The organism is Muribaculum intestinale, assembly GCF_002201515.1.
Classification (GTDB): domain Bacteria; phylum Bacteroidota; class Bacteroidia; order Bacteroidales; family Muribaculaceae; genus Muribaculum; species Muribaculum intestinale.
The window spans coordinates 2,246,571-2,304,241 of sequence record NZ_CP021421.1 but is presented as its reverse complement, the minus strand read 5'-3'; the positions used below and the strand labels follow the sequence as shown (position 1 = coordinate 2,304,241).

The window sequence follows — 57,671 nt, the reverse complement described above, 5'->3', positions numbered from 1 at the left end:
CAGAAGTACAAGCGCAATCATGGCTGCCGACACTACATTAAGAGCGGCAGCCATGATATTGACAATGCGGTATTTATACGTAGCCACGGATGATGCCTCGCTTGGCATTGCGCACGAAAAGAATAATCTCGTCACGCTCTTTTGTGGCGGGAAGTTCGGCCTCGATGCGGTCTATGGCATCGGAGAAATTCATGCCCGACAGATAGAGATAGCGATAGATTTCCTGAATTTCGCTAATCTGCTCGTTGGTGAAGTTGCGCCGACGCAGACCGATAGAGTTAACACCTGCATATGCAATCGGCTCACGACCGGCCTTTACAAACGGAGGTATATCCTTGTTGACCAAAGCGCCGCCCTGAAGCATCACATGAGGACCGATATGACAGAACTGATGCACAAGAGCACCGCCACCGATTACGGCATAATTGTCGACCTGCACCTCGCCGGCCAGCTGCACGGCATTTGACATGATAACGTTGTCGCCTACCACACAGTCATGAGCTACATGGCAGTAAGCCATAATCAGACAGTTATTGCCGACAACAGTCTTACCCTTGGCTGCGGTTCCACGGTTGACAGTCACAAACTCGCGGATGGTTGTGTTGTCGCCGATGATTGCGGTAGTATCCTCACCTTTGTATTTAAGATCCTGCGGCACGGCGCCGATTACAGCTCCGGGGAATATCGTGCAGTTTTTACCGATACGTGCACCCTCCATGATAGTAACATTGCTGCCGATACGGGTGCCTTCTCCGATTTCCACATTCTGGTCGATAGTGACAAACGGGTCAATCACCACGCTCGGGGCAATCTTGGCGGCCGGATGCACATAGGCTAACGGTTGTTTCATATGTCAGTGTGTTTTATTTATTCTTGATTACCTGAGCCATAAACTCGCATTCGGTAACGATTTTATCGCCTACGAAAGCGTAGCCTTTCATCACGGCGCAACCACGGCGCAACGGAGTCATAAAGCTGACATGGAACAGAAGGGTATCTCCCGGCACAACCTTGTTGCGGAATTTCACATTGTCAATCTTCATGAAATATGTAGAGTATTTCTCGGGATCATCCACAGTGCTCAGCACAAGCAGACCTCCGGTCTGTGCCATAGCCTCAACCTGGAGTACACCGGGCATCACCGGCTCCTGCGGAAAATGACCCTGGAAGAAGGGTTCGTTGCCGCTCACATTCTTCAGACCAACGATGTGGCTGTCGCCGACCTCGATTACCTTATCTACAAGAAGGAAAGGATAACGGTGGGGCAAGAGCTCACGGATACGGTTCACATCCATTACAGGCTCGGCCGACGGATTGTAGAGCGGTGCCTGCACATCCTGACGCTTGATTTCCTTGCGTATCTTCTTTGAGAAAACAGTGTTAAGTGAATGGCCCGGGCGTGTAGCGATGATTTTACCCTTGAGAGGACGTCCAATCAGAGCTATATCGCCAAGCACGTCAAGCAGTTTGTGGCGCGCCGGCTCATTGTCGCAGGTGAGAGGAATGTTGTTGATATATCCGAATTCATTGACATTCTTGTGGGGCACACCCATGAGATCGGCCAGACGGTCGAGCTCATTCTGTTCCATCGGGCTGTCGTAGATTACGATGGCATTGTCGAGGTCACCACCCTTTATAAGGTTGTTCTTGACAAGAGGCTCAACCTCGCGCACGAACACAAATGTGCGGCTTGCGGCAATCTCCTTGGGAAATTCGGCAAGGTTGTCAAGTGTGGCATATTGATTGTTGAGCACAGGAGAGTCAAAATCAATCATCGCATCAATCGAGAAGTCATCGTCGGGCAATACAACAAGTGACGCGCCGGTTGCCTCGTCGCGCACTTCGATTTTCTGGCGCACAATATAGTAGTCTTTCTCCATTGCCTGCTCCTTGACGCCTACTTGTGCGATTTTCTCACAATATTCCTTGGCCGAGCCGTCGAGAATGGGAATCTCAGGGGCATTTACTTTTATCAGACAGTTGTCGATACCGGCTGCATACAGAGCCGCGAGGGCATGCTCGATAGTGCTTATCTTTATGTCGCCTTTAGCCACTACAGTACCACGCTGGGTAGCTATTACATTCTCTGCTACAGCATCAATTACAGGTTCGCCTTCGAGGTCAGTACGCTGTATCTTGTAGCCATGGCCTTCGGGAGCAGGGCAAAACTCGGCGTCAATCATAAGACCGGTATGAAGCCCTTTGCCATGTACCTTAAAGGAATCGTTGAGTGTACACTGTTTCATTTTCGGAATTTATTTCGAGGAGTATAATTTATTAACTTTATTTTCTAATATAATCACCGCATCATGAGCGGTCGGTGTCAGACAGGCGTTTCTCAATATCCGCGACGCGCCGGTACAGAGCCGAGAGATTACGGAGATTGATAGTCTGTCGGGCAAACTCGCCATATTCCACCGCCGGATAACCCATTATGCGGGCGCCATCAGGTGTGCTCTTGCTTATTCCCGACTGTGCTCCAATCTGTACGTTGTCGCCTATATGCAGATGTCCTGCAAATCCCACCTGCCCTCCGACCATACAGCCACGACCGATTTTGGTCGATCCGGCGATACCGCTCTGGGATGCCATTACTGTATTATCGCCTACCTCGCAGTTGTGGGCCACCTGAATGAGATTGTCAAGTTTCACCCCGTTGCCGATACGGGTGCTGCCCATGACAGCGCGATCAATCGCGGTATTGGCACCGATTTCCACATCATCACCGACAACGACATTACCGAGCTGTGGAATCTTATTGTAAACGCCATCTGTAGGAGCGAATCCGAATCCGTCGGCGCCCACTACAGCTCCACTGTGGACAATACAGCGTGAACCAATCTTACAGCCATGATAGACTTTCACTCCGGGATAAAGAACGGTACCCTCCCCTATCTCCACACCGGCTCCTACGAACACCTGCGGGTATATCTTTACGCCCTTGCCGATTTTAGCGCCGGCCGACACATAGGCAAACGCTCCTATATACACATCCTCCGGCAGTTCTACCCCTTCTCCTACAAATGAAGGCTGCTCAATACCCGACGGATGTGGCGCCGTCATGGCAGCCACCATCTGCAACAGCTGTGCTATGGTGGCGTATGGATCGTCGACCCTTATAAGAGTGGCTTCTATCGGATGCTCGGCGACGAAATCGCGACGCACAAGCACGATAGAACTCTGCGTCTGATATATGTAATGGGAATATTTCGGATTAGCTAAGAACGAAAGTGCACCTTTATGTCCCTCCTCGATTTTAGCGAATGTAGAAACGGCTACATTGCCGTCGCCCTCTACTGTACCACCGACAAGTGACGCAATCTGATTGGCTGAGAATTCCATCATTAGGCTGTTAAAAAAGTTTTAATGCGCAAATTTGCACATTTTTTTTAATAAAAGCGGCATAAATAGGCGAAAAAACACCGTCTTCAATCTGAATACAGCCCAAACTTCCGAAAGAACTCGCATAAACGACACGCAGCCCCGCCTAATGCCGATATAACTGACATCGACAGCGGGACTGCACACCCATGAATGGATTACAATAATCGCACAATATCAATATGCCGACAAGACGTCATGACGCATATCAATAAAGGAATTAACATCCACTATAGAGTATACCCCGGCGGCCCATTCATGGCTATAAACCAACCGCCGGGGTTTCAAATATTATTATTTAGAACAATGGGAAAGTAGAGGTGGTTGCCTCATATTTGCGCTCAAAGTCTTCAGGCGACATCACAAACATAAGAATACCCTGGATAAGCCAAAGAATACTTGGAATGCCACAAAGTACCCATGTGCCGATAAGAGCTATGATACCGGCAGTAGTCTTCCCGAGATAAAAATACTGAACACCGAATCCACCCAGAAAAATAGCCAAAAGAGCGCATACGCCGCGGCTCTTGCCGTAACGGTCGGAAGCAAACACATCGTTGGCCTGGGGAGGGTTGGGGCACTGACCGCCCATGTTAGGGGTAGAATAATTATTGTTCTGATTCATTGAAGTTAGATTTTAAACGTGATTGAATGCAAACACTATAACAAAAGTACACATAATATCCGTATATCCAAAATTTAACTCTGTTAATTTCACATTGACGGACGATAATTTGCAACTTCAATGAGAAAAAAAGACGTATCCCCCAAGCATATTCAACGCGGCACCGCTGGCCCATGAAAGATTTTTGCCACCATAACGCAATATCTCCTTTCAAAAAAACGCATTTTATCAGAATATTTCTTTAACTTTGCGAGGTTTTAGCCAACTACTGCAACCTTTTGATTTTTCATCAGAGAAAATGTAAACCTATGCGCGACATTAAAAAGGCATCACTCGTGCTGGAAGATGGAACCATATTCCACGGCAAATCATTTGGATATGAGTCTTCGACTGCCGGCGAAGTTGTGTTCAACACGGCAATGACAGGCTATCCTGAAAGCCTTACTGACCCATCCTATGAAGGTCAGATTCTCGTAACCACTTTCCCAATCCTTGGCAACTACGGTGTGCCTCCTCGGAGGGAAAAAGATGACGTCAGCGAGTATTACGAGAGCGACCACATACATGCCAAAGCAATAATAGCCCAGGATTATTCGTGGGATCACTCCCACTGGCAGGCCGACCGCAGTCTTTCGGAATGGCTGCGTGAGGAAAAGATACCCGGAATATACGGAATCGATACCCGAGCCCTGACCAAGCATCTGCGCGACCACGGTTCGATGCTCGGAAAGATAATAGTAGAAGGATGTGACGACATACCATTCTACAACCCAAATCTGGAAAATCTCGTAGCAAAAGTCAGTTGCCGCGGCGTAGAGGTACACGGAGAAGGGCCGCGCACAGTGGTACTGGTTGACTGCGGCGTAAAACACAATATCATACGCTGCCTTACCCGCCGCGGAGTAAGAGTAGTGCGTGTGCCTTGGGACTACGATTTCACATCTATACCCTACGACGGCCTTTTTATCTCCAACGGCCCTGGAAACCCCGATATGGTGGACGTGACTGTCGATAATATCCGCAAGGCTATGGAGACAGGCAAACCGATATGCGGCATATGCATGGGCAACCAGTTGCTGGCACGTGCAGCAGGGGCATCCACATATAAGCTCCCGTACGGACACCGCAGCCACAACCAGCCTGTGCGACGAGCCGGAACCGACAAGTGCTACATAACCTCACAGAACCACGGCTTCGCTGTGGACAACACCACACTGCCCTCCGACTGGGAACCGCTCTTCATCAACATGAACGACGGCACAAACGAAGGCATACGCCACAAATCAAAACCGTTTTTCTCAGCCCAGTTCCACCCCGAAGCATCATCGGGACCAAAGGATACGGAATTTCTATTTGATGAATTTATCAATATGCTCTAATCAGAATGGCTACCATACAGAATACAGATATATCTCTCCCTAAGAAAGTGTTGCTTCTTGGCAGTGGGGCGCTGAAAATCGGCGAGGCCGGTGAGTTTGACTATTCAGGCTCTCAGGCGCTGAAAGCCATGAAGGAGGAGGGAATCCACACAGTACTCATCAATCCCAACATCGCCACCGTACAGACCTCGGAAGGTATAGCCGACACTATTTACTTCCTGCCGGTGACACCCTACTTTGTAGAGAAAGTCATCGAGAAGGAACGTCCCGACGGAATACTGCTTGCATTCGGCGGACAGACAGCCCTGAACTGCGGCGTCGAGTTGCAGCAGTCAGGCGTGCTTGACAAATACGGCGTAAAAGTGCTGGGTACTCCTGTGCAAGCCATCATGGACACCGAGGACCGTGAGCTTTTCGTAAAGAAACTCGACCAGATTAATGTAAAGACCATAAAAAGCGAGGCCGTCGGCTCGGTCGACGACGCCAAGAAAGCGGCAGCCTCACTCGGTTATCCGGTAATCGTGCGCGCCGCCTATGCGCTCGGAGGTCTCGGAAGCGGATTCTGCGACAATGAGCAGGAACTCGTCGAGCTGGTGGAGAAAGCCCTGTCGTTTGCTCCGCAGGTACTTGTCGAGAAATCACTCAAGGGATGGAAAGAAGTCGAATATGAGGTAGTGCGCGACCGCTTCGACAACTGCATTACCGTCTGCAACATGGAAAACTTCGACCCGCTCGGCATACACACCGGCGAATCCATTGTCGTGGCTCCGTCGCAGACACTTTCCAACGAGGACTACCACTATCTGCGCAAACTCGCCATAAAAATCATACGCCACATCGGCATAGTGGGTGAATGTAACGTACAATATGCCTTTGACCCGGCTTCGATGGACTATCGCGTAATCGAGGTAAACGCCCGACTGTCGCGTTCGTCGGCTCTTGCTTCAAAAGCCACCGGATATCCGCTTGCATTCGTAGCCGCCAAACTCGGGCTCGGCTACGGACTTTTTGACCTTAAGAACTCCGTCACCAAGGTGACTTCGGCATTCTTCGAGCCGGCTCTTGACTATGTGGTGGTGAAGATTCCACGTTGGGACCTTGGAAAGTTCCACGGCGTAAAGCGCGAAATCGGCTCTTCGATGAAGTCGGTCGGAGAGGTAATGGCTATCGGACGCACATTCGAGGAAGCCATACAGAAAGGCCTGCGCATGATAGGCCAGGGAATGCACGGATTCGTGGAAAACAAAGAGCTCAAAATCGCCGATATCGACAAATCGTTGCGCGAGCCTACCGACAAACGAATATTCGTCATATCCAAGGCCATGCGCAAGGGTTATACGGTCGACCAGATACATGAGCTTACAAAAATCGACAGATGGTTTCTATACAAGCTGCATAATATCGTTGCCACAGCCGACGAACTCGAGGGATACAATTCGCCGGAAGAACTGCCGGAAGGACTGTTGCGGCTTGCCAAGGAGCAGGGGTTCAGCGATTTCCAGATAGCCCGCGCAATATTCAAGAGCAATATCATCTCCAATATAAAAGCATCCGATGAAATAAGGGCATTCCGCAAGGCATCCGGCATAGTACCGGTAGTAAAGCAGATTGACACCCTCGGCGCAGAATATCCCGCACAGACCAACTATCTGTACCTTACCTATAACGGTTCGGAGGATGATGTGAATTATCTCCACGACCACCGCTCGATAGTAGTGCTTGGCTCCGGAGCATATCGTATAGGCAGTTCGGTCGAATTCGACTGGTGTTCGGTCAATGCGCTGATGACAGTCAAGCGCGAGGGATGGCGCTCGGTAATGATCAACTACAATCCGGAGACCGTGTCGACCGACTACGATATGTGCGACCGTCTTTACTTCGACGAACTCACCTACGAGCGTGTAATGGACATACTCGAACTCGAGCAACCCCACGGAGTGATATTATCGGTCGGCGGCCAGATACCCAACAACCTGGCCACACGCCTCGATGATGCAAAGATACCGATTCTCGGCACATCGGCTACATCCATCGACAACGCCGAAGACCGCCACAAATTCTCGGCCATGCTCGACCGCATCGGTGTGGACCAGCCGCGCTGGCGCGAGCTCACATCGTTTGCCGACATCGAGGAATTTATCGGCGAAGTAGGTTTCCCCGTGCTTGTGCGTCCGAGCTACGTACTGTCAGGAGCCGCCATGAACGTATGCTCCAACAACGAAGAGCTACAACGTTTCCTCCGCCTCGCGGCCAATGTTTCGCAGGAGCACCCTGTAGTTGTGACAGAGTTCATCCAGTTTGCAAAAGAGATAGAGATGGACGCCGTGGCCCAGAACGGAGAAATAAAGGTATACGCCATCTCAGAACATATCGAATTTGCCGGAGTCCACTCAGGCGACGCCACAATACAGTTCCCGCCCCAGAAACTCTACGTAGAGACCATACGGCGCATCAAGAAAGTAAGCCAGAAGATTGCAAAGGCCCTCAACATATCGGGCCCGTTCAATATCCAGTTCCTCGCCAAAAACAACGACATAAAGGTCATCGAATGCAACCTGCGTGCATCGCGCTCTTTCCCGTTTGTAAGCAAGGTACTGAAGCTGAACTTCATCGACATCGCCACCCGTGTAATGCTCGGACTGGAGGTGGAGAAGCCACACAAAAACGCATTCGACCTCGACTATGTGGGCATAAAGGCAAGCCAGTTCAGCTTCTCACGTCTGCAGGGCGCCGACCCGGTGCTCGGAGTAGACATGTCGTCGACCGGCGAGGTAGGATGCATCGGAGCCGATACTGACGAGGCTATCCTCAAGTCGATGCTGTCGGTCGGACTGCGCATACCGTCGAAAGGCAAAGGAGTGTTGCTGTCGACAGGCACACCAAAGCAGAAGGCCGACATGCTCGAAGCAGCCCATGAACTAAACAACAACGGATACAGACTCTATGCCACCGGCGGTACACACCAGTTCCTTACCGACAATGGCATCCCTGCAGTGAAGGTATACTGGCCAAGCCAGCCCGACATGCAGCCTCAGGCACTCGAACTTCTCCACAACAAAGAAGTAGACCTCGTTGTCAACGTGCCCAAGAATCTTACCGAGACTGAGCTCACTAACGGATACCGCATACGCCGTGCAGCTATAGACCTCAACATTCCTCTTCTGACAAATGCTCGTCTGGCCTCGGCATTCATCGACGCATTTACCCACCTGTCGCCCGACGACATAGAGATACGCCCATGGAATGAGTATTAAACGGCATCAGACATAACCCGAACCTTCTAAAAACGCATCGGCTCCGTCGTGACAATTACGACGGAGCCGATATGTTTATGTAGCCCATTGCCCTAAACTGCTTGCCTTAATCACTCATCACCGGGCTCGGTACCCGACATAAGCCTGCGGGCGAGATCAAGATCCTTGCGACGCACCATCAGACGGAAACTGCCTACAGCCGGAATACCTCCGAGCAGCGTGCCCATGATAGAGTTGTCGACAACGGCCGGCACACCGTTAGTCTCGAGCACCCCCATGGCTATATAGGCGTCGGAACTGTTGCCGTACTGTTTGTAAAGGACAAGGTCATTGCCTGTCGTATCCGAGAATGTTTCCATATGACAGAGGTATTTATTTAATGTTACGTAGATTCAGAGCACGATGGTATGCCGCGGCATTACGATTGTGTGTGGCCAGGTCGCGGGCAAACAGATGCCGTCCTGAAAAATCCGGCGACGCACACATATAGATGTAATCGTGGGGCTTGCTCTGAAGCAACGCGTCAATCGTAGCACGTTCCGGCATACGTATCGGCCCCGGAGGCAATCCCGTGCGCTTATATGTATTATAAGGAGAAACGACCCCGAGATGTTTGCCTGTAATGCGTTTTATCGAGAAATCTCCCACAGCATACTTCACTGTAGGGTCGGCCTGCAGAGGCATCCCTCGTTGCAACCGGTTGAGATAGAGCCGCGCCACCACACCTCGCTCATCCTTTCGGTTGGTCTCCTCTTCGGCGATGCTTGCTATTACCGAAGCCTGGGCCGGTGTAATACCGAGAGCCGACGCCTTTGTGCGCCGTTCATCCGTCCAAAAGCGGTCATGCGACTTCACAAGCGTAGATACAACACCACCTGCCGGGACCGTCCAATAAAATTCATATGTATCGGGGAAAAATGCTCCGATATATTCAGCCGGTTTGTAGCCTTGAGCAGAAAGCACACTGTCGATTGCCGACATTATGCTTGCAGAATCCGCCTCCAGACGGGCCGCGATACGCCCGGCGAACTGAGGAAGGAGCCGCACGTTATTGAAAGTGAGCTTGACCGGTGTCTGTGCGCCGCGAGCTATGCGTTTGAATATGTCAATCGACCGGGTGCCCGGCTCTATCCTGTAGGCACCGTGCGCCACCGAGGGCGACGAGCCGTAATGACGCCATAACGTAGCAGCCCGACGACCGCTATCGCCAAGGTCGCGGGCAAGAATAGCCGAAACAGAGTCGGCATCACAGCCTTTAGGGATAAACACCCAGCATGGCTCCTCGCCGTCATATTTCGTCCCGGTGTATACTCTCCACACTATTGATGCGGCTGCTGCGACAAGTACCGTAACAAATACCGCCAAAACTATCAGCTTCTTCCGTTGGACTTTCATAAATCAAAGAAAACTTTATTTCGCTTTAATATATTATCTAAAAATGGATTCTCTAAAAGTGGATTCTCTAAGAAATACAAAGATAACAACTTTCGAATAATTCTTGCATCGCCACCAATGATATTGTATTTTTGTAACATACAATGATTCGGTAAAATTTGAGGTTGTTCAGCCTTGGCTAAGCCGCTAACAGAGCCAACCGATGATTTATCTTCTGAATTATTTTGAGATGCGGAGATTTTCCGCAAGTCGAAATAACTGTTGAGGCGAGATAAGATTCAAACATGAGCCGTTTGAACTGCGCTACCGAAAGATCCGGATAATCCTTCCTTATGACCTCTTTGCAGACATTGAGGGCTGTGAAGGAAAGATTGAACGCAAAGTCAAGCCGCTCCCTGTCCCGGGTCTGCTGTGACTGAAGTCCGGTAAACTGCTTGGCATCGCGTATGCCGAACTCAATCTGAAATCGGGTGCGGTAGAAACCGATGATCTTTTCAGGCCTCATGTTGGTGTCGGTAGAGAAGTAAAGAAGAGGCTCTGCGTTTTCAACCGGACATACCACGATACGGATGTCGCGTTTCAATGCCCTCGAATGTATGACCGCCGTGTGACATCGGTTTTTGTTTCCTTTGGAATCCTCATATATGAATGAAGTGAACACGGACATATCAAGATTGGAGAAATCCACTTTCTCTCCATACTTTTTCTTTCTGCCGCGTCTTCGCGTGGCGGAGGAATCCGGTATGGCCAGATACCTCAGATATGAGTTGGCACGTAATCTCCCTACAAATCGGAATCCCATGCCAATCACTTCATTTACAAACTCATATTTGGAGAAAAAGGCATCGGCAACCAGAATATCCGTCAGTGAGAGCATCTCTGTCGCCTTTGACCTGACAAGTGCCACATACCAGTCAAGCATTGACATTTGTTTCTCGGATTCAAGAGTCCTGAAGTTCGGTGACTGGACAGCACCGAGCATCACGCATGTATGTTTACTCAGACTTATTGCCCCAATTGCCATTATCTCCAGACCGCGTTTCACACGTTGTGCCACCCCTGACCAGAAACGGCCTATGCCATACGTCAGTCTGCCTGCTTTTGAAATGAACGACGGATCGATTACCACTGCCATGTCATCGGCCGGCCCAAAACAATCCTGCGCCATACCTATGTTGACTTTCATCCAGTCTACGGATGTTTTGAAATTGGAAGCAAAGGTCTTGGCTGTACGACCGCCATAGCGCGACAGCCTGGTAAAATTGACTTTACCCGGAATCAACGCTACAGTGCGTATTGTTAAAATCAGCCAGTTGAGGAACCTTTTGCTCATCTTGGTTGTAGTATTTTCAAATACCGACTTGCACCTTAAGGTGAAGTCTTTGAGAATCGCCAATACGTTCATGGTATAAGAGTTTTATAATGAACGCTTTGGCGATTCATTTGTATTTGACAATTCGACATATTAACTTAAGTTTCAACTACTTCGGTAATTTTTACCGAATCATTGTAACATATATACCCTCCGTTTTAATGACTGATTTATCCGAAATACCTAATATAATAGCATTCATACGCAATGCGTGGCCTGTAAGCGATAGCACCCTTCGCCGACTTGTCGAATTGATTGTACGCAAAGACTTTCCACGACGCGGAATCATCGTAGGAGCCAACACGCAGTGCGGCCGCGCATATTTCATCGAAGATGGCATGACCCGCAGCTACTGGCTCGTAGACGGAGAAGAGTTTACCACCTCGTTCTCTACCGAAGGGAGCATTGTATTCAGCATGGATGAAGTGTATTACGGATTGCCAAGCGAAGAATATGTCGAGGCCGTCGACCCGGTGAAAGCATATTCCATAGATATACCCAGGCTTATGGAAATGATAGGCACCGACCTCGGACTATGCAACTGGTGGAGGAAGATACATCAGGATGAATACCGGCGCATACACCGATCACATAAGGAACGGCTTACGCTGCCTGCACGAGAAAGATACATCGAGTTTTCAAAACAGTTTCCCGAGGTATGCCGGCGCGCACGACTCGGCGACATAGCCTCGTATCTCGGCATCACACAAGCCACACTAAGCCGCATCCGGGCACAGCGTTAATCCAACCAATCCACACATTTTGTCCTGCGTCAAAAAATAGCGCCGTATATTGCCTTAAATTTGCACACTCACAATCAATCATAATCAGAAACAACCACTCCCATTATGACCTCAACTGCCGCCTTACAGCCGGAGACATCCGCACAGCCTCGTTATGAAATTCTCGACGGACTGCGCGGAGTAGCCGCCGTACTTGTAATTCTTTATCATTTCGGTGAGGGATTTGCCACATCTGCTGTCGACCAGATGATGAACCACGGATATCTGGCAGTCGACTTCTTTTTTGTATTGTCAGGATTCGTCATCGGGTATGCCTACGACCGGTGTTGGAAAAACAAAGGAATGACTACAGGCCGATTTATGCTCCGGCGCATTATCCGATTACAGCCAATGGTCGTGCTCAGTGTTATAATCGGTGCCATAGCATATCTGCTTCAGGGAAGTGTACACTGGGATGGCACGCCGGTGCCGTTCCACTGGGTATTGGTGGCATTGATTCTCGGACTGTTCATGATACCTGTACTTCCGGGGGCTGCGGCCGATGTGAGAGGTAACGGCGAGATGTTTCCCCTCAACGGTCCGACATGGTCTCTGTTTTTTGAATATATCGGCAGCGTGCTGTATGCTGTGATTCTTCACCGCCTTTCGAAAAATGGTTTACGCACAGTAGTAGCGGTATCCGGCATAGGACTCGCGGCATGCGCGCTATGCAACATGTCAGGAGCATTTCATCTTGGAGTCGGATGGTCCATGGCCGACATGGGATGGCTTGGAGGCTTCCTGCGTCTGTCACTCTCATTCGGCATCGGCCTTATGCTCACCCGTGATTTCCGTCCGATGCGCATACGCGGTGCATTCTGGATATGTGCGGCACTCATAACGGCTATTATGTCATGTCCATACATCGGCTCTACCGATGGCAATCCATCCATCGCCAACGGAGTTTATGATATAATCTGTACACTCCTCATATTCCCTACAATAGTATACATTGGCGCATGCGGCACTACCTCCGATATATTTTCGAGCAAAGTATGTGAATTTTTAGGAGCTATCTCCTATCCTGTCTACATTATTCATTATCCTGTCATGTACATGTTCTACGCATGGGTATGGAACAACGGCATCACCTTCGCAGACGCATGGCCGGTATGTATGGCATTATTTGTCGTAATCATACTCGAAGCATGGATAGCCATGAAGTGGTATGACGCTCCTATACGCAGATATCTGTCAAGGAAATTGCTTCATTAACAACTAATAAACAATATCTTACGGCCACACGCGCACCGAAATTGCCTGAAAGTTTTCCAATCAGGCATTCCGGACATCAAAAAAATGACCGAAAAATATTTGGATATTTCACACATTATATCTACCTTTGCAATCGCAAAAGGGATGAGAGAATCCCTTTGGGACAGATATCCCATGCAAAAATGGTTCGCTAGCTCAACTGAATAGAGCATCTGACTACGGATCAGAAGGTTACAGGTTTGAATCCTGTGCGAATCACTCAACATCGGCAACAAATCCACCGGTGGCCTTAAAAGGCAATACGGTTCGCTAGCTCAACTGAATAGAGCATCTGACTACGGATCAGAAGGTTACAGGTTTGAATCCTGTGCGAATCACTCAATCAATAGCTTGTTATTAATCAAATCCACGGCTCGCTAGCTCAACTGAATAGAGCATCTGACTACGGATCAGAAGGTTACAGGTTTGAATCCTGTGCGAGTCACTTCTACCTATCAAGGAGTCACAAAGCCTTTAACCAAAGCAAGACTCTGTCATTTATAATTGCTGCTATCCACACAACAATTTTAGCAAACGTGTGAATAGTGGCATATTTTTTATCATACAATATGGAAGGATACCCAATCATCACACGACTCGCAATCTTGCTTGGATGTACAGTCTATGGCTTCACGGCCTCAGCCACAGGTGACAATATGCTTGTTCATATCAATGGCTCCTCCACCCCTGTGCAAGTGGAAATCTCCGAGAATACAAAAATCACATTTGACAACTCCACAATATGCATTGCACAGACAGCAGGCGAGACTACTATCGAAGTCAAGGACATTGACAAAATAGTATTTGACCTGCATACCTCATCAATAGACGATACATCCGTATCACTCAGCGACGATATCTCTTTCACCGTAGCCGGAACACTCATTACAGCGACATCCGTATCGGAATCTCATTTATCACTGCATATATATGACACCTCGGGCCGAAAAGTGGCAGAGGTGTCGGGACAGGGCTCAACAGATTATGACTTCTCCGGAGCAAAAAGCGGAGTATACATCATACTCTGTGGCGACAAGACAATAAAATACTTAAACCGATAATCACACCATACTAAATAACAATGAAAAAGCTGTCATCGCTATTTATATCCTCTGCAATAATAGTAAGTGCTGCTGCCCAGGATAACACTACTTCAGCCCTGGTGGTAACATTAAAAAACGGTACTACCATCGAATACGTGCTATCGGATATCGACCATCTTACTTTTCGCAGCGACATCAGTAATGACCCATTCGTTAATATCGCAATCAATATAACGCAGATTACTGTAAACTCTATCAAAGCGACATTTACCGCTGACAATTCAGACGCAACATTTCTTTTCGGCTTAATCGAAAAAGCCGAGTTTGACAAACTTGGTAACGATAGAGCATTTCTTGAGTATGAACTTGGCAGACTCAATTCAGAAGTAGCCAATGATCCGTGGTCAAATACTCTCGAAGAATATCTGGATTTCCTTCTCGGATGGTGGGACCCGGCCGACCAGGTGCTCAATCGCGACAATCTCAAAGCCGATACCGACTATTACATTTACGCATATGGTATAAATACAAAAGGAGAATTCACAACCGGACTTTTCAAGCAGCTTGTACATACTGCCGGACTTATCGATATCGCGTTCAACCTTCAGGCCTCCGGCATCACCTCTACCACGGCTACGATAACAGCCCGCCCCGACAATGATGACACATATTACTATCTTGGATTCATTACAAAAAATGAATTTGACAATGAATTCAATGGCAATGAAGAGCATGTTGTCAACAATGCTCTCGCTACAGTGCGCATGGCTGCATCAGGGGGCGCCACACTCGACCAGATACCGACAATACATAAAGGCAACGGTTTGCTGCAACTCACCGGCCTGACGCCCGACATGGAGTACTATATGCTGGCATTCGGCATCGATGAGAGCATAAATGCGTGTAGCCATCTTACAAAAGCCGAATTCAAGACTACTCCGGTAACAGTAACCGACGACTGCACATTTGCTCTTGCCACTGTTTCGGCAGAGCCTATGTTTATCAATGTAAATGTAAAGCCTACCGACGAATCAACCAGATACTTCCTGACAATAAAAAAGACATCTGACGTAGCAGGACTGACTGCCACACAGGTCGCGGACAACGAACTGGCATTCAACAACGGGTTTAATCCACCTGTTGACTGGACTACCGACCCTCGTGTATTCACCGGAGAGCAGACTCTTAATTCGCGAAAAAATCTTGGTGTTACAACCATAGTGCCATCTACCGAATATACTGTATATGCTTTCGGAGTAAGCGCCGAGGGCGTACGCACAACGATCGTTTCCACACTAAATGTCACCACTCCGTCCCCAACCGAGTCGACCATGACACTTAGTATAAAGGATGTGACCGCCGGCGGAGAGACTGACCCCAACGATTGGTTTGGGAATACAATCCCATATTTTACATACGGCATCACACCCTCGGTCGACAATGAATATTACTACACAGGAGTAGTAAATAAGAGCGACTACGATACATTTCCCGATGACAAGGCATTCATGGCCGATGCAATCGCCAAGGCCGGTGACCTTATTATGATGAACTGTTACATGGGGGAAAACAACAGTTCCCTCTCCACACCTGCATTATTCAAGACCACCACAGATTATACCGGCAATACTCTTGTCAACGGAGATACATACTATATATTCACATTCGGATATGCGGGCATTGCCACCACTCCCCTATTCAAATATGAAGTAAAAGCCGATGATGGCTCCACTGGCGGAGGCTGGTGGCCAGAATGGTAAAACGGCTACCGAAATAATAATGGTAAAAAGACGTGCTGTGCCATATTGCTGTGACACAGCACGTCTCTTTCATTACAATTAGAAATCGAGCACACGCTCTCTTACTGCAATTGAATCTTTAAGAAGTTTGATAAAAGCAAGAGATGAACGCTTGCGATAGGCATTCTTAAGCATATGCACACATCCGTCCATTTCGTTTGACGGCATCTCGATTGGGATTGCCTTTACTCCGGTAGCGTTGTAGATGGTTGCCTCGGCAAGGATAGTGATAAGATTGCTCTTTTTTATCAGTTCGAGCAGTATGTTTACCTCATTCAGTTCGATACGGATATTCAGTTTCACCATCGACCTGGACAGATACTGGTCAAGCGCATTTCGGGCCTGAAGTCCTTTTGTCGGGAGCGCCATATCAAATTTCTCAAGTTCAGTCAGACTAATCCTTTCTCGCGAGGCAAGACTGTGGGAGTCTTTTACGATTACAGCCAAATGGTTGTCGAAAAGCACGTGTGACTCAATTTCCTCGTTGCGCACAGTCGGGCGGAATGCCAGCACGAAGTCGACGGTGCGGTTTGTAAGCATCTCCATAAGTTCAGCCATCGGCTTATAGTATATATTCATTCTGACATGAGGATACTGTTTCATAAACGACATCAGCGTCTCGGTAAGTATCGGACTGAACGAATAGGTGACTCCGATATTAAGAGTCCCGGTAAGAATTTTCTGGAGATCATTTATTCTGTCGCGACATGTCTCTGCATCGTGGAGAGTGCGTATGGCCAACGGAAGCAATTCTCTGCCACACTCTGTAAGATTCATCGAATGGCTGCTGCGCTCGAAAAGCTGCACATTGAGTTCATCCTCGAGTTGCCTGATTTGCTGGGAAAGCGTGCTTTGAGCGAGGTTTAATACCCGCGCCGCATCAGAAAAGCTCAGCGTCTCGGCTGTCTTGACGAAATATCTAAGTTGTCGGAGTTCCATAATCCGCAAAGGTACAATATATACTAATAAACCGGACTAAGAGATTGTCTAAAAAAGAATTTGTATATAGCAGACTTATATCATCGGGTAGCCTGAAACGATATCTTTTTCAACAGGAATACAGGAATGTTGGCTCCGATTACCATTCCGGTTATTATAAACACACATGTGAATCCGTTGAATGACAAAAGATACAGATAATGGTTGAACACCTCCTCTCTGGTATGCATCAGACACGCCGCCAGAGCCTCAATAGTACGGTAGGCATACATGCCCGGAATCATCGGAAGCAATGCCGGAAAGAAGCAAACCTCAGCAGGACATTTTATTTTTTTTGCGCAGATAACACTAAGAAATCCTATTACAAGCGCCGCAATAGTGCTTCCCGCGATTATATGCATATGGCATATTCCGGAGGAAGTAAGCACGTATCTTACGGCATGGCCTGCCGCCGCAATTCCGCCACACCACAGATAGGCACGACGCGGAGTGTTGCTGATACTTGAAAAACCGATTGCCGCTATCGCCGCAAACAATCCATCCTCAAAAATATTTACGAGTAAATTATCCAGCATATTCAAAACCAGTTAAGCCCAAGTATAAACATTCCGATACAGAGTCCGGCCGACAGACAGCAGGTAAGGACACATGCATCCATAAAGCGGCTCAGCGCACACAGATAATGTCGCCCGATAATATCGCTTATGGCATTTATGTAAGGGACACCCGGAATCAGATACAGGACGCTTGTGCCAAGCGCAATCTCAGGAGTCGTACCCCAGCCGAACACATGCCCGCCCGCACTTATAGTCGCAGAAAAAAATGCCGAACAGAGGAATGTAAGCCTGACATCGCGCCCGTCGTAAAGCATCACCTGTTTAAGTCTATAGCCGGCCAAAGTAGCGACAAACACTATCAGCATCGCTACAATATCGCCCCCGAACAGCCGACAGAAAGATGCGTTGGCCAATGATGTGAGGACAAGCACCTCGCGGGCATTGGTCGGACGTGTTCTCGCAATATGTCTGAACATTCGTTGAGCCTCTATGAACCCGATTTTCCCATCGGCAAGCTCCCAGCTCAAACGGCTCAGCTTGGCGTTTATATCGAAACTGATACCGCACTTGCGTGTTTTCCTTACGATTACCGATCCGTCGGGTAACACCACCTGCACATGTCCAGGCATAATCTCGATATCGGCATCAAGATTAAGAGCATGGGCCATTCGGCCTATGTTTTTCTCGATTCGTGTGCATGTTGCCCCGCTGCCCCACAATAATGAAGCATACTCGGCCAGAAATGTACCGGTCTCATCAGTAATCTTCTTCATCATATCGGTCTCCAGGCAGATAGAATATCTCATTCTCCTTACCAATTTCAATCAGATGAATGCGATGGTGACGCATTGCCGATTTCTGAGTATGTCTGCGATGATATAAGAATCCTCTCAACACAAATGTGCACATCAGCACTCCCACTATTGCACACCATATAATCATTTGCTCGTTCATAATTGAAATGTTTTTTTATTTCTGGGCAAAATTACCCTTGAAGAGCGGGGTTGTAAAGCATCGGTCAAGTTTTTTTACGATATCATCCATCACTATTTCCGATACCGCATTCACCGGTCTGCCTCACGTATTTTATATATAACAACAACGAAGGTATTATTGCAGAAAAGGTTTCTAAACCTTTTATCAATACGGAGTGTATATATTTCTGATAATTATGTTATTTTTGCAAGATATAAACAATCAGCCGAATAGCTGAAACAACCTTTACAATAATATGGATACCCAGCTGCTCAATCCCATATATGAACAAAGTTTCCGCGATAACTGGGGCCTGCCGGCTCTTACAGAGTATGGAAAGAAACATACTCTGAATTATGCCGATCTGGCACTCGACATAGCTCGCACACATCTTGCCTTCGAGTTGTCAGGAATAAAAAAGGGGGATAAAATCGCACTTATCGGGCGCAACTCGCCCGGGTGGATTGTAGTCTTCATCGCAACTATCACCTATGGCGCGACTATCGTCCCGATACTACAGGATTTCAATCCTACGGATGCCACCCACATCCTCAACCACTCCGAGTCGGTACTGCTGTTTGTCGACGACCATATCTGGGAGAATCTCGAGTTTGAGCAGATGCCTAACGTAAGAGGTGTAATATCCCTTACAAACGGAAAACTTCTCGCCGAGCATCCGCTTAATGAAGGGAAAATAGCCCATGAACTCAAAAACATAAACCGTAAGTTCCGACGCCGCTATAAGAACGGATTCGGCCCCGCTGATATAAAATATGCCGAGACATCGGCCGACGACATAGCGGTATTGAACTATACCTCAGGCACGACAGGATTTTCCAAAGGGGTAATGCTGTCGTATCGTAATCTATGGGGAAATGTGACTTTCGGAGTGCAGTCGAGGCTTCACTTCCAGGGCTCACGCTGTCTGGCATTCCTGCCTTTGGCGCATGCCTACGGATGTGCGTTCGACATGCTTGTACCTCTTGCTACCGGAACGCACATAACAGTATTCGGCAAGCTGCCGGCTCCGAATGTGCTGATGCGTGCGCTGTCAGAGGTAAAGCCCAACCTTGTGATATGCGTGCCGCTGATTCTCGAAAAAATCTACCGTAAGCAGATTCTGCCCATGATTACCAGCAAGCGCATGCGATGGGTGCTTGCAATTCCGGGGCTTGACAAAGCGCTGTATGTAATGATACGCCGCAAACTTGTCGAGGCTTTCGGAGGCGAATTTGAAGAAGTAATCGTAGGTGGAGCCCCTCTCAACCGCGAAGTCGAAGAGTTTCTACACCGTATTAAATTCCCGTTCACAGTGGGCTATGGCATGACCGAATGTGGCCCGCTTATCAGCTACACCCCATGGCGACAATTTATTGTAAGCTCGTCGGGACGTACACTCGCCGGATTCATGGAGAGCCGCATTGACAGCCCTGACCCGGAAAACGTCCCCGGAGAGATATGTGTAAGAGGTGTCAATGTAATGAACGGATACTACAAGAATCAGGAAGCGACAGAAGCCGTGCTTGATAAAGACGGATGGCTCCATACCGGCGACATGGGCACACGCTCATCCGATGCGACCATCTTCATACGCGGACGCTACAAAACGATGATTCTCTCAGCCAACGGCCAGAACATATATCCTGAGGAAATTGAGGCTAAGCTCAATAATATGCCGCTTGTGGCCGAGAGCCTCGTAATCGAACGCAACAACCAGCTTGTAGCACTTGTATACCCCGACTACGAGGCAATGGATAAATTCGGTATCTCCAACAGCCAGCTCCCGGCTGAGATGGAAAATGTGTTGGCCGACCTCAATAAACTCGTCGCGCCATACGAACGCGTGTCAAAAATACAACTCATTGCCAACGAGTTTGAAAAGACTCCCAAACGTTCAATCAAACGCTATCTGTATAACGCATGAAATAAACAGCCAATCAAAAATGCTCGACAACCAATCATTATTACATGACGCATGGGACCGCGAACACCTGTGGCATCCCTATACATCAACAATAAATCCTCTCCCTACATATAAAGTAAAATCCGCACATGGCGCCAGAATATGTCTGGCCGACGGTACAGAGCTTATCGACGGCATGTCATCCTGGTGGTGTGTAATCCACGGATACAACAACCCGCGCATCAACGAAGCCGCCAAAAGACAGCTTGACAGTATGTCGCATGTAATGTTCGGAGGACTTACTCATGAGCCGGCAATCGAGCTCGGAAAGATGCTCCTTGAAGTAGCGCCTCCGTCGATGCATAACATCTTTTATGCCGACTCCGGCTCCGTAGCGGTGGAGGTAGCCATGAAAATGGCTATACAGGGTGCCGTATCACGCTCCGGAAACCACACAAAAACCAACTTCGTGACTATCCTGTCAGGCTATCACGGCGACACCTGGAATGCCATGAGTGTGTGCGACCCGGTCACCGGCATGCATGGCGCGTTCGGTACGTCGCTCCCGATACGCTATTTCATCCCCCACCCCTCATCACGATTCGGCACCGAGTGGAACCAAGCCGATATAAAACCTCTGGAGGAACTGCTTGAAAAACATGCCGACGATATCGCCGCCATGATACTCGAACCGGTAGTGCAGGGCGCAGGTGGCATGTATTTCTATCATCCGCAATTTCTTGTGGAGGCACGGCGCCTGTGTGACAAATATGACATATACCTGATATTCGACGAAATAGCGACAGGATTCTGGAGAACAGGCAAATTTTTCGCATTGGAATGGGCCGGCGTACAACCCGATATAATGTGTATCGGAAAAGGACTTACAGCAGGATATCTGACAATGAGCGCCGTACTTACAACTGCCGAGGTAGCCGATACTATCTCGCGCGGAGAAGCGGGTGTGATGATGCACGGCCCAACATTTATGGCCAATCCACTTGCCTGCGCCATAGCTGTAGAGTCTCTAAAAATGCTCAAAGAGCAAGATATGAAGTCGCACATCGCCCATATACAAAAGATACTTGAGCGGGAACTTGCGCCGGCTTCTGAGCTCTCTGATGTCGCCGAAGTGCGTGTGCTCGGCACAATCGGAGTAGTGGAGATGAAAGAGCCTGTCGATGTCGGGACATTTCAGGAATCATGTGTAAAAGAAGGCATTTGGATTCGTCCATTCGGACGCAACGCATATGTAATGCCGCCATATACGATTACCGACGAAGAACTTACCACCCTCTGTCGTCGCTTCCTGAAAATTCTTGGCAAAGGCAGATAATCGGATTATTATGATGAATCTACAATCAATGATGACATTATGTCGAATAATGCCGAAATACAAGAGAATAATAAATCGCAAAAATGTTTGCATATTATCAATCTTATTTCTAAATTTGCACCGTAAAGATTTTATTTGACTAATATCATCTATTACTACTGTCAGCCTAAGACATCAGACTGATTTACCAGCATAGAACAAAATCTATAATTAGCCTAAAATAATTCGCACATGCCAATTATCTATCTACTTTTTTGGCATAAGAAAGGCTCGCGACGTGTGGCGGGGGCCTTTCGTTTTTTACCGACATACAGAATAAGAGCTTGTTATCGCAATCACCCACATACAACTATGCCATAAAAAGCGAAGACGCACCATCAATCACGATGATGCGCCTCCTGATCTGTGACATTCAGACTAACTATTGAAAATAAAACAGATTAAATTAATATAACTATTGCATGTATAACACGTTATTATGTTCTTTTCAGAAGTGTATTAGGTATGGCGGCTACATCACATGAGAGCCTTTCAACCGAATATCTGCCGAAGAGGCTCCGACCATTATATCCCAGCTGCCTTTCTGAAGCATGGGCTTGTAGTCAGGACCGATAATCTCGAATGCAGATACCGGAAGTTTGAAACATACCTTGCGCGACTCGCCCTTGGGTATTGACACACGACGGAAATCGGCAAGACGCATGAGGGGCTGTACGGTAGCCGCATATTCCGGATGCAGATAGAGCTGCACCACCTCCTCGCCGTCGCGGTCACCGGAATTGGTCACGGTAGCTTCGACAGTAAGTGTGCCGTCATCACCCGGTAGCAGATTCAACCCCGAGTAGTCAAATGTAGTATAGCTCAAACCGTAGCCAAACGGATAACGTGGAGAGGCCTCACCCTCTACATAGGGATGCAACTGAGGAGCGCGCCGATTGTAGTAAATCGGAATCTGACCTACCGAGCGTGGTACTGTGACCGGTAGACGTCCGGCAGGATTGTACTTGCCGAAAATAACCTCGGCAATGGCATTGCCACCCTCCTGCCCGGGATAATAGGCTGTAAGAAGAGCATCGGCATTTTCAGCAGCCCACTCTTTTTCGAGAGGACGGCCTTCAATATATACAACTACAAGCGGGGTGCCGGTCTCCTTCAGAGCTTTAAGAAGCTGAGGCTGTAGGCCGAGCAAATCAAGTGTCTCACGGTCATATCCCTCGCCACACTCCATATCGCTCACGGTTGTGGCATCGACAACAGCCGCTCCAGTCTCCTTGTACGATGTCTTGAAATCACGGGCCGAGCTACCGCCTACCACCGCGATTACCACATCCGCCTCGAGGGCTGCTCTGACCGCAGCAGCGATGTCGGCAGTAGAGGTGTCACGTACGGCACATCCTTTTACATATTTCACTTCTATACCCGGCTGCTGACGGCGCAGTCCGTCTAGCACAGTCACAACACGGCCTTCGGGCTGTGGAGCGGTGTAGTCACCGAGCATATTATAAGCATTATCGGCATTTGGGCCCACGAGAGCTATCTTCATCGACGGTCTGACCTCAAGAGGAAGCAGATTGCCTTCATTTTTCAAGAGAGTGATTGACTGTCGGGCCACCTCACGTGCCACCTCGCCTGAACGAAAACCGCCTACACTACGGGCAGATTCAGGCTTCACGTACGGATTCTCAAACAGACCCATCTCAAATTTAAGCGTGAGTACACGTCCTACCGCACGGTCGAGCGCACCCGAATCGAGCTTGCCTGAGCGTGCAGCGGATACGAGATTGCGGTATGCGTCTCCGCCAAGGTCTACATCAAGACCGGCGTTAAGAGCCATTGCGGCGGCATCCTCTATGGTGGGAGCCACATGATGAGTCTCATGAATGCCTTCGATGGAATATAAATCAGACACGACGAAGCCTTTAAAGCCCCAGTCGGTAGTGACGTCGAAGAGAATCTCCTTGTTGGAAGTACAGGGTATACCGTCAATCGAGTTGTAGGAACTCATAATCGAGAGCGCGCCCGAATCGACAGCCTCGCGGAATGGAGGCAGGAAGTTTTGAAGCAGGTCGCGCTTGCCTACCACAGAATAATTGCCGTTCTGTCCCCCTTCGGGCACAGCATATGCAAGAAAGTGCTTAAGCGTGGCAATAGTGGAATTAGGCTTCGATAAATCGCCTCCGCCAAGGCCGCCTACCATAGCACCGCCCATACGTCCGGCCAACAGCGGGTCTTCACCGAATGTCTCCTCGACACGGCTCCAGCGCGGGTCTCGCGACAGGTCGAGCACCGGCCCATAGCTGATGTGGCCGCCCTGACTGCGCACCTCGCGCCCTATTATCTCGCCTACCGTATGCATCAGTTCCGGATTCCATGTAGCAGCCATGCCCAGACCGGTAGGAAATACGGTAGTACCGATGGCCATATGACCGTGCGGAGCCTCTTCGGCAAGGAAGACAGGAATACCGAATCGTGTATTTTCGATTACATATTTCTGGATTGCATTTCCGGCACGGGCTGCCTGTTCGGGGGTGAGGCCGTTGTCGAGAGTCTTGCGGGTCCAGGGGTCGGCGCGATAAGTGGCCCAGAGCATTCCGGCTTCTGTCTGCTGAATAAGATCTTTGAACTTCTGAGACACCTCCACCGATTTCGGGCCGGTAATCTCATACATCTCCCAACCCAGCGGACACAAAAGCTGGCCTACTTTTTCCTCGACTGTCATTCTTGACAGCAGATCGGCCACACGCTGCTCGGTAGGAAGGTTTGCATCAAGATATGCGCCTTTTTCAGTGCGGGCATACGATGCAACGGTTATCCCTAAAGAAAAAAGCAGAGCTGTATATATTTTTTTCATGTTGACAAGGTTTTTATTCCTTATTCAAAGTATAAATGGTACAAGAAAATAATCTTTTTACAAAATTACAAACTTCCGGTCAGATTACATTACAAATGAGAAAGAATCAACGTATAATTCTCACTTTTACCGGAATCGAATCTACCTCTACTCCATGAATTACCGGACGCACATAAAGTTCTGGTGCCATAGTACCGGCATTATCAGGCACTTTTATATCAATCCTGAACTGCGACACAGTCTCAGGTTCGAGTTTCAGCCCATACGGAATCGACAGCATCGACGAATCGCGTCCGGCCGGGCGCAGGTCAAGTTCCATCCCTATCTGATAGCTGTTGGCCATAGGTATTGTAAGAGTCTTTTCTGTACCGGCACGCATCGCGCCGAAATCAATCGCTTTCCGGTCGAGACATAGTCCAAGACCATACTCATGGGCATATTTCGATTTATCTACCCGCGGGCGAAAACGCTTTACCGTGCCCGTCACCAAAAGTGTGTCGCGCCGGTCGCCGTTCAATCGCAGATATACCGACTTGGTGAAGTGGCCTTTTTGCCTTTCCGGATTATATTTCAGAGTGATTTTCATCGGCTCTCCGGCTTTGAGCGGACGCTTGGGATAATCCACACTTATACACGGGCATCCCGGGAAAGCATTTATCACCGACAGCGGCGATGTGCCGGCAGGAAGAGTGAATGTATGGGACACGACTCCTCCATCCTCGGCGATAGTGCCAAATTCATGGTGGTAAGTGGCGGACGACAGGCCGAGAGGAAGGGCAGAGAGGAGATATATGGCGAGATTACGGATTTTCATAATTTATCGTATGTATTGTCGAGGAAAGAATTACGAGGATTATAACGGAGAAACGCTATCCGCATTTAGCAAAAACGGGGCAAAGACTTCCCGGGGAATCGGGAGAGCCTTTTGCCCCGCTAATAAATCATATAAAGAGAGGAGAAGATGTCAAAAAAATAGAGAGAAAGAGAACTCTTTTATGTTAATATTCTATGCCGAAAAGCCGGCATCAATATCAATAAGGACACTTCTGGCCATCAACCCAGGTAGCGCTACCTGTAAGCATGGTCGCATCATAACCATGTCCGGTAACGTCGCGGATTGAACCGTCGGCATTGGTCTCGCCGTCAAAACGCCAGCAGGCGATAAGGCCTTCGGAAGTCGGGTCGACATAGCAGAGACCGTTTTCCAGTTCGGCGATAGTGCGGGGCACATTCCATACGCGACATTCGCTGACATAGCCATTGAAGAAACGGCTGTGGCAGGAAGAACCGATTGTGAAGGTGTCAAACCAGCCCGACGAACCATTGTAGGCGGTAGAAAGGTTAATCTGACCGCCGGCGGTCTCGATGGCTGCAATCTGCTCGCAATCGCGGTATACACGAAGCATGCTGCCGTCGTACACAGCCGCGAAGTGAATCCAGTGACCTGTGTCGAATGTACCCATGTGGATATTGGGGTCGGCATAGTGCTCCTTTTTGTCGGGGCTCGGATCAGTGCCGATAGCACCCTTCACGAGCTCAAGCTGATCGGTAGGCTGACCGCCGCCGTCGCCGAAGCGGAAGAGGAAGTTCTCCTCGTTGCCACAAAGTGTAGAGATACCGCTCGCCTGGTTGGGATTGGTACCGAATCGGAGGGGGAGCACCTTCATCTCGATTGTCATCTGGTTGAGAGCGGCAACAGGACTGCTCAGAGGATCAGATGCATCCGTGCATTTGAAGCCGGGAATCTCATAAGACGAACTTCCGTTGAGGAATCCGGCCTTTATTGTGATAACCTTGGTAAACTGTACGTAAGCTGTACGGGAATCCTCGATAACACCAAGGTCATCGCCTGACACAGAAGTAATAGTAATCGGCAGCATGTAACCCACACCCTCGGCAAGGTCTTCACTGTTTGAAGTAATCTTCACCTGCGACGACATGTTTGAGCCGGCCTTGATTACAAGGTCAGTGTTCTCAAGCTGATACATGTTGGGCTCGGGGGCCACAAACGAGCGGTTATACTTCTTGTTGTATGCATCGAGAAGCTCGGGAGCCGCCTTTACGGTGATGTGCACATCGGTAGTGGCCTTTGCTGTCGAGGTAACTGTAAGAGCTGTACTCGACATTCCGTCGCAGAGGAATTTCACCACAGGAGAAGTCTCGGTGCCTGTAAACAGCACACGGTCACCGAAGTTATCACCTTCGTGGGAGCAAGCGGTAAGGACCGCCATGGCCCCTACTGCGAGATATGATATAGCTTTAAACTTCATTTTTTGATTGAGTTTTGACATTTATACATCAAATAATCTCATTTCTCATAGATTGAGAAAGCTGTTGTGGCAATCTGGTTACCGGCACCAAGAACAACCTTTATATAGCGTGCCTGCACTGCCGCATAGAGAGCGACAGTAGTGCGTGCACTGCTGAGTACTCCGAGCGAAGTCCAGTCGTTGCCGTTGGAGCTGATGAAAATTTCAGAGTTTGCCTTAAACAGTGCATAAACGCTCTGACCATAGAAAGGATAGGAGTAGATGCCATCGAATGAGTACTCCTTGCCGAGATCAAAGGTTACGCTCGAACCGGCAGGATAGTTGCCATAGTTATAGCCACCATTCTCCTGGATAGGATTATTCCAAGTATTCCATTCTGAAGCACCGTCACCCGGAGTGCCTGTCCAAGAAGCACGGTCTTCCTTAGGTACTATTGTTCCGGTCGGATTACCGCTATTATTAATCAACTCTTCAGAGACATTAAACGTAATGTAAGAGACGTTTGTGGCGCTGACAGCGATACGGGCGGAACCCTGAGTGACTGCAGTCATGCGTACAGGCACGATATACTCCGCTCCGACCTCAAGACGGCCGAGAAGAGCGGCATCATCTGTCACAGTGAGCGAAACCGGAGTTTCTGCGGAAGTATTGCCGGGAGTGATGGTAGCCTCGGACACAGCCATAGTGACTACTCCGTCAGGAAGCGCTACATACTCAGTATTGTTCTCGAGATTGTATGCTTCGATAAGAGAGTTGTCAATCTCAAACTTCATAGTGAGATCCTCGGCGGCACGTACACGCGAACGTGGAGCGACACTCCATGTGATATTTGGGGTGACAACACCTGTGGGTATCTTGACGAACTTGTAGGATTCATTGTAAGTCGGAGCAAGCACTACCTGACCTTCAACTCCACCGAAGCCATCGGTGTAAACATCGTCGTCGTCAGAGCAGGAAGTAAAACCTGCGGTAAGAGCAATGACTCCGATTGCTGTAAAGAATTTATATAGTTTCATATTCTTCGGTCAATTAATAGATGGCAGGATTACATATCTGGATGCAGTCGCGGAAACGTGCATAGGGATACGGGTTGAGGTTGCAGATATTGTAGTCATCATTGATGATGAATCCACCGAAACCACCCTTCTTACCTGATGCTGGTTTCCAACGTGCATAATCATAAAGGAGACCGGTCTTGGTGTTAAAGTCGCCTACCTGAGGGGTGGCTCCGGTAGCGGGATCAACATTCCATCCCTCGCCCACCGACACGCAGTGAACCACCTTCTCCTGAGGATATGCATTGCGTGAAATCATTGAATGATATGACTGTGACAGGAAGTAGTTGATAAGCGGAGCGCAGTGTTCGGCACCGGGGTCCTGGCCATAAGCGTCAATACAGAGGAGCTTGTCGCAGCTGCCGGGCTTCTGGGCAACGGCAGTACCGTAACGGGCCTCGATAAGAGCGTAGCGTTCTTCCTTGGTTATGTTGGGATTCGGGCCGAGGTACTTGGCCATCTCGTCGAGCATTGTGTAGAAAAGAGCGCCCTGTACGGGATCGCCTTCCGGCTCAAAGTCAATGTCGAAGCCGTCAAGGTCGTTGTTGAACACGAGGTCGACATTGTAGAGACCCATTTCTACCATTACCTGATGCTTTGCCTCATCAAGAGCGTCACCGGTAAGTTCGCCTGACTCGGCCTTGTCCATAATCTCAAGCCAGTGCTTCTTAAAGTCAAGAGATACATCGGCTTTATTGATACGGCAGATATCTACAGGCATAAACTTGATGCCCTTCTTCTGCTGACACATACGCATCTCCGAGATATCTATCGGATCCTTGGGAATACCGCCCCAGAGGGAAACAAGGTCGATTGAGTCAGGCAGACCGGCAAAACGGAGAGCCATCGAAGAGGCACCGCCATACTTCGAGAACCATCCGAAAGCAATCTCATGGTCGGTAGCCTTGTATTCGCGGAGATTCTGATAGTAAAGCTCGGAAACATTGACAGGCTCTACCACATTACCGCCCTGATCCTGTACAGTCTCGATATCGGTGTCGCATGATGTAGCGAAAGCACCGAGAGCGAGGACGGGAAGAATGAATTTATATGATTTCATTGTAGTTTCAGAGTAAAATTAACGGGATAATGATTATTTAGCGTCCCACCATAGGTGAGTACCTGCAATATCCGAACCGCCGAGCAGACGTACGGCCTCGCTCACGTTAGCGGTATTGTTGGAATACTCGGTAGAGGGGAAGCGCAGACGACGGATGATGTCGTTGTTTACAACCTCGCTTGTATTTGCATAGCTGTCGATGCGCACCCAGCCGGGGTAACCTGTACGGCGGATTTCGCTCCAAGCCTCCTGTCCGTCGGGATAGAGTGCAATCCACTTCTGGGTGATAATCTGCTCAAGTTGCTTCTCCTGCGATGCAGTGGCATCGAACGCAGGGGTCACCTGCGAAAGCATCGACGATACATCGACCGAGCGCTCGCCCTGAGGATTGACCCATGAAGCCACGGGCAGATCTGTGCTTGCAAGATAGGAGTCTACGCCTGAGTTTACGCCTGCGCTTGAGAACGAAGCACGCACACCCTCTTCATACAGACTCTGTACATCGCCGTTGCCGACACCAAGGCGCAGCTTGGCTTCAGCCTGAAGGAAGTATGCCTCGGCATGCTTCATCCAAGGCTGGTCGCTGTTCTGGCTGAAATTGGCGGCAGAAACCTTGGTCTGCAGGAGAGCAGACTGGGGATTGACAACGCCATTGCGGGCACCGCGATACACACCTTCGGTATTCTTTACATAATATTTCTCAAGGCGCGGGTCGTTGTAGCCGTTGAGGTAGCAGTCGGCGGTAGCGCTCATGCCGAGGTCGGCCCACGACTGAGTAACCTCCCAAAGAGAATTTGTAAAGGTAAGGCCGTTGCCCTGATGCAGGATGGCGTCATCTGCTACAGAACTCATAAGGCCGTGAACCTCGTTGATTGCGGCAGTAGCCTGAGCAGTGGCAAGAGCCGGGTCTACATAGCTGACGCGCATAGCCAGACGCAGACGCAAAGTATTGGCAAATTTCACCCAACGGGCTACATCTCCAGAGTATACATTGTCATAGCGGGCCATATATGTCTTTCCGGGATTCTGATCGACATATGTGCCGAGCACCTCGATAGCGTGGTCAAGTTCTTCGAAGAATGAGTTGTACACATCTTTCTGCGAGTCATAGCCGGTCTGTACGTCGGTACCGAACTTAGAGTAGATAATCGGGCCGTACTTGTCAGTGATACGATGCATGCCGAATACACGTACAACGGTAGCCATGGCACGGTCGACCGAATTTTCATCGGCATAGGTGCAAAGCTGACGATAAGGCTCCATGATACGGGTATATGCCAGATTGAATGGCATGTTGTACCAGTGATCGACCATGAAATAGTGGTCGAGGTGGAGGTTGCCTATATTGTATGTGCCTTTGAGGTCGGCGAAGTAACCGGCAAAGATATCGCCGGTAAGCATCTGGGTAATCTGATATGTACCGCCATTGTCCAGGCCCACGGTGTAGACACCGCGCTGCATGGTGGCATAGTTGGAGCCGGTAGCGAGGTTGTCATACATCATCTCCTCTGGAGTCACCTCATTGGGGTTGGTGTTCCATGACTGGAAGGAGTCGGTGCAGGAGCTGAGTGCGCCTCCGGCCAACACACTGCAAAGGACTGCGGAAAAAACTTTATTTTTCATATTATAAATTGCTGTGTGAAGGGATTAGAAGGTAACTTTAACTGAGAAACCGAGCTGACGCATGGAGGGGAGCATGAAGTAGTCCATACCCGACATACCCATTGAGGTAGAGCCGGTAAGCTCAGGATCGAAAGGAGCTTTCTTGTAGAAGAAGAAGAGGTTACGACCGATGAACGAAACGTTGAGACCCTGCATCCAGTTGACCCACTTATGTACGGGCACGTCGTAGCCGAAGTTTAGCTCGCCAAGACGCACGTTGGTAGCGGAGTAAACGTAGTTTTCACCGATGTTGTTACCTACAAACTGAATGTACTTCTGGGCGTTTGGCATCTTGTTGCCGTTGATAATAATGCCGTTGTTATCGCGGGCGATAGCCGAAGTAAGCGATGTTCCATAGGCATCCATGTAAGCCTGGGTCATCGATACAGCGCGTCCACCGATACGGGCATTGATAAGGAAGCCGAGGCTGAAGCCATTCCAGTAGAAGTCGTTGCGCCAACCCATAGTGTATTTGGGCTCTGCATTACCGGCATATACCCAGCCGTCACCTCTCGGGCCTGCCATATCGTCTTTATATACAGTATTATCCTGATAATCCACGATTACATTGCCATGTACGTCGCGCTTGAGCACAGTCACATAAAGGTCGCCGATTGAACCACCCTCAATGAGGCGGCTCTTGACATTACCGAGACTTACAACATCGAGCACATCCTGCGAAACGACGATGCCATTGGCAAGTGTAGTGGGCTTAAGCAGCTTGACAATCTTGTTACGGTTAAGAGTATAGGTGAAGTTGGATGTCCACTCAACCGGACCGAGGGGCTGGTTGATACCGAGAGAAAGCTCGATACCCTTATTGTCGACCTGGCCACCATTGAGATATACGGCTTCATAACCTGAGCCCGAAGACATAGGAGCCTTGAATACCTGATTGTAAGTAGATGTCTTATAAAATGAAACGTTAAGACGAATCTTGTCCATCCACAGACGAGCCTCAAGGCCGGCCTCCCATGATTTGGTACGCTCCGGCTCAAGGTCACGGTTAGGATATGTTGTAGATGGTGACGGAGAACCAAGTTCGAACGGATATGTCTGGTTAGGTATAAATTCAATGAATGCATTACCTACCTCAGAGTATGCGCCACGAATCTTAAGGAACGAGAGTACATCGTTCTTAATCATCGGGAAGATGTCGGTAAGAATACCGGTCACACCTACCGAAGGATAGCTATAGTGGTTGGTGTTGGCACCACCGAGATTGGAGTTCCATTCTACACGCTCGGTAACATCAAGATAAACCTTATTCCAGAAGCCAAGAGAAAGAGTGCCGAATACTGACTGTACCTGCTGACGAAGATTCTCCTGTTCGGGCTTTGCGGTAGAATAATCTATGTTCAAGAGTGTAAACTTATTGGCTACTGAGTTAAGGGAGCCTCCGATGCCATACATACGATAACGGGTATCCTCAATTGAGGCACCTGCTACAGCGGTCAGAGCAAGGAAATCGAAATTACGGTCATATTTGGCCATTACGTCGGCATATATCTGACGGGTATTAGCATCATTCTTGTAATAACCGCCAAACTCATTGGCAAATATAGCGTCGGTTGTGGCAGAGTATTTTTTCTCATAAATAGCATCAGCGCCGTCAACTTTCGCACGTCCTGAGAGGTCAAGTCCCTTTACACCCAACACATTGTCCCAATAAAGGCCGGCTGTAATCATGTAACGGTTCTTGTGGTTGACAAACTTGTCGCGGTTTGTAACCCAATAGGGGTTCTGCATACCAAGACCTTGATTACCCCAAGGCCAGTACTGTACCTTGAAACCACGCGAGGCATCGTAACGCTCATAGTTCTTATAAGGATCGAGGCCATAACCGGGCGACATAAGGTAAGTAGCCACAATGGGGTTCATGTACTGACCTTGCGCCACCATATTTTGCTCGCGCACATTCATGTATGAAGCACTCACGTCAAGACGCAGTTTGTCCTTCAGAAGCTGTGTCGAGTTGCGCACAGTAAAGTTATAACGGTCCAGAGTGTTGTTCTTGACAATACCTTCGGCATTGGTGGCGGCGAGCGAGAGGAATGTCTGGCTCTTCTCGTTACCCGTAGACACGGTCACTGCATTTGTCTCGTTGTAACCGGTCTGGAAGAAGTCGACAGGATCGTAGTCAGAGGGAGTGTTCAGCTTCTCGCCCCAGCTTGCGAACTCCCCCTGAGCTGCTCCATAAGTATTCTGGAACTCAGGAGTAGCCATTGCGCGGTAGAACTGAGTCGAGTTGCTGTAGGTGACACGAAGTCCGTTTGTGTTACCTTTCTTTGTTGTAATAAGAATAACACCGTTGGAGGCCTGGCTACCATAGAGGGCGGAAGCGGCTGCACCGGAGAGCACCGACATCGACTCGATATCCTCGGGGTTAATCATTGAAGCACCGTCGCCCGACTGCCCCATACCTGAGAAGTTATCCTCAGGCTGATCGAGGTCGGAAAGATTGGGCATAGGGATACCGTCAATCACATAGAGAGCGTTGTTGTTGCCGGAAAGCGACTTGGAACCACGCAGAACGACCTTTGCAGATGCGCCGGGGCCCGACGATGATGCGTTGATATTAAGACCGGCCACCTTACCTGCGAGAGAGTTGACAAAGTTGGCATCCTTCACAGTAGTGAGCTCAGAGGCTTTCACCTCCTGCACATTGTAGGTAAGAGACTTGGTGGCACGCTTGATACCGAGAGCGGTAACGACAACTTCTGAAAGCTGCTTGGAGTCCTCCTTGAGTACGACTGTAACGGGCTGTCCGTCGGCGGGCACCTTTACTGTTTCGGGCGCGAGACCCACATAAGTGAATTTAAGCGTCTGACCCGGCTTGGCCTTTACAGAGAAGCGGCCGTCGAGGTCGGTAACGCCAACTGCACCTTTACCTTCGATTGAGACAGACACGCCGATAAGCGGATCGCCTGCCTCATCGAGAACCACGCCTGTAGCCGTGCCGGCGGTGGACGATGCCACTGCTGCCTGAGGCTCGGGAGCGTTGGAGGGTGCTGCACTCAGCATCTGTCCGCATGCTATCACGGACGCTGCCAATAAACTTGCTTTTACATAATCTACATTCATAGATTCATGGCACTGGTTAACAATGGATTAATAAAAAACTACTACATTTATAATCGTCTTTGCCTCTATGTGCCGCAAAATGAGTACGATACAATCAAGGCAATGATGGTTATCTGTGTTCAATGACAATGAACTACATGTCGCAAGTCGAAGATGTAATAAAGCCAAAGGCTATAATGCCAAAATCATGTTAACGCCGATGAAGCATCATACATCCGGACAGGCTTTTGCAAGGAGAGAGATTTAAGGATTTTATTCCGGCATCAGGTATTACAATATTTAAGTTTAAATACCTACAATTAGCTAAATATACACAACCCGGAGAGAGCCGAAATGACAATAAACAAATCCTAAACTGCTGATTTCACACTGCTTTTTCTATTTTTTCAGATACAAAGTTAGGCAATCAAAAAATGCAAACAAAAGTTTTTTTTGTTAAGAGATGTTAACGAAGATAATATTTTGACTTTCCCCTCCACTGCAATCCGTCATACGATATCTCCATCTTTTACAATATTTCTACAAATCGCAATAATTCATATGCAAATGCTGCAACATTACTAATGTATCACATCTACACCCACCTCAGCATGCTGTTATCCGAAGAAATACGCATCACTACACACATGTATATAAAAAAAGCGCCGCTGTGACAGCGGCGCCGGGTCGGCATCAGTCGGCCGGTGGAGGGATGCTCATGACACCCTCCGTAAAAATATCATTTGCCATAACGGCGGAGCATCTCGTCGTGAGATATACGCCCTGAGTGGGCCTTGGCATTACGTCGTTTGATTTCGAGGTAATTCTTTCCCCATATCTCCGGGTCAAGTTTCACGGTAATCTTGTCAAAACGTGGCACGGTAAGAGTAAACGCCGGATCACCGGGGGTGTCGGGATACATACCCATCATAGACCATATGGCCCATGCCGACATAGTACCGCAGTCCTCATTGCCGGGGATACCGTCGGGAGCTGTGGTGAAATATTTGTCGAGCAGTTCACCTACAATACGGTGTGTACGCCATTCCTCTCCTTTTATGCGGGAGAAGAGATAAGGATAGATGATGTCGGGCTCGTTGGCGGGGTCATAAAGTCCGTTGTCGAATACGGCCTGGAGTCTCTTAACAAACTCCTTTTCGCCGCCATGGGCCTTAATCATTCCCTCTACATCGTGGGGAATGGCGAAGGTATAGTTCCACGAGTTCCCTTCATGAAATCCGGGCGAAGGCTCAAAGTTTTCTCCCTGGCGGGGATTGAACGGTGTGAGGAACGAACCGTCGGACAAACGCGGACGAAGCACACCGAGTTCTGGATCGAAGTAGTTGTGCCATCCGGCCGCACGCTCGGCAAACAGGGTGGAATCGGCCCGTCCTGTAGCTGCGGCGAAGCGGCTGAGGGCATAGTCGGCTGTGTAATATTCGAGAGCGTGGCTCACCGAGTTGTCGTACTGCTCGCGCAAAGGCACATATCCCAGGCTGAAGTAGTCGTCAGCATCGGGGCGCATAAGGTTCTCGGCCCCGGGAGCAGTAGCTCCGCGCAGCATAGCCTCCCACGCGAGGTCGGTGTCAAATCCGCGCAGACCACGGAGATACGAATCGGCGATAACCGATATCGACGGGTCGCCCTCCATAGTATATGTCTCGCGGCCATACAGTTCCCACTTTGGCAACCAGCCATGCTCACGATACATGGCAAGCATCGTATTGAGCATATCGGTCTGGCGCTCGGGATATACGAGTGTCAGCAACTGGTGGAGATTGCGGTATGTGTCCCAAAGAGAAAACACAGTGTAGCGGTTGTGGCCTTCGGGCACATACGCAATACTGTCGCTCTCCATCACCGGATATGCGCCGTCGACATCCTGAAGGATGTTGGGATGGATAAGCGCATGATAAAGACCGGTGTAGAACACCACCTTGTCGCGGAGCGAACCTCCTTCGACAGATATACGCGACAGATCGTCGTTCCACATACGGCGTGCCGAGGCGCGGATATCATCGAATGTAGTGCCGGCAGGCTGTTCTGCCTCAAGATTGCGCAGAGCGCCCTCCTCGCTTACGTAGGATATGGCCATTGATACCTCGACAGTCTCCCCTGCTGTCATGCCATCGTAGCTGTACCATACACCGATATCGTCGCCCGACATAACCTTGGAATAACCGGGATAGAGCTTGTATTTGCCCTGATCCTTGTTCCATTCGGCCTCCCATTCAGCTCCGGGGCGCTGCTTCTTCCACATTCCCTGGCTGGAGGGCACGCGGCTGATACGCATTACAAAGTAGACCGGAAATACTGCCTGGTCAGCGGTATAACAGAATGTACCGAGGAGTTTTGATCCGCGTATTTCAGTAGGGCTGACACGACGCAAGGTGGCTCCGGATTCGTTGGTAAGTCCCTCTCCGAGATTGAGCAGGATGTTGCCCTCTCCGGCAGGGAATGTGAATCTCGTGCGGGCCGTACGGGCCGTTGCGGTTGTCTCGGCCTTTATGCCGTAAGCATCGAGATTGAGCGAATACCATCCGGGCACAGCCTGCTCGTCGGAGTATGCCGTACCATAGTTATGGTAATCCACATCAAGCTTGCCGGTTGTGGCGGTAAGCAACAGAGAGCCGAGGTCGGGGCACCCTACTCCGCTTAACGCTCCGTGGGCAAACCCGGTGAAGAACGAGTTGGTATTGTCATAAGGTGTCGACCACCAGCGTGCATCCTTGTCGTAGCGGTTGGTGTCCGACCCCATTACGTTGAAAGGGGTGACACGCATCAGCCCGTTGGGCACTCCGGCACCGGGGTTGGTGGTGCCGAAGTTGGTGGTGCCGATAAAGGGATTTACGAAGTCCACGGGATCGCCTGCCGGCTCCTGGGGCTTTTTTGCCGCCGCGCCGGAAAGCACGCCTGAGGCGATAAGCGCCCCGGCGATAATTGGGGCGCGGAAACGGCTTATCATCATAGAGAGTTACGCTTGATGAATTCTACAATCTCTGAAATATATCCGAATGCAAGGCATACCGAGGTATCGGCGGCTCCGTAGTATACGGCCACACGGTCGCCATCGGTAAGAGCCGAGCACGGGAACACTACGTTAGGCACGTCGCCTGTCATTTCGTACATTTCGGCAGGAGCCAGGAGATAGGGCTGAGTGCGGGCGATTACCTTTGAGGGGTCGTCAAGGTCAAGCAGCGCGGCGCCCATCGAGTAGCGGAAACCGTTGCAGGTGGTGATTACGCCATGGTAGAACATGAGCCATCCCTCGGATGTACGGATGGGCACAGCTCCGGCGCCAACCTTTGTGCACTGCCATGCGCTGTCCTCAAAGCGCGAGGGCGACATTACGTGGCGATGCTCACCCCAGTATACCATATCGGGGCTATAGCTGAGCCAGATGTCACCGAAGGGGGTGTGCCCGTTGTCGCTCGGACGGCTGAGCATTGCATATTTGCCATTGATTTTCTCGGGGAAAAGCACACCGTTGCGGTTAAACGGAAGGAATGCGTTTTCACACTGCACGAATGTCTTGAAGTCGTCGGTATAGCCGATGCCGATTGTAGGGCCATGATAACCGTTGCACCATGTAATCCAGAAACGGTCGTCGATACGGGTCACACGGGGGTCATATTTGTAGTCGCTCTCTTTGTTGCCCTCGAAATGAATCGGTTCGTGCTCAATATCCCAATGCACACCGTCGGCACTGTGTCCGGCAAATATATTCATCTGCACGGCACGGTTGTCACAACGGAAAACTCCGGCATATCCATCACCGAAAGGCACTACGGCGCTGTTGAATATACTGTTGGAGGTAGGTATGGAATAGCGGTCGATGACGGGGTTGTCGCTCTTGCGCCACATTACTTCATTGCAGCCTGCAGGACGGTCCTGCCAGGGGAAATTGTTGTTCTGTTTCACTTTAGTTTTTTGTTTTCTTTAATACAATATTATTAACTAATATATAATATGTAGTAGTGTCGATGTCATTTTCCGGAAGGTGGCAAGGTGCCCTCATCGCCGGTAAGGGTTCCCTCAACAGCGCCGTCTATCGGAGTGCCGTCGTCATTGTATTTGAACGGCACAAACCATGTAATCAGCAGAGGCACCACGGTTGCCACAAGCACGAATATGAAAAAGTTTTCGTAGCCGCCGAGATACTTAAGCACAAATCCGCTGAGCATACCGGGAAGCATCACTCCGAAATTCATGATTCCGGAGGCAAAGGCATAGTGTGCCATCTGGTGCTTGCCGGGAGCCACCTGCTGCATCATGAAGAGAGTGAGACCTACAAATCCGAAGCCATAGCCGAAATATTCGATACCGATACCTGAGGCAATCAGCAACCCGTTGGTAGGCTGGAATATCGCAAACAGGGTGTAGACCACAAACGGAAGGTTGAATATCAGTGCAAGAGAAAACAGAGTCTTCTTCAGTCCGCGTGCCGATATATAGTATCCGGCGAGCAGCGAGCCAAGCACGAAAGTTGCTGCACCGCATGTGCCGTAGTACAAGCCAATCTGCTCGTTTGTAAGACCCAGGCCACCGACAGCAGTAGCATCCTTAAGGAATATAGGCACAATTTTTACTACAAATCCTTCGGCAAAGCGGTAAAGGATAATGAACGCTATATAGTACCATATATAACGTTTGCGGAAGAACTGCATCAGCACACTGCCCAGCTCATGCATCACTTCGCCACCGCTGCGACGAACGGCCTTTTCGGCCTTCTGCGACGAAGGGAGAAAAAATATGTGATAGACACCAATAAGTATCATTACAGCACTTATAATCAGCATCACCACCATCCACGACTTCTGATTGGCCGCATAATTTACAGCTGTGGCTTCAGAGCCACTCCCGCCGAATGATTTGAACAAGGCGCCGGCAAGGTACACAAGCAGACCGGTGCCCACTATTTTGGCAATATTGTAGAACGCGCCCTGCCATCCTATGTACTTCGACTGCTGGGCCGATGAAAGTTCACCCATATACACTCCGTCACACGCCACATCGTGGGTAGCTCCGGAGAATGCCACTACAGCAAGCAGCGCTATCGTGATGGCAAAGAAGTCGGAAAGACCAAGAGCAAGAGCAACGCATCCGAATGCCGCTCCGGATATAATCTGTGTTGCCACCACATAAGCCTTCTTTGTTCCGAATATTTCCATAAACGGACTCCAGAGAAACTTGAATGTCCAAGGCATAAGGATAAGCGATGTCCAGAATGTGATGGTCTCGGTATCTACACCAAGGTCGGTGTACATAAGCACGGCCACCATGTTGAGCACGACGAATGGAAGTCCCATGGCGAAATACGCCGTTGGAATCCATGTGATAGGAGACTTCTTTTGGTTCATTACAATTGACTATATTGCAGTTTTTTCATGGGGAATTCTATACCCACACCATGAGCGGATGACTACCGCCCGGTTTTGGAGGCGCAAGTTACTAAAATTTCGCCACACAGCGAGCAAAATAATGTTAAAGACATCAATTTACGGTTTACATTTTCATCTTACCCGAAATATATGCAGAACTTACTTAACTATAAAAATTTATAAAAGTAGGATATGTCATAATTTTAATGTTGAAAGTATGGAAATTTTAATGTACATTTGCACAGACCAATCTTCTCAAACGAATCATTTTCACCTAAAGACTACTTAATCATCTTTTTGTAGCCATGAATAAACTTTCCGGAATACTGCTTGTCTCCTCATTATTATATTTAGGAGCGGCAGGCTTGCATGCGGCCAGCCCCAACGGCAGCTTCAAAATAATCCCGCTACCGTCGATGATATCGGAGAAAGCAGACGCCGAAGGCTTTGCGCTGTATTCCAACGTAAAAATATCCGCTCCCGATTCACTGTCATCGGAAGCCGACATGCTACGCGGATATCTGAAAGAGAATCCAAATATACCAACCGGCAATGCCCCGGGCGAGATTGCTCTCCGGTGTACATTGTCGTCCGACAGTCCGGAAGCATACTGTATCAGTGTGCGCCCCGGGCTCCTTATAATTGACGGTGCCTCACCGGCCGGTGTATTCTATGGCATACAGACCATTCGCAAGGCCGCATATACAGCGCCAAAAGGAGAGTCTCCCGTACTTCCGTCCGCTACAATAGCCGACGCGCCCCGCTTTTCCTACCGTGGCGCCATGCTCGACGTAGCGCGACACCCGTTTACTGAAGAAAATGTAAAGAGTTTCATCGACATGATGGCTCTTCACAATCTCAATACATTCCACTGGCACATCACCGATGACCAGGGATGGCGAATAGAAATTGAGAAATATCCGTTGCTTACCGCAGTGGGGTCACGTCGCGACTCAACCGTGATAGGTCATAACTCAGGCGTATATGACAACAAGCCGGTAGGAGGATACTTCACCAAAGAGCAGGCACGCGATATCGTGGAGTACGCGGCCCGACGCCATATCACCGTAATCCCGGAGATTGACCTGCCGGGACACATGCTTGCAGCACTTACGGCCTACCCCAGTCTTGGCTGTACAGGAGGGCCATACGGTGTATGGGGCCGATGGGGAGTGTCGCCCGACGTGCTGTGTGCGGGAAATGACTCTACCCTTACATTTATCGACGACGTGCTTAATGAAGTAATGGACATTTTCCCATCGAAATATGTCCATATCGGAGGTGACGAATGCCCGAAAACAAGATGGAAGGAGTGTCCTAAATGCCAGAAGCGCATATCGGAACTTGGCATAAAGCCCGAAGGCCGGTTCTCGGCCGAAGACAAACTCCAGGGCGTAATCACCACCCATGCTCTACAGACTCTTGCAGCACGTGGACGCCACGCCATAGGCTGGGACGAGATACTTGAAGGGGATATTCCACAGGATGCAATCATAATGTCATGGCGCGGTGTAGACGGTGCCATCGAAGGCACAGGCAAAGGACACCATGTGGTGCTGTCGCCTGCATCCTACTGCTATCTCGACTATTACCAAAGCCCCGACCAGGCTCTCGAACCCATGGCATGGGGCGGATATGTGCCTGTAAGCCGCACCTACCGACTTGACCCGACCGAAGGCATGACTCCCGAACAGAGCAAACTGGTATTGGGCCCGCAGGTCAATCTATGGACTGAATACATCGACAATTATCCTAAAGTGGAATACATGGAGCTCCCGCGCATGTCGGCCCTGGCCGAGGTGGGATGGACTCCGCAATCGATGCGCGACTACAAGGATTTTTCCGAAAGAATGCCGGCCCTCTGGCGTCTATATAATGCGCGCGACTACAATTACGCACGCCATATGGCCGATGTCGACGCCCGCCTCACTACCGACCACGATGCACGCAAGGTAATCGCAGAGCTGACGTCAATCGGCACAGCCTCAATATATTATACTACCGACGGTTCGGAGCCTATTGGTTCTGACGGACAACCGTCGCCGACAGCTCTACCATATTCTAAGCCCATTTCTCTCGACAAGAGCACTATGCTGAAATCTTCAGCCATTTTTGAGGGGAAAGCCGGACGCACACGTTCCGACTCTGTAACATTCAATCCGGCTACATTCGGCAAAGTCGAGCTTTCCCACCCATTTGAGAAGCACCATGCTCCGGCCGGAGAGGCAACCCTCACCGATGCACAGACCGGAGGCCCGAGTTTCCAGACAGGACATTGGGTAGGATTCGGCAACTGCAATCCTACGGTAACAGTGACCCTTCCAGAGCCTGCCACGATAAGCGAGGTGACATTCAACACATGCGTCGATATGAACGCATGGATTGCCGATGCAAGCGCCTACTCCATCGAGGTGCTTACCTGTGGACCAGACGGTGAGCCAAAATGGATTGAAACCGCGTCGGAGAGTCTGCCCGAGCGCAGAGCCGACCAGCCCGACAATGAAGTAGAGCGTCATACATCTCGGTTCAGCCCTGTCAAGGCCGAAAAAGTACGTATAAATCTCAAAGCGTCGCCTCTGCTGCCTGTATGGCACCGCGACCACAGTGAAACGGCACGCCCGCTCCTGTTTATCGACGAAATCGGTGTACGCTGAGTATCAAGAAACCTAATACAATATTAATTCATAACCATACCCCTACATTATTATGCGAGTAATCATCAAAGCGGACTACGACGCACTGTCACGTGCCGCAGCCGAACATGTAATCAAGCGTATCAACGAAGCGTGTCCGACACCTGAGCATCCTTTTGTTCTCGGACTCCCTACCGGAAGTTCTCCCATCGGCATGTACGAACAGCTTGTAAAGGCATGCAAAGAGGGACGTGTATCGTTTAAGAACGTAGTGACATTCAACATGGACGAGTATGTCGGACTTCCCGAGGACCACCCCGAAAGCTATCACTCCTTCATGCACCGCTACCTGTTTGACCACATCGACATACCGGCCGCCAACATCCACATTCTCAACGGCAACGCTCCCGACCTCGAAGCAGAGTGCGCAGCCTACGAGGCAGCCATCAAAAGTTTCGGCGGAATAGACCTGTTTCTCGGCGGCATCGGTCCCGACGGACACCTTGCATTCAACGAGCCATTCTCTTCACTGACATCGCGCACACGAGTAAAGACCCTTACCAACGACACCCGCATAGCCAACGCCCGCTTCTTCGGAGGCGACCCCGAAAGCGTGCCCCTGCATGCTCTCACAGTAGGTGTCGGCACTGTGATGGATGCCCGTGAGGTACTCATTCTCTGCAATGGCCACGGCAAGGCCCGCGCCCTTCAGGCAGCTATCGAAGGCCCTGTGACTCAAGCCTGGACCGTAAGCGCACTTCAGATGCATCCCCACGCAATAATCGTCTGCGACGAAGCCGCAACCTACGAACTCAAGGTTGGTACATACCGCTATTTCACCCAGATTGAGAACGCCTGATTTCCGACCTCTCATCATCAACCACAATAAATATACTTTACAATGCAATTTAATCTGACCTCAAAAATAACCTCGGCAGAACGCTTCAATCCCGAAGCCCGTCCGACATCGCCCGACCAGTGGACTCTCGGTCTGGCATTCTCCGCAGCAGTATGGCTCAGCCAGAAGCTCAACAAGCCCATCCTTAAAATCACCAATGCCGACTACGAGGAGGCCGGTCTTAAAGTGCTTACCGACATCTATGGTTCAGCCTACGACCTCAACATACGTCTTTTCAACCATCTACAGCATACTATCACAGGCTGGCCGGGTGGAAAGCCTAACGCCGACGACACTCATCGTCCGGAACGCGCCACTCCATTTCCCAAGCGTGTAATTGTATTCTCCCCCCACCCCGACGACGATGTAATATCTATGGGCGGAACACTCAACCGCCTTGTACGCCAGGGACATGAGGTGCACGTTGCATATGAGACTTCGGGCAACATCGCCGTAAACGACGAGGAAGTGACCCGCTTCATGCACTTCATCAACGGCTTCAACCAGCTGTTTGGCAACAACAATGCCATGGGTGCCGTTATCCCGGCCAAATATCAGGAAATCAAGAAATTCCTCAAAGAAAAGAAAGCCGGCGAAATGGACAACCGCGATGTGCTTACAATCAAAGGTCTGATACGTCGTGGCGAGGCTCGTCTGGCATCCTCGTTCAACAACATACCTCTGTCGCGCGTACATTTCCTCGACCTCCCCTTCTATGAAAGCGGACGCGTGGAGAAACTCCCCATGACTCAGGCCGACGTCGACATCGTGGCAAAGCTCATCGAAGAAGTAAAGCCCCATCAGATTTTCGTAGCCGCTGACCTTGCAGACCCGCATGGCACTCACAGAAAATGTACCGAGGCTGTACTGGCCGCTCTTGCCCAGGCTAAGGAACGTGGCGAAAGCTGGCTTGCCGACTGCCGTGTATGGATGTACAGAGGAGCATGGGCTGAATGGCCTATCGAGGACATCGAGATGTGCGTGCCCATCAGCCCCGAAGAGTTGCTTCAGAAGCGTAATGCCATTCTCAAGCACTCGTCGCAGATGGAGAGCGCTCCATACCTCGGCAATGACTCGCGCCTGTTCTGGCAGCGTGCCGAGGACCGCAACCGCGCTACCGCCCGACTCTACGATGCGCTCGGTCTTGCGAGCTATGAGGCCATGGAGGCATTCCGCGAATATCACATCTGATTTACCCAATCAGAATGAATAACAGCGCCGTGGGCAAAGGTATCGGTTACCTTGCCCACGGCGCTTACTTATTTTTCAGGTCAGCGTTCAATGCGCGACAATAGCTCATCCTCAGCAATTTCACCCGACTGACGCCACACCTCGCGTCCGCCTTTGTAAAGGATAAAAGTCGGGACACCGCTTACACCCACCGCGTCGGCAAGTTCCGAATTTTTATCGATATCAAGCTGATATATCTCAGCGATACCAACAACTCGCTCTTTAACATCTGCCACAATCGGCATCATATGCCGGCAATGAGGACACCAAGTTGCAAAGAATTCCACAAGCACAACCGGAGCGCTCTCTGTCAGAGTCTGATATTCATTCATGTCATTATAATTTTATAGTTTACAATAGCTACAACAATCAATGTGTATATTTTCGACGAATCCAAACGTCACATTTCACTCATATTAACATTCCGATATCTTACCCAGGGGTTTATCTAAAAAATAGCATATTAATTGCTCGCATGATATGGCAAAACATCTATTCAAGTTGCAGCTACGTCGATGAAACAATAATTTTGCCGTGAAAAATCAACAATCTTCATAATGATGAACCATCGTATTATCCGCTTGTGTATACCGACTCTTATAGCCTGGAGCATATCGGCTGCCGCTGAAGAATGGACTTTCCGCCAATGTGTGGATTACGCACGCACCAACAACATATCTTTACAGCAGTCACGCCTGGTCGGCGAGACAGCCGGCCTGTCGCTTGAGGAAGCAAAAGCCCAATGGGAGCCTACACTTGATTTTACCACACGCCACACTGTAGGCAACTCACCCTGGAGCGAGAGCGACAAGAACACATACAACGGCACCATCGGATTCAATGCCGCCTGGACAGCATACGACGGTGGTGCCCGTAGCGCACAGATAAAACGCAGCCGACTCGACACACAGATTGCCGCGCTCGAGACCGACGATGTAATGCGTACACTTGAAACCGACCTGTTGCGTGCATATCTTAATATCCTGTATTGCAAGGAATCGATTGAAATATACCGCGAAGCCGTGAAACTCAGTGATGCCCAGGCTGAGAGATGCCGCCAGCTGATGGAAGCCGGCCGCGTGTCGCGCGTAGACTACGCACAACTCCAGGCTCAGGCCGAACAGCAACGCTACAATCTGTCGAACGCCACAGGCACCTACGACACCCGACGCATGGAATTGAAACGTCTGCTCGAACTTGGCATAGATACCGACCTCCGGCTCGCGCCTGTAGTATGGACCGACTCACAGGTGACTGATTCACTCCCACCTATAGCAGAAAGCTATACCCTGGCCTTGCATACCGACAAGAAACTCGAGGCCTTACGTCTTCAGCGCGACGCGACAGCCCTCGATGTAGATATCGCAAATGCCCAGCGCCGGCCCAATATATCTATCACCGCAGGTGTCGGCACGAATTACTTCGCACCCGGTGAGGCTGTCGGCACCCAATTGAAGCAGTCGCTCAACGAACAGATAGGAGTAGCTCTTTCACTGCCGATAACTGATGGAAAGAAGGCAAAGACAGCCATTGCAAAGGCAAAAATACAGCAACTTAACGCTGCTCTTGACGAAGAAGCCCGACGCAATGACATAGCCCAGAATGTAGAGGCGGCATATATCGACCTACGTGCTACCCAGTCGAGATTTGCAGCGGCCAAAGAACAGCTCGAAAGCGCCCGGTTGAGCGCGGAACTTGTCGATGAACAGTTTAGCCTCGGACTGGTAAATACAGTCGAACTTCTTACCGCCCACAACAATCTGATTGAAGCGCAACACACTCTTCTTCAGGCTCGTTTCATGGCTATGCTCGACCGCAAACTCATAGAATTCTACCGCACAGCCGAGATTAACCTATAATCTCGCACTACAATTTTTCAAAACAATCCTATCAAATCAGTATATGAAACCGAACCCCCACATTCTCCTGTTCACAACACTTTTGGCCCTTAGCGCTGTATCTTGCTCAAAAAAACCGCAAATACGGCTTGAGACCGCTAAGGTAGAGCGGGCCGACATAAGCGAATCGGTGACAGCCACCGGCACTGTAGAATCCGTGACACAAGTCGACGTGGGTACTCAGGTCACAGGTATCGTCGACAAACTCTACGCCGACTACAATTCCGTTGTAACCAAGGGTGAGCTTATTGCCGAAATTGAAAAGACGCTCCTCGAAAGCGAGCTGAGAAGCGCCGACGCAAGCATGGAGTCGGCACGCGTGACATATGAATATAACCGCACCAACTACGAACGTGACCGCCAGCTCCACGACAAACAACTCATAAGCGACTATGAGTACCAGACATCATTAAAAGAATACGAGGTGTCAAAGACTGCCTACGAGAAAGCTCAGGCCGATCGCGTGCGCGCTGCCAAAAATCTCAACTATGCCGAGATATATTCACCAATCGACGGAGTAGTGATATCCCGCGAGGTAGAGGTAGGCCAGACCGTTGTATCGTCGATGAACGTGCAGAATCTCTATGTAATAGCCGACCTTGACAACATGCAGGTTGTGGGCAATGTGGATGAAGCCGACATAGGCCAGGTGAAAATGGGACAGACTGCAACATTCACTGTCGACGCATATCCCGACGACAAATTTGAAGGGAAAGTGACACAGGTACGCCTCAATCCTACAACAGAGAGCAACGTAGTCACTTATGAGGTAATCGTTGCGGCACCCAATCCCGACCATAAACTCATACCCGGACTCACTGCCAATCTTTCTATAAATGTAACCGAGGAAAAAGATGTGCTTGCCATACCCAACCGCTCCCTGCGCTTTACACCCCGGGAGTTTCCCGATGCCAAGGGACTTCCCCATCCCGAAAGCAGCCCTACGGCAGCACAAGCTACAGCACCCGGACAGCATACAGTATGGGTCGTACGCGGCGACACACTCGTGCCTGTCAAAGTCACCGTTGGCGAAAGCAACGGCAATATGACACAGATTGTCTCCGGACTCAACGAAGGCGAAACAATAGCTCTGGAGTATGACACTGCCGGCATGAGCGCACCTGCATCGGATCAGAATACCGAACAGAGCCCATTTGCGCCACAGCCTCCCCACAGAAAAAAATAAGACAATGGACTATAACTTAAAATCCGAGGAAGAAAAGCGAGAGATAATCCGTGTGGAGGACTTAAAGCGCGACTTCATTGTTGGAGGAGAAAAGGTACATGCCTTACGCGGAGTGTCATTTACAATCCATGAGGGAGAGTTCGTAACGATTATGGGCACATCAGGATCAGGCAAATCGACTCTACTCAATCTCCTGGGATGCCTTGACACACCTACCCGCGGCGACTATCTGCTTGACGGAGTATCGGTAGCCTCAATGAGCAAAAACAAACGGGCATTCACTCGCAACCGCAAGATTGGATTCGTTTTCCAGAACTACAATCTTCTCCCTAAGACCACAGCCATCGAAAACGTCGAACTCCCCCTGCTCTACAACTCCAATGTATCCGCAAAAGAGCGACGGAGCCGTGCAGTAAGCGCCCTTGAGGCTGTCGGTCTTCATGACAGGCTCTATCACAAGAGCAACCAGATGTCGGGAGGACAGCAACAGCGTGTGGCCATAGCACGTGCGCTCGTCAACGACCCTGTGATAATCCTCGCCGACGAGGCTACCGGAAATCTTGACACACGCACTTCGTTCAGTATACTTGTGCTCTTCCAGGAATTGCACGCACGTGGACGCACGATAATATTCGTGACCCACAACCCCGACCTTGCAGCATATTCTTCACGCAATATTGTGCTCCGCGACGGTCGTATAGTAAGCGACATCCTCAACCCATCGCCGGAATCGGCAAAAGCAATTTATGAATCACTTCCACGCGACGACGACTGATATTTTCCTGCAATGAACTTCGCCAATCTTCTGAAAATAGCTCTCAAAGCGCTATCAAACAACAAACTGCGATGTTTTCTGACGATGCTCGGAATCATCATTGGCGTAGCATCGGTAATAACCATGCTCGCTATCGGACAAGGCTCCAAGGACAGCATCAGGGCCCAGATAAGTGAAATGGGCTCAAACATGATAATGATACACCCCGGCAATATGCAGCGCGGAGGTGTGCGCCAAAGTGCCGACGACACCCAGACTCTGGAAGTCGCCGACTATGAGGCGATACGCGACAAGGCACGGTATGTGACAGCCATATCACCGTCGGTAAACAGCGGCGGACAATTCATAAACGGCAACAACAACTATCCGTCAACGGTCTATGGTATCACACCCGACTATCTCGACATACGTAAGGTATCCGTAGCCGACGGAGAGATGTTTACCGAACAGGATATCAAATCAGCTGCCAAAGTATGCCTCCTTGGCCAGACAGTAATAGACAATCTGTTTCCCGACGGCAGCAACCCCATAGGCCGTATAGTGCGGTTCAACAAGATTCCGATGAAGGTAGTTGGCACACTTACTCCCAAAGGAACCAACTCGATGGGTATGGATCAGGACGACGTAGTGCTTGCCCCATACACAACGGTGATGAAGCGAATATTGGCCACCGATCATCTTCAAGGACTATTTGCCAGCGCCATTGACGAAGAATACACCGACCAGGCTATCGACGAGATAACAGAAATCCTGCGCGAACAGCATAAACTAAAGGAAGGTGCCGACGATGACTTCGACATACGCTCCCAGAAAGAACTCAGCGAAATGCTCAGCTCGACCTCCGATATGCTTACCGTACTGCTTGCATGTATTGCCGGCATCTCCCTGTTGGTAGGAGGTATCGGCATAATGAATATAATGTATGTGTCCGTCACAGAGCGCACACGCGAGATAGGACTCCGCATGTCGCTTGGAGCACGCGGTATCGATATTCTGTCGCAATTCCTTATCGAGGCTGTAATAATAAGTGTCACCGGAGGTATCATCGGAGTGATACTTGGCATCAGGGCTGGCGCATGAGATTTAACTCAAATTCAGTCAAAAATTCACCTGATTATGTGAAATAAACTTTCAGATATTGCATATATTGCTGAAAATGGATATATTAGAGGTATGCAAATAGAAATTTTCAGCAAAGTAAAAGACCCGCGTGACTTGGGCAAGGTTAAACATGAGCTCGAGGATGTGCTCCGAATGGCACTCATCGGCGTGTTGTGTGATTGTGAGGACTGTGACGACATATCGGATATGGTTACAGACCGAGAGGAAGAATTCAAGGCCGCCGGATTGCTGAAGCTTAGCAACGGCGTCCCGTGTGGTGACACGATACTTCGTGTTGTAGAGTCTGTCAATCCCGCTCAGCTCCGGGCAAGTCTTGATTGCTGCCGAGGCCACATAATCGAATCCCTGTGCGGCAATCAGGTCATCATTGACGGTAAGAAACTGCGGGGTGAAAATCCCAGGAGTCCCGGATGCCACGGACTGTATATCCTCAATGCGTGGGTATCTGAAACAGAAATCTGCGTTGCCGAAAAGCCGGTGGATGGCAAGACCAACGAACTTACGGTTCTGCCGTCCGTATTGTCCTCTTTATGGCTTACAGGGGCATTGGTTTCAGTCGACGCAATGGGGACCCACCGTAATATCGCAGAACAGATCATACTCCAGGGCGGCGACTATCTGATGGCGCTTAAAGACAATCAGCCGATACTCAAGGGCTTGACGGAAAGTATCTTTAGTCGCACTACTCCAATATCGGTATACACAACCGAGGAAAAGGGGCACGGAAGAGTTGAGAAGAGAACCTGTTCAATTATGGATACGACACTTTTGGAACAGGAGGGAATGTACGAGAAGTGGCCCGGTCTTAAACGTATCATAAAGATGGAGCGTGAGCGTACTGAGAACGGTGCCCGCTCGCGTGAAACAATCTACTATCTCAGCAGCGTGGAGAAAGATGAGGCTTCTTACTATGCGATGCGTATTCGTGCGCACTGGGGTATCGAGAACAAACTGCACTGGCATCTCGACGTGACGTTTCGGGAAGATATGTGCCGCGTACGCGCCAAGAATGGCGCTGTCAATTTTTCAGCGATGCGCAAGTATGCATTGGAAATGCTTAAAAAGCAGAACGATAAACTCAGCCTTAAACGAAGACGCAAAAAATGTATGTGGAGCACTGAATATCTGTACAAAGTCTTTAAGGATAGTTAAATCTCATGCGCCAGCCCTGACTTGGCATACTCGCCTCTTGGAGCGTCAATATAATAATGCACTGGCCGGTATCGGTACAGGTATATTCGATGGTTCTATCGTTCGTTGTATGCACAGTCACCGGAGTTTTCTTCGGATGGTATCCGGCCAAGAAAGCCGCATCGCTTGATCCGATAGAAGCTCTTCGCTACGAATAGATTTTTATGCAATTTAAGATATATCCTATACGTTTATAAGACAACGCCATCGATATCATCAGTAATATTACAGTTCTCTGACATATGCCGACCGACTTGATAAAAAATATTCCTGACAACAGCGAACCATCGGCCAGACAGCAACGCCTGGTGAAGATAATCACCCAGTTTCTGATTGTAGCCATGATATTCATCCTGCCGGAAGTGCTGATGACGACCAATCACCACCACCATAATGCATGGCCATGGCGCATGTATATCAAGTCGGCATTATATATAGCGGTATTTTTTCTAAACTATTACGTAATAATCGACCGCTGCCTGCCACGTCCAAGAGGATTTGTAAAGCTATTGGGATGGAACATAATAGTAATCATACTGTTTTTGGCAATAATACTGATAACAGCACCTCCACGAGGAATGCCGCCACACCATCATGCCCCATATGTTGCCGATGACACCATCCGTCCATGGCTTAGAGTAGTGTCCATATCAGTGCGCGACATAATAATGGTTATTCTCACCATCGGCCTCAGCCTGGCAATGAAACTAAGCGACTACTGGATGAAGATTCGACAGCAAAAGCAGGAAATAGAAACCCTACGGCAGCACGATGAACTTGAAAGCCTTAAACGACAGCTTAACCCACACTTTCTGTTCAACACTCTCAACTCCATATATGCACTGATTGCCATCAGCCCCGACAAGGCTCAGAAAGCCATACATGTACTAAGCAAGATGTTGCGATACGTACTATATGAAAATGCACCGACAGTACAGCTCGACGACGAACTGTCGTTCATAAGCAGCTATATCGAGCTGATGCGCATGCGTCTCGGCATAGGGATGCCAATAAAAGTGACTCTTAGCAATGACTCTCCGGAGCTACGGGTTGCACCGCTGATATTCATATCTCCAGTCGAGAATGCATTCAAACATGGCAATACAGGAATGCCCGACGCGTTTGTCGATATTGACATCACTTGCCGCCAAGGCATAATAATAGCCAGTTTTGCAAACCGATGTGCGATATCTGACGCCACCAATTACTCGGAAACCGACAAAGGCCACGGAATAGGTGACGCCAATCTCCGGCGACGCCTTACACTCATTTATGGTGAAAAAGCGCTAATCGACACCACCGTACAAGATGGAATCTACAAAGTATGCATGACTATCGACCTTAGGGACACTGACGATATCTGACATGGCACCCTATATGCCAATACCATCATACATCCTGATTCATCAAAATTTGTTTTATAAGACTTAACTTAACCCCATAAAATTATCTATGACAATCTTACGCTGCTGCATCGTCGACGACGAGCCCCTTGCCCGCAATCTCATCGCATCATATATCGAAAAGACTCCATTTATGGAACTTGCCGGAAGTTTCGGCTCGGCCCAAGAGGCAGTAAAGACAGTAATTGAAGAGTCTATTGATGTAATATTCCTCGACATCAACATGCCGCAGCTAAACGGTATGGAATTTGCAAGAATAGTACCTCCCACATGCCGCATAGTATTCACTACCGCCTACGACAAGTACGCAATCGAGGGCTTCAAAGTCGGTGCACTGGATTTCCTGCTGAAACCTGTCAGCTACGAGGAATTCATAGGCTCGGCCAACCGTGCCCTTGCATGGTCGGATTTGCGTCGCCGCGCCGAAGCATCCGATACCTCGCGCGAGTATATCATGGTGAAAAGCGAATATCGTCTGGTGCAGATTCCTGTACGCGATATAATATTCATCGAAGGGGTGAAGGACTACGTAAAAATTTATGTTGACGGTGAAGAAAAAGCCATAATGACACTCATGAACATGAAAACTCTTGAGCGTACTCTGCCGTCCAACATATTTCTAAGGGTTCACCGCAGCTACATCATAAACGCGACAAAGATACGCGTCATCGAGCGCAACCGCATACTCTTCGGACGTCATGCAATCCCTGTAAGCGACAGCTATAAGCAGCAATTCTCCGATTATATCGCAGCCCATATGCTTACCGTCGTGCGTGACAGCAACGACGACCAATGAAAAAATAACTACATCTAAGCCATAACAAAGGCGGTATCAGTCCGCATCACGGCGTTGTATTTCGTGCATGCAGACTGATACCGTCTTGTGTCTATAGTATAAAATAACCTACACACTCCGGCAAGAGTGGGTCAGCGCTTTACCTCAAGCATTCTGTCGACCGACATCGAAGCAAGCGAAGGCACCACAGCGTGTGCACGGCCTTCAAGCTCCGCAGCGGCCAATGTTGTCGCAATACCGATTACTGTAGCCCCTGAGGCCATACCCGATATAAGTCCGTTTATAGAGTCCTCAAACACATAGCACCTGTCGATATCAATACCAATCTTGCTGGCGCCAATAATATAGCACTGAGGGTCAGGCTTGGAAAGAGTGACATCTCCCGAGGTGACAACAGCATCGAAATACGAAGCAAACTCCGGATTCCTTTCGAACAAACGCTTCATCTTATCCGGACCGCTGCTGGTCACTATCGCAGCCGGTATGCCATGCTTTTTAAGGTCTGAGAGAAACTCTATCACTCCATCAAACAATGGAAAGTCCATCGCATTCTCAAAAACCTCCAGTTCGGCACATACAGCTTCCGATATATCAGGATTCGGGAAATATGCTTCAAGTATACGTGGCAAAGTAGAACCCTTTATCTTCATATCAAAGTCAGGAATCTCAGGATGATATCTGCGCCCTGCCTCGCCCCAGAAAAGCGAGTAAGTTCCTTCTGTATCAACCAACACCCCATCAAGATCAAAGAGTGCGCCATAACTATTGGTTGTAGTCATCTTTTTGTGAGATTAAATAAAAAATATTGTTTGTTGCGAAAAAAGGAGGAGGAGAGAGCTAATGGATTCTTTGGCAAGAGCAGCATACTCTCCTCCCCTTATCGGCTATCGTATACTCGACCGCCGTTATTCTACAGAAACGGGCACTATGCCAACGATTCATCTATTTTGACGCAAAATTAGCATAAATTCCGTACCTGCCAAACTAAATGCGAGATATTCGAAATCTCATTGCAGAAAAAACGACAGACTTCAATATATTCCGCATCTTTTGCCACATCTATACAACACAGGCTGCATGAGGATTATATTTCATGCAGCCTGAGATATAAGAAGGTTTATTTCAAGCCTCAGGAAGCAAGCGCAAGCACAAGCACCTGGGCCGCCACTATACGAAGGAACATCGTAAGAGGATATACGGTTGAATATGCTACAGCGGGAGCGTCATTGCCGGTAGAGTTATTTGCGAAAGCAAGTGCAGGAGGGTCGGTCATACTTCCACCGAACAGGCCCATTACAGTAAGCATATTGATTTTATATACTCCGCGGGCAATAGAGCCTACTACCACAAGCGGTACAAATGTAATGATAAAGCCCCATATTACCCACCACATACCTGTGTAGTTGAACACCGTGGATGCAAAATTAGCACCGGCGGCAATACCTACCGACGCAAGGAACAGACAGATGCCAATCTCACGCATAAGAAGTGATGCGGCCGAAGAGGTATAAGTGACAAGTTTGAGCTTGTATCCGAAGCGGCTGAGCAGGATAGCCACTACAAGCGGGCCTCCGGCCATACCGAGCTTCATCGGCACGCTTATGCCCGGGAACGCAATGGGTATCGAACCCACGATTATACCAAGGAATATACCGGCAAATAGAGTGAACATATTAGGCTCATTGAGGCGCTTCACCGAGTTGCCGAGCTTCTCGGCCAAACGACGTATATCCTCAAGCTGACCAACCACCGTGATACGGTCGCCCATCTGCAGGCGGAGATCGGGAGATGCGAGAAGGTCAATACCGGCACGATTGACACGTGTGGCGTTGAGGCTGTAGCCATGGCGCAGTTTGAGAGAACCGAGCGTAACGCCGTTGTATTCAGTCTTGGTAATAAGTATTCGGCGCGATACCACAGGCCCGGGATTGCTCTCCCAGTCAATGTCAAGTTCCGGTCCGATAACCGATTTAAAGCGCTCCTCATCGTTGGCCGAGAGCACAGTGTACAGTTTATCACCCTTGTGTACTACAGTCTGAGAATTAGGTATGAAGATATTGCCATCCTTGTCTTGCAGACGCGATACAACGAAATCGCAGTTGACAATATCATGCAACTGCATCATATTCTTTCCGTCGATAAGAGGGTTGGTTACCTCATAGGTAAGAATCAACGGTTTCTGCTGTGCAGCCTCCTTTTCGGCCTCTATAGCCTCGACTTCCTTATCCATTTTTACACGGAACAATGCACGCACAAGGAACATCGCGGTAATGATACCAACGACACCAAGAGGATATGCAGCGGCATAGCCCATTGCCATCTCTTCTGTAGCGTTGTAATTCTGAGGCATAACCTGCAGTATCGCCTGCTGTGCTGCACCAAGACCGGGAGTATTGGTCACAGCACCTGACATCACTCCGACAAGGGCAGTAATGGAAGTATTGCCATCAATATAGAATATAGCAAGTACGATTACAACATTTAGCGCGATTGTAAGCGCAGCCAGACCGTTAAGAACCACTCCGCCTCTTTTGAACGAGGAAAAGAACGACGGACCAACCTGCAGACCGATTGAGAATATAAACAGGATAAGTCCGAACTCGCGCACAAAGTGTAGCACATCGGGATTTACAATATAACCGAAATGGCCCATCAGCAGGCCTACAAAAAGCACGAACGTAACCCCAAGGGAGATACCGCCCACTTTTAATTTACCCAGCCATACACCCGCAGCGATGACAAAGGCATAAAGAATAATGGTGCTTGGCAATGAGCTCGCGCCCGGAGCCAACAGATTTTGCAACCAATCCATACGAATTAATATAACTTTGGAATTTACTAATTATCAGTCGCTTATATTCAAATTAAGTTTGACGGTGCAAAGTTACGCTTTTTATTCCAATTATTGCCATCAAAACGGCCTGGATATTTCAACAAAATCACATTTATACATCAATTATTCGTTCATGTATATTGAATCCATATTATTAAGCCAAGCGTACCTCCCGACAAATGATTTTATATATTGATATCTTTTTCGGTAAGTGCCAGAATAGCATCAGGCGACGAAACAATATGATCGGCATAGAACGCTTTCAGCTCAGACACCGGGCGAAATCCCCATGTGACTCCTACCGACTCGATACAAGCACGCCGCGCTGTCTCTATATCCACACCTGAATCACCGACATAAAGCACTTGAAGTTTAGGCGTAGGGACTACCGTGAGAATTTCAAATACCACCGAAGGATCCGGTTTTGTAGGGACTCCATCTTTATGCCCCGAAACCACGGCCCAGTCAATATCGGGAAAGAAATGTCCTATCAATCTTACCACAGCCTCATGATATTTGTTGGATGCGACAGCAAGTTTTATACCACGCGACTGAAGTTCATGAAGAAGCTCGGGTATGCCTGGATATGCTACAGTAGTATCGGTACAATGTTCATCATAGTATTCTCGAAACGCTGCCCTCATCTTCCCTATATTTTCATCAGTATCAAGCCCGGAGGGCAGAGCACGCTGCAAAAGGCGCCTCACCCCGTTGCCTACCATAGCCGGATATGAAGATATCGGATGCTTTGGAAACCCGAGAGTGGCCAGAGCATGGTTTGTAGCGGTACCAAGATCGTCGATAGTATTCAGCAAAGTACCGTCAAGGTCAAATATTACGAGTTGTTTCATCTCTGGAAAAAATTTTAATGATGTAGTGTATTGTCGAGAAATCAAAATCCTCAGAAAGGATAACCGACAGAGAAGTGAAAAGTTGCATCACGTCCCCAGCGAGGGCGTATAATAGGCCATCTGTATTCGTCAAGCGCAGGATTTACAGCTTTCATACCGAGGTCAAGGCGCAAAAGGAAATACGTGAAATCGAGTCGCAATCCTATGCCATATGAGGCGGCAATTTCTTTGTAGAATGAGTCGAAACGGAAGAATCCGCCGGGCTGGTTATCGTAGTTATGTATAGTCCATATATTTCCACCGTCTATAAAAAAAGCACCTTCAAGTATCCAGAATAGCTTGGTACGATACTCGATACTCAAATCAAGACGGATGTCGCCACACTGGTTGATGAAGTCAGTGACTGAATTGCGTGAGGCATAGCGTCCGGGGCCAAGAGTTCGTACCCCCCATCCTCTCACGCTGTTGGCACCTCCGGCATAGAAACGCTTTTCAAAAGGCAGCATACGTGAGTTACCGTATGGAACCCCGATTCCCAGTCCCGCATGAAACGATACCGACGAGCGCGGCCCCAGGGCTTTGGTAAACGTATAATCGGCATCGGCCTTGACATACTGTGCGTACTGTATTCCGAAAATACGGTATGCGTCGTCATGACGCTTCTGTCCGGTAAGGCATGAAATAGCATACAGAAGATTTCCGGCAGGCTCGAAATTGGCTCTGATAGTAAACACACTCGGTTGAAACAAAACTCGTCCAAGCGTATTACCCGACGGCTGACGCTTATTTGTACGATAATAGCTGTAGCCGGCACGCAATATGAAGTGGTCCTCGTAGCTGTAGCGCAACAGTGGGTTGGACGGTGCTATCTGGTTGAGGAAATCGATTGTCGACTTTGGCAGATACACATAGTTCACATCCACGAGGTCAAAACGGTGGCGTAATGTATTCTGACGGTTTGCCCATCGGTATTTCCATCCCGCACCTGCGATTATGCGAGTGTATTCGGGACGTTCCTGGTAGTTGAACGATACGGAAAATTCAGTCGTGGCTTTGATTCGGCGTTTAAAATCGTAAGACAGGAACGGCGCCTCAAACTGTGGAAATGTTATGCCTATTTCTCCGGCATACTCCATATATCGGTTGTTTATCAATCCGTTAAAGTCGCCCGAAAGGCTCTCATAACTCGTGCGGAATTTTGCCGACAGGAGTTCGGCACCATGAGCGAGATTTCTGTGCTGGTATGTCAGGCCGATACCGAAACCCAAATCGCCCTCTGAATTGGTGCCTTCCAGCTCAAGCGACACACCTTGCTTCTTTCCTCTCGTAAGGAGCACATAGGCATCCAGCAGCGGTTGCCCGTCGGGAGAGGTGCCCGCCCGCCGCATGTCAATATTTACATAGCGCAGTATGCCAAGACGCCCAAGCGCCTCATATGTAAGGTCGACCTCATGCTGACTGAACAGACGTCCGGGCATGATGTGCGAAGCCTCATACAGCACCTGTGGCCTAAGGTAAT

42 protein-coding genes, 3 tRNA genes and 3 pseudogenes (2 of these 48 cut by a window edge) are annotated in these 57,671 nt (G+C 49.3%); 22 read left to right on the top strand and 26 right to left on the bottom strand.

Going from position 1 to position 57,671, the window contains the following annotated elements; genetic code table 11:
• From ADH68_RS09285 to ADH68_RS09265, 5 genes are all read right to left on the bottom strand, one after another.
• On the bottom strand, positions 1-108 hold the start of the coding sequence (locus ADH68_RS09285) for a glycoside hydrolase family 10 protein (RefSeq protein ID WP_068961058.1). The gene continues 1,143 nt to the left of window position 1, outside the view; the window shows 108 of its 1,251 coding nt (coding positions 1-108); its start codon is at positions 106-108; the stop codon falls past the left edge of the window.
• Complete coding sequence (gene lpxA, locus ADH68_RS09280) at positions 74-850, bottom strand: acyl-ACP--UDP-N-acetylglucosamine O-acyltransferase (protein ID WP_068961059.1); 777 nt, start codon at positions 848-850, stop codon at positions 74-76. The genes ADH68_RS09285 and lpxA overlap by 35 nt, the downstream gene beginning before the upstream one ends.
• Positions 851-863: 13 nt before the next feature.
• Positions 864-2,246: a bifunctional UDP-3-O-[3-hydroxymyristoyl] N-acetylglucosamine deacetylase/3-hydroxyacyl-ACP dehydratase gene (locus ADH68_RS09275; RefSeq protein ID WP_068961060.1), complete on the bottom strand. Its 1,383-nt coding sequence runs from the start codon at positions 2,244-2,246 to the stop codon at positions 864-866.
• 61 nt (positions 2,247-2,307) lie between these two features.
• Positions 2,308-3,342, bottom strand: coding sequence for a UDP-3-O-(3-hydroxymyristoyl)glucosamine N-acyltransferase (lpxD, locus tag ADH68_RS09270; RefSeq protein ID WP_068962078.1), 1,035 nt, complete (start codon positions 3,340-3,342; stop codon positions 2,308-2,310).
• 337 nt (positions 3,343-3,679) lie between these two features.
• Entirely contained in the window at positions 3,680-4,006 is a 327-nt protein-coding gene (locus ADH68_RS09265; RefSeq protein WP_084274053.1) for a TM2 domain-containing protein, read from the bottom strand.
• A 308-nt stretch (positions 4,007-4,314) separates the two neighbouring features.
• Here ADH68_RS09265 and carA point away from each other — a divergent pair, with 308 nt between their 5' ends.
• Both carA and carB read left to right on the top strand, forming a co-directional pair.
• On the top strand, positions 4,315-5,385 hold the full coding sequence (gene carA / locus ADH68_RS09260) for a glutamine-hydrolyzing carbamoyl-phosphate synthase small subunit (RefSeq protein ID WP_068961061.1): 1,071 nt from the start codon (positions 4,315-4,317) through the stop codon (positions 5,383-5,385).
• A gap of 5 nt (positions 5,386-5,390) precedes the next feature.
• Positions 5,391-8,639 carry a carbamoyl-phosphate synthase (glutamine-hydrolyzing) large subunit gene (carB, locus tag ADH68_RS09255; protein ID WP_088294806.1) on the top strand — a complete coding sequence of 1,083 codons (3,249 nt, stop codon included), beginning with the start codon at positions 5,391-5,393 and terminating at the stop codon, positions 8,637-8,639.
• 110 nt (positions 8,640-8,749) lie between these two features.
• On the opposite strand, the gene ADH68_RS09250 is transcribed toward carB, so the two are convergent.
• From ADH68_RS09250 to ADH68_RS09240, 3 genes are all read right to left on the bottom strand, one after another.
• Positions 8,750-8,998 carry a putative signal transducing protein gene (locus ADH68_RS09250; RefSeq protein WP_068961062.1) on the bottom strand — a complete coding sequence of 83 codons (249 nt, stop codon included), beginning with the start codon at positions 8,996-8,998 and terminating at the stop codon, positions 8,750-8,752.
• Positions 8,999-9,011: 13 nt separating this feature from the next.
• Positions 9,012-10,034 carry an endolytic transglycosylase MltG gene (mltG, locus tag ADH68_RS09245; RefSeq protein WP_068961063.1) on the bottom strand — a complete coding sequence of 341 codons (1,023 nt, stop codon included), beginning with the start codon at positions 10,032-10,034 and terminating at the stop codon, positions 9,012-9,014.
• A 178-nt stretch (positions 10,035-10,212) separates the two neighbouring features.
• Positions 10,213-11,439, bottom strand: a complete 1,227-nt coding sequence (locus ADH68_RS09240) for a transposase (protein WP_068961064.1) — start codon at positions 11,437-11,439, stop codon at positions 10,213-10,215.
• 146 nt (positions 11,440-11,585) lie between these two features.
• Between ADH68_RS09240 and ADH68_RS09235 the strand changes: the two genes are divergently transcribed.
• The 7 genes from ADH68_RS09235 to ADH68_RS09205 all read left to right on the top strand — a co-directional run bounded on the left by ADH68_RS09235 (position 11,586) and on the right by ADH68_RS09205 (position 16,245).
• Complete coding sequence (locus ADH68_RS09235; protein ID WP_068962081.1) at positions 11,586-12,149, top strand: Crp/Fnr family transcriptional regulator; 564 nt, start codon at positions 11,586-11,588, stop codon at positions 12,147-12,149.
• A gap of 105 nt (positions 12,150-12,254) precedes the next feature.
• Positions 12,255-13,403 carry an acyltransferase family protein gene (locus tag ADH68_RS09230; protein ID WP_068961065.1) on the top strand — a complete coding sequence of 383 codons (1,149 nt, stop codon included), beginning with the start codon at positions 12,255-12,257 and terminating at the stop codon, positions 13,401-13,403.
• 184 nt (positions 13,404-13,587) lie between these two features.
• Positions 13,588-13,661: transfer RNA gene (locus ADH68_RS09225), tRNA-Arg, on the top strand.
• Between the two features lie 45 nt (positions 13,662-13,706).
• Positions 13,707-13,780 (top strand) — tRNA-Arg (locus ADH68_RS09220).
• 33 nt (positions 13,781-13,813) lie between these two features.
• Positions 13,814-13,887: transfer RNA gene (locus ADH68_RS09215), tRNA-Arg, on the top strand.
• A 124-nt stretch (positions 13,888-14,011) separates the two neighbouring features.
• On the top strand, positions 14,012-14,503 hold the full coding sequence (locus ADH68_RS09210) for a T9SS type A sorting domain-containing protein (RefSeq protein WP_068961066.1): 492 nt from the start codon (positions 14,012-14,014) through the stop codon (positions 14,501-14,503).
• Positions 14,504-14,523: 20 nt separating this feature from the next.
• Complete coding sequence (locus ADH68_RS09205) at positions 14,524-16,245, top strand: hypothetical protein (RefSeq protein WP_068961067.1); 1,722 nt, start codon at positions 14,524-14,526, stop codon at positions 16,243-16,245.
• Between the two features lie 78 nt (positions 16,246-16,323).
• Here ADH68_RS09205 and ADH68_RS09200 read toward each other — a convergent pair whose 3' ends face one another.
• From ADH68_RS09200 to ADH68_RS09190, 3 genes are all read right to left on the bottom strand, one after another.
• Positions 16,324-17,223, bottom strand: coding sequence for a LysR substrate-binding domain-containing protein (locus ADH68_RS09200; RefSeq protein ID WP_068961068.1), 900 nt, complete (start codon positions 17,221-17,223; stop codon positions 16,324-16,326).
• Positions 17,224-17,303: 80 nt separating this feature from the next.
• Positions 17,304-17,798 (bottom strand): threonine/serine exporter family protein, encoded by a 495-nt coding sequence (locus ADH68_RS09195; RefSeq protein ID WP_088294805.1) that lies wholly within the window; start codon positions 17,796-17,798, stop codon positions 17,304-17,306.
• A 2-nt stretch (positions 17,799-17,800) separates the two neighbouring features.
• The gene (locus ADH68_RS09190) at positions 17,801-18,556 is read right to left on the bottom strand and encodes a threonine/serine exporter family protein (RefSeq protein ID WP_088294804.1); all 756 of its coding nucleotides are present in this window, start codon (positions 18,554-18,556) and stop codon (positions 17,801-17,803) included.
• 455 nt (positions 18,557-19,011) lie between these two features.
• On the opposite strand from ADH68_RS09190, the gene ADH68_RS09180 reads away from it, so the two are divergent.
• Both ADH68_RS09180 and bioA read left to right on the top strand, forming a co-directional pair.
• The gene (locus ADH68_RS09180; RefSeq protein ID WP_068961071.1) at positions 19,012-20,679 is read left to right on the top strand and encodes an AMP-binding protein; all 1,668 of its coding nucleotides are present in this window, start codon (positions 19,012-19,014) and stop codon (positions 20,677-20,679) included.
• A gap of 13 nt (positions 20,680-20,692) precedes the next feature.
• A pseudogene (bioA, locus tag ADH68_RS09175) lies at positions 20,693-21,994 on the top strand (adenosylmethionine--8-amino-7-oxononanoate transaminase); the annotation flags it as partial.
• Between the two features lie 511 nt (positions 21,995-22,505).
• On the opposite strand, the gene ADH68_RS09170 reads toward bioA, so the two are convergent.
• The 10 genes from ADH68_RS09170 to ADH68_RS09125 all read right to left on the bottom strand — a co-directional run bounded on the left by ADH68_RS09170 (position 22,506) and on the right by ADH68_RS09125 (position 39,315).
• Positions 22,506-24,845 carry a glycoside hydrolase family 3 N-terminal domain-containing protein gene (locus tag ADH68_RS09170; RefSeq protein WP_068961073.1) on the bottom strand — a complete coding sequence of 780 codons (2,340 nt, stop codon included), beginning with the start codon at positions 24,843-24,845 and terminating at the stop codon, positions 22,506-22,508.
• A 106-nt stretch (positions 24,846-24,951) separates the two neighbouring features.
• Positions 24,952-25,659, bottom strand: a complete 708-nt coding sequence (locus tag ADH68_RS09165) for a DUF1573 domain-containing protein (RefSeq protein ID WP_068961074.1) — start codon at positions 25,657-25,659, stop codon at positions 24,952-24,954.
• Positions 25,660-25,876: 217 nt separating this feature from the next.
• Positions 25,877-27,115: a BT_3987 domain-containing protein gene (locus ADH68_RS09160; protein ID WP_068962082.1), complete on the bottom strand. Its 1,239-nt coding sequence runs from the start codon at positions 27,113-27,115 to the stop codon at positions 25,877-25,879.
• Between the two features lie 38 nt (positions 27,116-27,153).
• Positions 27,154-28,131 (bottom strand): BT_3987 domain-containing protein, encoded by a 978-nt coding sequence (locus tag ADH68_RS09155; protein ID WP_068961075.1) that lies wholly within the window; start codon positions 28,129-28,131, stop codon positions 27,154-27,156.
• Positions 28,132-28,144: 13 nt separating this feature from the next.
• Entirely contained in the window at positions 28,145-29,230 is a 1,086-nt protein-coding gene (locus tag ADH68_RS09150) for a glycoside hydrolase family 18 (RefSeq protein ID WP_068961076.1), read from the bottom strand.
• A 33-nt stretch (positions 29,231-29,263) separates the two neighbouring features.
• Positions 29,264-30,853: a SusD/RagB family nutrient-binding outer membrane lipoprotein gene (locus ADH68_RS09145; protein WP_068961077.1), complete on the bottom strand. Its 1,590-nt coding sequence runs from the start codon at positions 30,851-30,853 to the stop codon at positions 29,264-29,266.
• Between the two features lie 24 nt (positions 30,854-30,877).
• Positions 30,878-33,976, bottom strand: a complete 3,099-nt coding sequence (locus ADH68_RS09140; RefSeq protein WP_068961078.1) for a SusC/RagA family TonB-linked outer membrane protein — start codon at positions 33,974-33,976, stop codon at positions 30,878-30,880.
• A 718-nt stretch (positions 33,977-34,694) separates the two neighbouring features.
• On the bottom strand, positions 34,695-36,920 hold the full coding sequence (locus tag ADH68_RS09135; RefSeq protein WP_068962083.1) for a GH92 family glycosyl hydrolase: 2,226 nt from the start codon (positions 36,918-36,920) through the stop codon (positions 34,695-34,697).
• Positions 36,920-37,876 carry a glycoside hydrolase family 130 protein gene (locus ADH68_RS09130; RefSeq protein WP_068961079.1) on the bottom strand — a complete coding sequence of 319 codons (957 nt, stop codon included), beginning with the start codon at positions 37,874-37,876 and terminating at the stop codon, positions 36,920-36,922. Before ADH68_RS09130 ends, ADH68_RS09135 begins: the two co-directional genes overlap by 1 nt.
• 65 nt (positions 37,877-37,941) lie before the next feature.
• Positions 37,942-39,315: an MFS transporter gene (locus tag ADH68_RS09125; RefSeq protein WP_068961080.1), complete on the bottom strand. Its 1,374-nt coding sequence runs from the start codon at positions 39,313-39,315 to the stop codon at positions 37,942-37,944.
• A gap of 326 nt (positions 39,316-39,641) precedes the next feature.
• Here ADH68_RS09125 and ADH68_RS09120 point away from each other — a divergent pair, with 326 nt between their 5' ends.
• From ADH68_RS09120 to ADH68_RS09110, 3 genes are read left to right on the top strand one after another with little or no spacing between them, the layout of a single operon-like run.
• Positions 39,642-41,990 (top strand): beta-N-acetylhexosaminidase, encoded by a 2,349-nt coding sequence (locus ADH68_RS09120; protein ID WP_068961081.1) that lies wholly within the window; start codon positions 39,642-39,644, stop codon positions 41,988-41,990.
• Positions 41,991-42,042: 52 nt separating this feature from the next.
• Positions 42,043-42,828 (top strand): glucosamine-6-phosphate deaminase, encoded by a 786-nt coding sequence (gene nagB / locus ADH68_RS09115; protein WP_068961082.1) that lies wholly within the window; start codon positions 42,043-42,045, stop codon positions 42,826-42,828.
• A 42-nt stretch (positions 42,829-42,870) separates the two neighbouring features.
• On the top strand, positions 42,871-44,058 hold the full coding sequence (locus ADH68_RS09110) for a PIG-L family deacetylase (protein WP_084274057.1): 1,188 nt from the start codon (positions 42,871-42,873) through the stop codon (positions 44,056-44,058).
• 80 nt (positions 44,059-44,138) lie between these two features.
• Here the strand turns inward: ADH68_RS09110 and ADH68_RS09105 are convergent, their stop codons facing one another.
• The gene (locus ADH68_RS09105; protein ID WP_068961083.1) at positions 44,139-44,429 is read right to left on the bottom strand and encodes a thioredoxin family protein; all 291 of its coding nucleotides are present in this window, start codon (positions 44,427-44,429) and stop codon (positions 44,139-44,141) included.
• Positions 44,430-44,654: 225 nt separating this feature from the next.
• Here ADH68_RS09105 and ADH68_RS09100 point away from each other — a divergent pair, with 225 nt between their 5' ends.
• The 8 genes and pseudogenes from ADH68_RS09100 to ADH68_RS09070 all read left to right on the top strand — a co-directional run bounded on the left by ADH68_RS09100 (position 44,655) and on the right by ADH68_RS09070 (position 52,468).
• Complete coding sequence (locus ADH68_RS09100) at positions 44,655-45,956, top strand: TolC family protein (protein WP_068961084.1); 1,302 nt, start codon at positions 44,655-44,657, stop codon at positions 45,954-45,956.
• Between the two features lie 43 nt (positions 45,957-45,999).
• Positions 46,000-47,181 (top strand): efflux RND transporter periplasmic adaptor subunit, encoded by a 1,182-nt coding sequence (locus ADH68_RS09095; RefSeq protein WP_068961085.1) that lies wholly within the window; start codon positions 46,000-46,002, stop codon positions 47,179-47,181.
• 4 nt (positions 47,182-47,185) lie between these two features.
• Positions 47,186-47,956: an ABC transporter ATP-binding protein gene (locus ADH68_RS09090; RefSeq protein WP_068961086.1), complete on the top strand. Its 771-nt coding sequence runs from the start codon at positions 47,186-47,188 to the stop codon at positions 47,954-47,956.
• A gap of 12 nt (positions 47,957-47,968) precedes the next feature.
• A pseudogene (locus ADH68_RS09085) lies at positions 47,969-49,027 on the top strand (ABC transporter permease); the annotation flags it as partial.
• A gap of 102 nt (positions 49,028-49,129) precedes the next feature.
• Positions 49,130-50,230 carry an ISAs1 family transposase gene (locus tag ADH68_RS09080; protein WP_068959909.1) on the top strand — a complete coding sequence of 367 codons (1,101 nt, stop codon included), beginning with the start codon at positions 49,130-49,132 and terminating at the stop codon, positions 50,228-50,230.
• Positions 50,231-50,250: 20 nt separating this feature from the next.
• Positions 50,251-50,427, top strand: a pseudogene (locus ADH68_RS13825) (ABC transporter permease); the annotation flags it as partial.
• Positions 50,428-50,523: 96 nt separating this feature from the next.
• Positions 50,524-51,633 (top strand): sensor histidine kinase, encoded by a 1,110-nt coding sequence (locus tag ADH68_RS09075; RefSeq protein WP_157755884.1) that lies wholly within the window; start codon positions 50,524-50,526, stop codon positions 51,631-51,633.
• 88 nt (positions 51,634-51,721) lie between these two features.
• Complete coding sequence (locus ADH68_RS09070; protein WP_068961088.1) at positions 51,722-52,468, top strand: LytR/AlgR family response regulator transcription factor; 747 nt, start codon at positions 51,722-51,724, stop codon at positions 52,466-52,468.
• Between the two features lie 131 nt (positions 52,469-52,599).
• Here ADH68_RS09070 and ADH68_RS09065 read toward each other — a convergent pair whose 3' ends face one another.
• The 4 genes from ADH68_RS09065 to tamL form a co-directional block, all read right to left on the bottom strand.
• Positions 52,600-53,247 (bottom strand): HAD family hydrolase, encoded by a 648-nt coding sequence (locus ADH68_RS09065; RefSeq protein ID WP_068961089.1) that lies wholly within the window; start codon positions 53,245-53,247, stop codon positions 52,600-52,602.
• 350 nt (positions 53,248-53,597) lie between these two features.
• Positions 53,598-55,280, bottom strand: coding sequence for a putative transporter (locus ADH68_RS09060; RefSeq protein WP_068961090.1), 1,683 nt, complete (start codon positions 55,278-55,280; stop codon positions 53,598-53,600).
• Between the two features lie 206 nt (positions 55,281-55,486).
• Complete coding sequence (locus ADH68_RS09055; RefSeq protein WP_068961091.1) at positions 55,487-56,152, bottom strand: HAD family hydrolase; 666 nt, start codon at positions 56,150-56,152, stop codon at positions 55,487-55,489.
• A gap of 50 nt (positions 56,153-56,202) precedes the next feature.
• On the bottom strand, positions 56,203-57,671 hold the 3' portion of the coding sequence (gene tamL / locus ADH68_RS09050) for a translocation and assembly module lipoprotein TamL (RefSeq protein WP_232321357.1). Its footprint extends 877 nt past the window's final position; the window shows 1,469 of its 2,346 coding nt (coding positions 878-2,346); its start codon lies beyond the right edge, outside the window — the gene reads right to left on this strand; the stop codon is at positions 56,203-56,205.

Coding starts and splice junctions, on each gene's coding strand:
- lpxA (WP_068961059.1), bottom strand. CDS start 850: ATGAAACAACCGTTAGCCTATGTGCATCCGGCCGCCAAGATTGCCCCG.
- ADH68_RS09275 (WP_068961060.1), bottom strand. CDS start 2,246: ATGAAACAGTGTACACTCAACGATTCCTTTAAGGTACATGGCAAAGGG.
- lpxD (WP_068962078.1), bottom strand. CDS start 3,342: ATGGAATTCTCAGCCAATCAGATTGCGTCACTTGTCGGTGGTACAGTA.
- ADH68_RS09265 (WP_084274053.1), bottom strand. CDS start 4,006: ATGAATCAGAACAATAATTATTCTACCCCTAACATGGGCGGTCAGTGC.
- carA (WP_068961061.1), top strand. CDS start 4,315: ATGCGCGACATTAAAAAGGCATCACTCGTGCTGGAAGATGGAACCATA.
- carB (WP_088294806.1), top strand. CDS start 5,391: ATGGCTACCATACAGAATACAGATATATCTCTCCCTAAGAAAGTGTTG.
- ADH68_RS09250 (WP_068961062.1), bottom strand. CDS start 8,998: ATGGAAACATTCTCGGATACGACAGGCAATGACCTTGTCCTTTACAAA.
- mltG (WP_068961063.1), bottom strand. CDS start 10,034: ATGAAAGTCCAACGGAAGAAGCTGATAGTTTTGGCGGTATTTGTTACG.
- ADH68_RS09240 (WP_068961064.1), bottom strand. CDS start 11,439: ATGAACGTATTGGCGATTCTCAAAGACTTCACCTTAAGGTGCAAGTCG.
- ADH68_RS09230 (WP_068961065.1), top strand. CDS start 12,255: ATGACCTCAACTGCCGCCTTACAGCCGGAGACATCCGCACAGCCTCGT.
- ADH68_RS09210 (WP_068961066.1), top strand. CDS start 14,012: ATGGAAGGATACCCAATCATCACACGACTCGCAATCTTGCTTGGATGT.
- ADH68_RS09205 (WP_068961067.1), top strand. CDS start 14,524: ATGAAAAAGCTGTCATCGCTATTTATATCCTCTGCAATAATAGTAAGT.
- ADH68_RS09200 (WP_068961068.1), bottom strand. CDS start 17,223: ATGGAACTCCGACAACTTAGATATTTCGTCAAGACAGCCGAGACGCTG.
- ADH68_RS09195 (WP_088294805.1), bottom strand. CDS start 17,798: ATGCTGGATAATTTACTCGTAAATATTTTTGAGGATGGATTGTTTGCG.
- ADH68_RS09190 (WP_088294804.1), bottom strand. CDS start 18,556: ATGATGAAGAAGATTACTGATGAGACCGGTACATTTCTGGCCGAGTAT.
- ADH68_RS09180 (WP_068961071.1), top strand. CDS start 19,012: ATGGATACCCAGCTGCTCAATCCCATATATGAACAAAGTTTCCGCGAT.
- ADH68_RS09170 (WP_068961073.1), bottom strand. CDS start 24,845: ATGAAAAAAATATATACAGCTCTGCTTTTTTCTTTAGGGATAACCGTT.
- ADH68_RS09165 (WP_068961074.1), bottom strand. CDS start 25,659: ATGAAAATCCGTAATCTCGCCATATATCTCCTCTCTGCCCTTCCTCTC.
- ADH68_RS09160 (WP_068962082.1), bottom strand. CDS start 27,115: ATGAAGTTTAAAGCTATATCATATCTCGCAGTAGGGGCCATGGCGGTC.
- ADH68_RS09155 (WP_068961075.1), bottom strand. CDS start 28,131: ATGAAACTATATAAATTCTTTACAGCAATCGGAGTCATTGCTCTTACC.
- ADH68_RS09150 (WP_068961076.1), bottom strand. CDS start 29,230: ATGAAATCATATAAATTCATTCTTCCCGTCCTCGCTCTCGGTGCTTTC.
- ADH68_RS09145 (WP_068961077.1), bottom strand. CDS start 30,853: ATGAAAAATAAAGTTTTTTCCGCAGTCCTTTGCAGTGTGTTGGCCGGA.
- ADH68_RS09140 (WP_068961078.1), bottom strand. CDS start 33,976: ATGAATGTAGATTATGTAAAAGCAAGTTTATTGGCAGCGTCCGTGATA.
- ADH68_RS09135 (WP_068962083.1), bottom strand. CDS start 36,920: ATGATAAGCCGTTTCCGCGCCCCAATTATCGCCGGGGCGCTTATCGCC.
- ADH68_RS09125 (WP_068961080.1), bottom strand. CDS start 39,315: ATGAACCAAAAGAAGTCTCCTATCACATGGATTCCAACGGCGTATTTC.
- ADH68_RS09120 (WP_068961081.1), top strand. CDS start 39,642: ATGAATAAACTTTCCGGAATACTGCTTGTCTCCTCATTATTATATTTA.
- nagB (WP_068961082.1), top strand. CDS start 42,043: ATGCGAGTAATCATCAAAGCGGACTACGACGCACTGTCACGTGCCGCA.
- ADH68_RS09110 (WP_084274057.1), top strand. CDS start 42,871: ATGCAATTTAATCTGACCTCAAAAATAACCTCGGCAGAACGCTTCAAT.
- ADH68_RS09105 (WP_068961083.1), bottom strand. CDS start 44,429: ATGAATGAATATCAGACTCTGACAGAGAGCGCTCCGGTTGTGCTTGTG.
- ADH68_RS09100 (WP_068961084.1), top strand. CDS start 44,655: ATGATGAACCATCGTATTATCCGCTTGTGTATACCGACTCTTATAGCC.
- ADH68_RS09095 (WP_068961085.1), top strand. CDS start 46,000: ATGAAACCGAACCCCCACATTCTCCTGTTCACAACACTTTTGGCCCTT.
- ADH68_RS09090 (WP_068961086.1), top strand. CDS start 47,186: ATGGACTATAACTTAAAATCCGAGGAAGAAAAGCGAGAGATAATCCGT.
- ADH68_RS09080 (WP_068959909.1), top strand. CDS start 49,130: ATGCAAATAGAAATTTTCAGCAAAGTAAAAGACCCGCGTGACTTGGGC.
- ADH68_RS09070 (WP_068961088.1), top strand. CDS start 51,722: ATGACAATCTTACGCTGCTGCATCGTCGACGACGAGCCCCTTGCCCGC.
- ADH68_RS09065 (WP_068961089.1), bottom strand. CDS start 53,247: ATGACTACAACCAATAGTTATGGCGCACTCTTTGATCTTGATGGGGTG.
- ADH68_RS09060 (WP_068961090.1), bottom strand. CDS start 55,280: ATGGATTGGTTGCAAAATCTGTTGGCTCCGGGCGCGAGCTCATTGCCA.
- ADH68_RS09055 (WP_068961091.1), bottom strand. CDS start 56,152: ATGAAACAACTCGTAATATTTGACCTTGACGGTACTTTGCTGAATACT.